The sequence below is a fragment of the Microbacterium sp. genome (genome assembly GCF_017305435.1).
Taxonomy (GTDB): domain Bacteria; phylum Actinomycetota; class Actinomycetes; order Actinomycetales; family Microbacteriaceae; genus Microbacterium.
In genome coordinates, this window is record NZ_JAFKIP010000009.1 from 56,940 (window position 1) to 112,349 (window position 55,410).

A 55,410-nucleotide genomic window follows, 5' to 3' on the forward strand; every position below is an offset into this window, starting at 1 on the left:
CAGCGGCGCCACCAGGAGGCGCTTGAACTTCTTCTCGATCGCGTAGCCGCTCAGCTCGTTGAACAGGCGCGTGAGGTCGCGACCGACCTGCTCGTCGGCCGTGAACAGGCCGAAGTCCTCGTACAGGCGACTGGTCTTCGGGTTGTAGTTGCCGGTGCCGATGTGGCTGTAGCTGCGCAGCATCCCGTCTTCCTCACGGATGACGTGGAGGAGCTTGCAATGGGTCTTGAGGCCGACGAGACCGTAGACGACGTGCACGCCGGCCTTCTCGAGCTTGCGTGCCCAGACGATGTTGGCGGCTTCGTCGAAGCGGGCTTTGACCTCGACGAGCGCGAGTACCTGCTTCCCGCGCTCGGCGGCGTCGATGAGCGCCTGCACGATGGGGCTGTCGCCCGACGTGCGGTAGAGCGTCTGCTTGATGGCGAGCACGTGCGGATCACGCGCGGCCTGCTCGAGGAAGGCGACGACGCTCGTCGTGAACGACTCGTACGGGTGGTGCACGAGCACGTCGCTCTTGCGGATCGCGCTGAAGAAGTCCGCGCGGCCGTTCTGCTCGGCGGGTTGGAAGGCGGCGGCCGTCACGGGGACGTGGGCGGGGTAGTGCAGCTCCGGCCGATCGATGCGGGACAGGTCGAACAGCCCGCGCAGGTCCAGCGGGCCGGGGAGGCGGTAGACCTCCTGCTCGGTGACCTCGAGCTCGTTGATGAGGAGGTCGAGGGTCACGTCGTCCATCTCCTCGGTCACCTCGAGACGGATGGGCGGACCGAACCGGCGGCGCAGGAGCTCGGCTTCGAGTGCCTGGATGAGGTTCTCGGTCTCGTCCTCCTCGATCGCGACATCCTCGTTGCGGGTGAGGCGGAACGTGTGGTGCTCGAGGATCTCCATGCCCGGGAAGAGGTCGCCCAGGTGGTTGGCGATGAGCTGCTCGAGCGGCAGATACCGTGAGCGGCCGGATGCCCCGGATGCGTTCGACCGCGGGACTTCGACGAACCGCGGCAGCATCGGCGGCACCTTCAGGCGGGCGAACTCCTGCCGGCCGGTCTTGGCGTTGCGGATGCGGATCGCGAGGTTGAGGGAGAGGCCCGAGATGTACGGGAACGGGTGCGCAGGGTCCACCGCGAGCGGCATGAGCACGGGGAACACCTGCGCCTGGAAGTAGTCGTACAGATTCTGCCGGTCGTCGTCGCCGAGCTCGTCCCAGCGGACGACCTCGATCCCGGCATCCGCCAGCGCCGGCTGCACGAGATCGGCCCACGCTCGGGCGTGGCGCAGCTGCAGCGCGTGCGCATCCTCGGAGATGTCGGCGAGCACGTCCTGGGGTGCGCGCCCGACGTTCGTGGGAACGGCGAGGCCCGTGACGATGCGGCGCTTCAGTCCCGCGACACGCACCATGAAGAACTCGTCGAGGTTGGAGGCGAAGATCGCGAGGAAGTTGGCCCGCTCGAGCACCGGCAGCGACGGGTCTTCCGCCAGCTCGAGCACACGCTGGTTGAAGGCGAGCCAGCTGAGCTCGCGGTCCATGTAGCGGTTGTCGGGAAGTTGCGCGTCGTCGACTTCGACGGTCTCGTCGAAGTCATCGTCGTCTGCCTCGCCCAGACCGTAGTCCAGAACCTCGGTGTCAATCATGCCCTCATCATTGCAGGGACCGGTGACCGGCGCGTTAACGAGCGGAGGTGGCCGCCTGCTCGTCCTCGTAGACGTTGAAGCGGTACCCGACATTGCGCACCGTGCCGATCAGCTGTTCGAGGTCGCCGAGCTTGGCGCGCAGGCGCCGCACGTGCACGTCGACCGTGCGCGTGCCGCCGAAGTAGTCGTAGCCCCACACCTCACTGAGGAGCTGTTCCCTCGTGAACACCCGCGAGGGGTGCGTCGCGAAGAAGTGCAGCAGCTGGAACTCCTTGTAGGTGAGGTCGAGTGGCTTCCCGTGCACCTTCGCCGAGTAGGAGGACTCGTCGATCGTGATGCCCGAGGTCTGGATGCGGCTCGTCGTCTGCTCGGCGCTCTGTCGCCCGACCGCCAGCCGGACGCGCGCGTCGACCTCGGCGGGGCCTGCGGTGTGGAGGATGACGTCGTCGATGCCCCAGTCGGTGGAGACCGCGGTGAGCCCGCCCTCCGTGACGATGAGGACCAGGGGAGCGTCGAGACCCGTCGTGTTGAGGATCTTGCAGAGGGACTTCGCGCCCACGAGGTCGGTCCGCGCGTCGACGAAGATGACGTCGGCGTTCGGTGCGTTGACGAGCTGCGCCGGCTCGGCGGGGATCTGCCGCACGCGGTGGCTGAGCAGTTCGAGGGCGGGCAGGGCGGGGCCACCGCCGAGGGCGGAGCTCAAGACGAGGAGCTGAGCCATGAAGTCCCTTCCCGGCGATCTCGTCGCCAGTGCCTACATCTTAGGGCGCGATGCGCGAGTGTTCGGGCGCGGGGTGCGGCGAGGGACGCGCGAAGGGGCGGTGTCCGTCATGATGGGGGGATGACGGTTCCCGGACTTGCACCGCGCGGCGGCTTCGGCGGCATCCTCGCCGTGTGGGCGGCGGCCGCGGTGGTCGCGATCGTGATCGGGCTCGCGGCACCCAGCGAATGGCGCGCCGCGTGGATGGCGGTCGGCCTCGCCGGATGCCTCGTGCTCTCCTTCGTCGTCCAGCTCGTCGTCGGGCACGCCGAAGGGTTCCTGCGTCGCATCGCGGCGAGTGTGATCGGAGCTTTCGTCGTGATGGGACTCATCGGCGTCGGACTGGGGCTCGCGAGCCTGTTCGCCGGGTAGAGTGGTCCCATGGACCTCGTCGCACTCGAACTCTTCTTCGTGGGGCTCCTCGCACTCGCGTCGCTCGCGATCGTCTTCGTGTCGGGCGTCGTGATCAAGAACCTCTATCGCGGCCAGCGCTGAGCACGTGTTCGATCTTCCGACCGATCTGCCGGCGGACATCGTTCCGCTCTCCTGGCTGCTCGGCGTCTGGGAGGGGACGGGGGTCATCGATCATGAGGCATCCGGCACCCGTTTCTCCGGAGAGTTCGCCCATCGCGTGAGCTTCAGCCACGACGGGGGTGACTACGTCAACTACGCCGCGAGTGCGTGGCTTCTGGGCGACGACGAGGACGCGCCCCGCACCCCCCTCGTCGCCGAATCCGGCTACTGGCGGCTGGCGCGGCCGGCGGAGGACACGGATCCCGGCCCCGCCCTCCTGCCGGCATCCGCGGCGCGCGAGAGCGCGCGCACCGCCGACGACGTCGAGGCGTTGCGGAACGCCGACGGCGGGTTCGACCTCGAGGTCGCGATCGTGCATTCGGACGGGATCAGCGAGCTGTACCTCGGTCAGGTGCGCGGGCCGCGCATCGACCTCGCGACCGACGCGATCGTGCGCCCTGCCAGCGCGAAGCCGTACGCCTCGGCGACCCGCATGTACGGGTACGTCGACGGACATCTGCTCTGGGCGTGGGACATCGCCGCCCTCGGCGGGGCGCTCTCGTCGCACGCGTCCGCGCGCCTGGCGCGGGCGGAATGAGCGCACGGCGATGACGGATCCGTTCGCCGCCGTGCCCGGCGCCGTGTTCGACGGCGACCTCCTCAGCCACCTCGGCTCACCCGCGCGCGAGCAGCGTGAGCTCGCGGCCGGGCGGGCGCTCGCGCCGCTCGCATCGCGCGCCGTCGTGACGGTCACGGGCCCCGACCGCCTCAGCTGGCTCGACTCGATCACCTCGCAGGCGCTCGCCGGCCTCGCGCCGGGCGAGAGCACCGAGCTGCTCGTCCTCGACCCGCAGGGTCATGTCGAGCATGCCGCCGCGGTCGTCGACGACGGCGAGCGGACCTGGCTCATCGTCGACCGCTCCCGTGCCGGAGACCTCGCGACGTGGCTCACGCGCATGCGCTTCCGGCTGCGCGTCGAGGTGCAGGATGCCGCGGACACCCATCGGGTCGTCGGAGGGACCCGCGACGCCGTCACGCCGCTCCGGGCCGCCGCCGTCTGGCACGACCCCTGGCCCCGCGTGACCGCCGGCGGGTGGGGCTATGCCGCGACCGACCCGCACCCCGGCGCCGAGCGCGACTGGGCGGAGGCGATCGTCGACGTCGCGGAGTACGCGCGGATCGCGGCGGCGGGTGTGGACGGCAGCGCGCCGTCGATCGCGGGGGAGCTCGCCGCGGAGGCGCTGCGGGTCGCGGCTTGGCGCCCGCGCTCGTCTCGCGAGGCCGACGGGCGCGCGCTGCCGCACGAGGCCGACTGGCTGCGGACGGCGGTGCACCTGGACAAGGGATGTTACCGCGGTCAGGAGACCGTCGCGAAGGTACACAATCTCGGGCATCCTCCGCGCCGCCTCGTCTTCCTGCATCTCGACGGCAGCGACGCCGTGCTGCCCGGTCCAGGCTCCGAAGTGCTCCAGAACGGTGATGTGGTGGGCGCCGTGACCTCCGTCGCGCGCCACCACGACGAAGGACCCATCGCGCTCGCCTACGTCAAGCGCACGACGCCGATCGACGCGGACCTCGTCGTACGTGCAGAAGACGGTGATGTCGCCGCCGCGCAGGAGCCGATCGTGCCGCCCGACGCGGGGCGCACCGCCGCAGTGCCGCGCCTGCCGCGGCTCTCGCGCCGCCGCTGACGGGCCGGCGTGAACGTGTCGGAACGACCGTCGGAGCCCCCCGCAGATACCCGCGCGGTGCCGACGGGGTGGCGCCGGAGGATATCCCCGCGGCGCGGACTCGACCGCGTGCGCGACTCGCTCGGTGCGATCGCGCAGATCGTCATCGCGGCGACGGCGGCGTTCGCGTTCGCGCACTACGTGCTCGGTCACCCCGCCCCGCTGCTCGCCGCAACCGTCACGATCTCGAGTCTCGGGCTCGTCCGCGACGCACGCCCGCGTCGCGTCGCGGAGACCGTCGTGGGTATGGTCCTCGGCATCCTCATCGCGGAGCTCATCGTGCTCGTCGCGGGGATCGGCTGGTGGCAGCTCGGCCTGACGCTCGCGGCGAGTCTGCTGGTGGCGCGGTTCCTCTCCGCGCAGCCCGCGTTCGCCGTCGCGGCGGCGATCCAGGCGGCGATCGTCATGGTGATCCCCGCGAGCGTCCCGTTCCTGCGCCTGGCGGACGGGGTCGTCGGCGGCGTCGCGGCGCTGCTCGTGACGGCGCTCGTGCCGCGGAGCCCGCTCCGCGCGGTCGCCGCAGAGGGCGCCGAGGTGTTCGCCGCCTTCGACGGCGCGGTCACGACGCTCGTGCAGGGGCTTCGGCGGGGTGACCGCATGCGGGCCGAACGCGGGCTGGAGAAGGCGCGGGCGCTCCAGGACCCGATCGACCAGTGGCGCACCGCGATCGACTCGGGCGCGGCCGTCGCGCGGCTCTCTCCGTTCCTGCGCCGCCAGCGAACCGAGTTCGAACGACAGGAGCGCATCCGCACCCAGCTGGACCTTGCGAGCCGCAACCTGCGGGTGATCGCCAGGCGCGTGGTGTACCTGTGCGACGACGGCGTCGCGCGGCCGGTCGCCGCCGACCTGCTGGCGGAGCTCGGCGCGGGCGCCCGGCGCGTCGCCGACGCGATCGGCGACATCTCCTATGAGCCGGTCGCGCGCGAGGCGGTCCGCGCCGTCGCGTCCCGGCTCGATCCGGCGGCGCTCGCCGCCGGATCGTCGAGCGTCGATCAGAACCTCATCGGCGCGCTGCGCCCGCTCGCGGTCGACCTGATGTCGGCGGCGGGCATGCCCGCCGCCGACGCGCGCGCCGCCCTGCCCCGTACCTGAACGCCGCGCTGCGCCCTTCTCACCGAGCCAGTCTCACCGGGGCGTTCTCACCGCGCCGTTCTCACCGGGTCGGGAGAGCGGGGGCGACCGTCGCCCAGGGGACGGTCACCTCGCCGAGGCGCCAGCGGGAGCGGCCCTGGACGGGCCAGTCCGACGCGGCGAGGGCGTCGAGCGCCGTGCGCCAGCGGTGCACGGGGCCGAACGGGGCGGATGCCGCGGCCCGCACCCACTCGGCATCCAGCGCGGCGAGGAACGCGTGCACCGGCTCGCCCGGCACATTGCGGTGGATGAGCGCCTTGGGCAGCCGCTCGGCGGCGATCCCGGGGGACTCGAGCTCCGCGAGCCGCAGCGACAGCGTGAGCGAGCGCGGCGCGGCATCCGCCCCCACCTCGATCCACGTGCACACGCGGCCCAGCTCGTCGCACGTCCCTTCGACGAGGATGCCGCTGGGCTGCAGCCGCGCGCACATGAGCGCCCAGGCGCCCGCGACGTCGCTCTCGTCGTACTGCCGCAGGACGTTGAAGGCGCGGATGATCGCCGGTCGTCGCGCAGCGAACGCCTCGGGCATCGGCACTTCGAAACCGCCGCGCGCGAACGCGACCCGGGCGTCCGGCCGGAACGGCGTCCGCCCCGCGCGCACGTCGCCCAGCTGCGCGTTCGCGCGGGCGACGCGAGCCGGGTCGATCTCGAGGCCGACGACCTCGACGCCCTGTCGCGCGGCGCGCAGCCGCGCCTCGAGCTCGAACGCCGTCACGCCGCTCGCACCGTAGCCGAGATCGACGACGAGGGGATCCGCCGCGCGCCGGAGGACCGGATGCCGTGCGATCCAGCGGTCCACGCGGCGCAGCCGGTTCGTGTTCGTCGTGCCGCGAGTGATCTGGCCGACGATCTCGCGCCGCGGGACCCCGCGCCCGGCGCGGTGTTTCTCCGGCGTCATCCCTCCATGATGCCAGCGGGCGATCGGTAGGATGACGAGCATGACCGCTCCCTACACGCTGATCCTCCTCCGCCACGGGCAGAGTGAGTGGAACAAGACCAACCAGTTCACGGGCTGGGTCGACGTCCGCCTCACCGAACAGGGCCGCACCGAGGCCGCGCGGGGCGGCGAGCTGCTCAAGGAGTCCGGCATCCTGCCCGACGTCCTGCACACCTCGGTCCTCAGCCGCGCGATCCAGACGGCGAACATCGCGCTCGACAGCGCGGACCGGCTGTGGATCCCGGTGAAGCGCACGTGGCGCCTCAACGAGCGCCACTACGGCGCCCTGCAGGGCAAGGACAAGGCGCAGACCCTCGAAGAGTTCGGCAACGAGCAGTTCATGCTGTGGCGCCGCTCGTTCGACGTGCCGCCCCCGCCGCTCGCGGACGACGACCAGTACAGCCAGGTGAACGACCCGCGCTACGTCGGGATCGACGGCGAGGTGCCGCGCACCGAGTCGCTGGCGATCGTCATCGACCGGATGCTGCCGTACTGGGAGTCGGACATCAAGCCCGACCTGGCGGCCGGGAAGACGGTGCTCGTCACCGCGCACGGCAACTCGCTGCGCGGCCTCGTGAAGCACCTCGACAAGATCTCCGATGCCGACATCGCCGAGCTCAACATCCCCACCGGCATCCCGCTCGTCTACCGCCTCGACGAGAACTTCGAGCCGATCGGCGCTGGCGAGTACCTGGACCCCGAGGCCGCCGCCGCGGGCGCTGCCGCCGTCGCCAACCAGGGCAAGAAGTAGTCTCCGAGACAGAACGACGGAGGGGGATGCCGCTCGGCATCCCCCTCCGTCGTTCTCGGCGGTGTCGCTCAGACCTGGGGGGCGCCGCCTGCGGCGATGTTCTCGGCGCCCTGCTCCGCCGCGATGACGGCGATCGTGTCGGTGTCGGGCTTCCAGTCACCCGTCGCGAGGTACGCCATCTTCTTCGCGACCGACAGAGCGTGGTCGGCGAAACGCTCGTGGTAGCGGCTGGCGAGGGTCGCATCGACGGTTGCGCCGGCCTCGCCCTGCCAGTTCTCTCCGAGCACCTTCTCGAAGACCGAGAGGTGCAGGTCGTCGATGCGGTCATCGAGCGTGCGGAGCGTCTCGACGAGCGTGAGCTCCCCGGTCCGGAGGAGTTCGGTGAGCGTGCGCGCGACCTCGACATCGAGGTCGCCCATCTTCGTGAAGGTGCTCTTCAGGCCCTTCGGGATCGCGCGTTCGGGGAAGCGCATGCGCGTCAGCTGCGCGATGTGCTCGGCGATGTCGCCCATCCGCTCGAGGGAGGCGCTGACGCGCAGGGCCGCCACCACGATCCGCAGGTCGCGGGCGACGGGCTGCTGGCGCGCGAGGATCTCGATGGCCAGCTCGTCCAGCGCCGTGGCGCGATGGTCGATGACCGAATCGGACTCGATGACCTCTTCGGCCAGCGCGACATCGCTCGTCCCGAAGGCTCGTGTCGCCTTCTCGATCGCGACGGTCACGAGCTCACTGATCTGGACCAGACGGTCCTGGACCTCTTCCAGGGACTGGTGGAACAACTCGCGCATGTGGGGACCTCTCCTCGGGCGAATCGGGGCGGCGTAGGGCCGGATGGCCGCGGCATCGGCTGTCGCACGACCGGGGCCGATCTTTCCGCCCGAAGGTTAACGGACGGTGCTGTGGCGGTGAACAGTGCAGCGACGACTCTTCGGCATGGGACGACCTGCGCGTTTTGCGTCGACGCCCACCATACGCTGGGATCATGAACTCGACGACCCTCGTGATCGTCACCCTGACCCTCGGTGTGCTCATCGGCGGAGGCGTCGCGACTCTCGTGCTCGTCGCGCTGCGTGTGCGCGACCGGGCTCGGATGGCCGCGTCGCTCGAGCTTCCCGACGGCACGCGTGCGGTTCTGCTCGGCATGGACGAGGTGGCTGTCGTCGTCGACGGCTCGCTGCGCGTCGTCGCCGTCTCGCCGCCCGCAGCGCTGTTCGGCATGCACGAAGATTCCTTCCTCCCCGACGGACTGCGTGGGCTCGTGCGCGAGACACGCCGCTCCGAGCATCCCGAGACCGCGACGATGCGGCTGAACCGCGGAGTGGAGCTGCGTCTCGTCTCCGCGCGGGCGAGTGCCATCACGCCCAGGCTCACCCTCATCGTCGTGCGCGACATCACAGAGCACGAGCGCGTCGAGGAGATGCGGCGTGATTTCGTGTCCAATACGAGTCACGAGCTGAAGACACCGGTCGGCGCGATCACGCTCCTCGCCGAAGCGGTCGAGTCGGCCGCCGACGACCCCGATCAGGTGCGCAACTTCGCGCGCCGCTTGAGCGCCGAGGCCGCTCGGCTCGGTCAGCTGACGTCCCGCATCATGAATCTCTCGCGCCTCCAGTCTGCCGATGACCTCACGGAACTCCGCGACGTGTCGGTCGACGAGGTCGTCGCCGCCGCGATCGAATCGCAGTCGATCGCCGCGGATGCCGCGGGCATCACGATCGTGCGGGGCGGCGCGCGGCGCGCGTACGTGCGCGGCGACGTCCAGGTGCTGACCGAGGCGATCGGGAACCTGGTCGCGAACGCCGTCGCGTACTCGTCGCGCGGTGGACAGGTGGGCGTCGGGGTGCGCGCGGACGAGTCGCTCGTCGAGATCGCCGTCACCGATCGCGGCATCGGCATCCCCGAGGGCGAGCAGCAGCGCGTCTTCGAGCGGTTCTACCGCGCCGACCAGGCGCGGTCACGTCGCACGGGTGGCACGGGACTCGGCCTCTCGATCGTCAAGCACGCCGTGCAGCGGCACGGCGGCGAGGTCGAGCTGTGGTCGCGTCCGGGTCGTGGATCGACGTTCACGGTGCGGCTGCCCGCCGTCGAGGGGCCGCCGGAGGAGAAGACTCCGAAACGGCGCGGCAAGAAGGCGCGGGGGCCCAAGAAGACGAAGACCGTCGAGAGCACGAAAACCGGCGGCACGAAGATCAAGGATTCCCGGGACATCGCCCGGGCGAAGGGAGACCAGTCATGACCCGCGTTCTGATCGTCGAGGATGAGCCCGATCTCGCCGACCCGCTTGCCTACCTGCTGCGCAGGGAGGGCTTCGACGTCGAGATCGCCGAGGACGGGCCCACGGCCGTGGAGGCCTTCGCCGCGCGCGGTGCGGACATCGTGCTGCTCGACCTCATGCTCCCGGGCATGCCGGGGACCGAGGTCTGCCGCATCATCCGGACGACCTCGAAGACGCCGATCATCATGCTGACGGCGAAGGACTCGGAGGTCGACATCGTCGTGGGTCTCGAGCTGGGTGCCGACGACTACGTCACGAAGCCCTACTCGTCGCGCGAGCTCCTCGCGCGGATGCGTGCCGTGCTGCGTCGTTCGGCGGCGGCCGACGTCGAGCTCGACGAGCGCATCGTCGAGGGGGGTCGCGTGATGATCGACATCGATCGACACACCGTGGCCGTGGACGGCGAGGTGATCCCGATGCCGCTCAAGGAGTTCGAGCTGCTGGAGGTCCTCATGCGCAACGCGGGCCGTGTGCTCACGCGCGGTCAGCTGATCGATCGTGTCTGGGGGAGCGACTACTTCGGCGACACGAAGACGCTCGACGTGCACATCAAGCGCATCCGCTCGCGCATCGAGGCGAACCCGTCGGACCCGGTCATGCTGCTGACCGTGCGGGGGCTGGGGTACCGATTCGAGGCGTGACGCGGCATCCCGCCGATCGAGAGGTCAGCTCGCCGGAACGAATTCCTTGAGGTACGGGAGCGTGCCGTCGAGCACGGGCACCGAGTAGACGACGGTGTCGCCGTCGCCCGAGCGGAAGGTGACGTCGACGTTCGTGCCGAGAGCCGCGTCGAGGCCTTCGAACAGCAGCGGCTTCGCGCCGTCGAAGCCGAGGCTCACCGTCGCGCGCGCGGGCACGCGGACGGTCTTCTCGACGCCGCCCGCGGTGACCCCCAGCGTCGCAGCGGTGTCGGTGTCGTTGACGATCGCGGCGAGGAAGTTGGCGTTCTCGCCCGACTCGTCCGCGACGAACAGCGCGTTGCGCACCTTCAGCGGACCGGAGTCGGGGATGTTCACGCCATCGGCGGCCGAGTAGGCGATGGTCGTCGCCTGCGGCGAGACCATGCTGCAGCCCGTCATGCCCACGAGGAGGGCGACGGCGAGGGCGGCGGGCGCGAGACGGCGCGTGTTCACGGATCCTCCAGATGGCGGGACGAGGCGGCATCCGTTCGGCGAGCGGACGCCCTCCCATTCTAGGGTGCGGGCGTGCGTCCCCCCGTGCGCGTGAAGGACCATGCGCGTGAAGGCCCGTGCGCGTGAAGCTCCGTGCGCGTGAGGGCCACCGGCGCACCGGAGGGGTCAACCGGCGAACCTTAGCGTATGCCGCCTGTGGTATCCTGGAGGTTGCCGAAAGGACATAACTGCATGCTTTTTGAGGTTGGCGAGACGGTCGTCTATCCGCACCACGGCGCCGCGACGATCATCGAGGTCAAGGACCGGATCATCAAGGGCGAGACCAAGAAGTACCTGAAGCTGAACGTCACGCAGGGAGACCTCATCATCGAGGTCCCGGCGGACAACGTCGATCTGGTCGGCGTTCGCGATGTGATCGGCAAGGACGGTCTCGAGCGCGTCTTCGACGTGCTCCGCGCCGCGTTCACGGAAGAGCCCACCAACTGGTCGCGCCGCTACAAGGCGAACCTCGAGAAGCTCGCGTCGGGCGACGTGATCAAGGTCTCCGAGGTCGTCCGCGACCTGTGGCGCCGCGATCAGGACCGCGGTCTCTCCGCCGGCGAGAAGCGCATGCTCGCCAAGGCGCGGCAGATCCTCGTCTCCGAGATCGCCCTCGCCCTCAAGGCCGACGAGGAGCACGCCTCGAGCGTCCTCGACGAGGTCCTCGCGAGCTGAACCCGTCCCCGCGTCACGCGACGCGGTCGGTAGTGTCGGACGCATGACGACACCGCCCCCACCTCTTCTGCCCGCGCCGAAGGCGGCCGTCATCGTGGTCGCCGCGGGCTCCGGCGTCCGCCTCGGCGCCGGCGCACCGAAGGCCTTCGTGGGCCTCGATGCGCATACGATCCTGCGTCACGCGCTCGAGCACGTCTTCGCCGGTCCTCTCGCGCAGGTGATCGTCGTCGCGCCCGCCGAGCGCGCCGGCGATGCGCTGACCGAGGCGCACGCTGCGGCGGGCGAACGCCGCGACCTCGTCGGGGTCGTCACGGGCGGCGCCACCCGGCAGGCATCCGTCGCCGCGGGTCTCGCGGCCGTCTGGCCGGACGTCGATTACGTCCTCGTCCATGACGCCGCCCGCGCGCTCACTCCGCCCGCCGTCTTCGCGCGGGTGATCGACGCGCTCGAGGACGGGCACGATGCCGTCCTCCCCGTCCTCCCCGTGATCGACACCATCAAGCGCGTCGAGGGTGGCGCCGTCGTCGAGGCCGTCGACCGAGCGAGCCTCGCCGCGGCGCAGACGCCGCAGGGCTTCCGCCGGAGCGTGCTGGATGCCGCATACGCCGATGCCTCCGCGGATCACACCGACGACGCCGCGCTCGTCCAGGCGGCGGGTGTCGCCGTGTGGACGGTGCCGGGGGCCGAACAGGCGTTCAAGATCACGACCCCCGCCGACCTCGATCGGGCACGTCTGCTCCTGGGCGCCGGCGCGGCATCCGTCTCATCCGAACGCGGCGGGGCGATCGTGCCGCGGGTCGGCATCGGCACCGACGTGCACGCCTTCGGCGGCGACGGCGTGCTGTGGCTCGCGGGCCTGGAGTGGCCGGGCGAACAGGCCCTGCACGGGCATTCGGACGGTGACGCGGTCGCGCACGCGATCGTCGATGCCGTACTGGCCGCCGCGGGGCTCGGCGACATCGGCACGCACTTCGGCACGGATCAGCCCGAGTACGCGGGGGTGCACGCGGGCGCGTTCCTTGCGCGGACGCGCGCGCTCGTCGAGGATGCGGGGTACGCGATCGGCAACGTGTCGGTGCAGGTGCAGGCGAACCGGCCGCGGTTCGCGGCGCGTCGTGCCGAAGCCGAGGCGGTGCTGTCGGCGGCGCTCGGCGCGCCCGTCGCGGTGTCGGCGACGACGACCGACGGCCTCGGCTTCACGGGCTCGGGCGAGGGTGTGGCCGCGTTCGCGATCGCGGTCGTCGCGCCGCGCTGACGCAGGTCAGAGCGTGCGCGTCATGAACGTCGACAGCGGGTCCGGAGCGTACGCGGCGAACGGGCCGCACTCGACGAACCCCTCGCTCGCGTAGAGCGCGCGGGCGGGGATGAAGGCGTCCTCCGATCCCGTCTCGAGCCAGAGGCTCTGGATGCCGCGGGCCCGCGCGTGCGCGATGATGTGGCGCAGCAGCGCGCGCCCCGCGCCCGTTCCGCGGAACCGGTCGTCGACGCGCATCGACTTGAGCTCGCCTCGGCGAGCACCGTCACCGTCACCGTCGCCGTCGCCGTCGAGTTCGGCGAGGGCGCCGATGCCGACGAGGTCGTCGTCGCGCCACGCCGACCACACGGTGATCCCGGGTGCGGTGAGCGCGCCGAGGTCGAGGGCGTGGACGCTCTCGGGCGGGGAGTTCTCGTGCATTCCGGCGAGATGCGCCGCGATGAGTGCGCGCGTGGGTGCGCCGGTCAGATCGTCGACGACGATGCGCAGGCTCATCGGGTGCTCATCCCTCGACGGCGTACGGGGCCGGGTCGCCCGCCGCGCCGGGCGAGCGCGAGCCGCGCGACCCCCATGCCAGCAGTGCGAGGCCGGCGGCGAGCACGAGGAGGCCGGCCACCGCGAGCGCGGAGAGGTGCTCCCCGAGAATCGTGAGGCCCAGAACGGCCGCCGTGAGCGGCTCACCGAGGGTCAGCGTCGCCGCCGTGGCCGCGGACAACCCTTGCAGGCCCCACGTGAACAGCACGTAGGCGATCGAGATCGTCGCGAGTCCGAGCCAGAGCGCCATCAGGAGTCCGCGGGGTTCCGCGAGCCAGGACACGTCGACGAAGGGCAGGGCCAGCGCGCTGACCACGGCGGAGGACAGTCCCATGCCACCGACGACGGTGAAGGGGTCCCACCCGGCATCCAGCAGTCGGCGCTGCACGTTCGCGATGACCGCGAAGGATGCCCCGGCGCCGACCGCGCCCGCGACTCCGACCGGGTCGGTGCCGCCCGAACCCGACGCGCCGCCGAGCCCGAGCAGCAGCACGCCGAGCGTCGCGAGGGCGGTGGCGCCGATCCACGTGCCGCTCGGAAGGCGACGTGTGAGGGCCCACTCCAGCAGGCCCGCCAGCACCGGGGCGGACCCGAGCGCGATGACGGTGCTGACCGCGACGCCGTTGCGCGCCGTACCGAGGAAGAAGAGCGGCTGGTACACCGCGAGGCACACGCCTGTGAGCGCCATGAGGGCGAGCGCCGGGATGCCGAGACGCGGCGGTCCCGGCGTGGTCGTCGTGCCCCGTGCGGCCTCCCGACGTCGCGCCCGCCGCGCGAGGGCGAACGCGAGGAGGGCGAGGCCCGTGCCGCCGATGACCATCCGCATGACCCCGACCGACAGCGGCGTCGTGCCATCCGGGCCGAGGGCTTGGGACGTGCCCGTCGTGCCGAACAGCACGGCAGCGAGAAGGACGGCGATCACGTGCAGCACTCCACTGTTCTACCGCACGGGAGGTCTTCGCTCTCGCGCGGCAGGTCTGCGCTCCCGCGCGGCCGTTCTGCGGCGCCGCCCAGGCGGCGCCGGTAGGCTGGTGCGGTGACGGTCCGGCTTTACGACACCCAGGCGCAGACGCTTCGCGACTTCGCCCCGCTCGATGAGTCGAATGTCACGATGTACGTCTGCGGCCCGACGGTGCAGTCGGGCCCCGGCATCCATCATCTGCGCGCCGCGCTCGCGTTCGACCTCTGGCGCCGTTGGCTCATCCGCCGCTACGGCCGCGTGACGTTCGTGCGCAACGTCACCGACATCGATGACAAGGTGCTGCAGAACGCGACTCCGACCGAGCCCTGGTGGGCCCTCGCATACCGGATGGAGCGCGAATTCTCGGAGGCATATGCCGCCATCGGCATCCTGCCGCCGACGTACGAGCCGCGGGCGACGGCATCCATCCCGCAGATGCAGGAGCTGATCGCGCGACTCATCGAGCGCGGCCACGCCTACGCCGTCGGCGGCGATGTGTACTTCGACGTGCGTTCCTGGCCGTCCTACGGCGCATTGACCCGCCAGAGCGTGGATGCCATGGAGCCGGGCGCCGGGGCCGACGAGCGCGGCAAGCGCGATCCGCACGATTTCGCGCTGTGGAAGGCCGCGAAGGCGGGCGAGCCCGACGATGCCGTCTGGGCGTCGCCGTGGGGGGAGGGCCGGCCGGGCTGGCACATCGAGTGCTCGGCGATGAGCCGCCGCTACCTCGGCCCGGAGTTCGACATCCACGGGGGCGGACTCGACCTGCGCTTCCCGCACCACGAGAACGAGCTCGCGCAGTCCACCGCGGCGGGCGACCCGTTCGCGCGGTACTGGCTGCACAACGGTCTCGTCACGGTGGGCGATCAGAAGATGTCGAAGTCGCTCGGCAACTTCTTGCTCGCGCACGACGTGCTGGCCGACAACGACCCGCTCGTCGTCCGCTACGCGCTCGCCGCGGCGCACTACCGGTCGTCGCTCGAGATCACGCCGACGACCTTCGCCGAGGCGGAGGCGGCCCTCGCGCGCATCCGCACGTTCCAGGAGCGCGCCGCGCGCGTGCTCGGCACGGCAACCCCGCTCGTCGCCGCCGATCTTCCCGAGGCGTTCGCCGCGGCGCTCGACGACGACCTCGGCGTCCCGCAGGCACTCGCGATCGTGCACGAGACGGTGCGCACCGGCAACGCCGCGCTGGATGCCGGGGACACGGATGCCGCGGCGCGCGCCCTCATCGAGGTCGGGCGCATGACCGGTCTCCTCGGCCTCAACCCCACGGACCCGCAGTGGCGGTCGGCCCCGGGCGACGGTCAGACGCACGCGCTCGACGCGCTCGTGCAGGAGCTCATCGCGCAGCGCGCACGAGCGCGCGCGGACAAGGACTGGGCGGCCGCCGACCGCATCCGCGACGCGGTCGCGGCGGCGGGGATCGCCCTGGAAGATTCAGCACACGGAACACATTGGAGTCTCGATGGCCGGTAAGCCAGGGCGCCCCGGCGCCGCAAAAGGCGGAAAGGGCCCCACGAAGGGGTCCGGCGGGAAGAACAAGCGCTCCCTCGAGGGCCGCGGGCCGACCCCGAAGGCCGAAGACCGGGCGTGGCATCCCGCCGGTAAGCGCAAGGCCGCGGCCGAGCGCTACGCCGCCGCGGGCGGGAAGCCCAAGCCGAAGCAGGGGAACGTGAACCGCGCGCCCAAGGCGAAGGCGGGCGACGACATGGAGAACGTGACGGGGCGCAACTCCGTGCTCGAGGCCCTCCGCGCACGCATCCCCGCGACGGCGTTCTACATCGCGCAGCGCGTCGAGATGGACGACCGCGTCAAGGAGATGCTGTCGATCGCGACGCAGCGCGGCATCCCCGTGCTCGAGGTGACCCGCCCCGAGCTCGACCGCATGGCGGGCTTCGACGGCGTGCACCAGGGCGTCGCGCTCAAGGTGCCGCCGTACGAGTACGCGCACCCGCAGGACCTGCTCGAGGAGATCATCGCGAAGGGCTCGACGCCCCTGCTGGTCGCCCTCGACGGGGTGACCGACCCGCGGAACCTCGGGGCGATCATCCGCTCCACGGCCGCGTTCGGCGGCCAGGGGCTCATCATCCCGCAGCGCCGCTCGGCGGGCGTGAACTCGGCCGCGTGGAAGACGAGCGCGGGAGCCGCGGCGCGCATCCCGGTCGCGATGGCCCCGAACCTCACCACGACGCTCAAGGAGTTCAAGAAGCAGGGCGTCTTCGTCCTCGGACTCGACGGCGGGGGAGAGGTCGCCCTGCCGGCGCTCGAACTCGCCGACCGACCCGTCGTCATCGTCGTCGGGTCGGAGGGCAAGGGTCTGTCGCGGCTCGTCACGGAGACGTGCGACCAGATCGTCTCGATCCCGATCTCGTCGGCCGCCGAGTCGCTCAACGCCGGCATCGCGGCATCCGTCGCCCTCTACCAGGTCGCGACGATTCGCGCGGCCAGCGAGTGAACCCCTGAACGGAAGGACTGTCATGTCGAACATCGCCGTCATCGGAGGCACCGGGTACGCCGGTCGCCACATCGTCGCCGAGGCCGCCGGGCGCGGCCACAGCGTTCTCTCCGTGGCCCGAAAGGTCGCGGCGGAGCGCATCCCCGGCGTGACGTACCTCGAGGGCACACTCCTGGACGTGCCGAGCCTCCTGTCCGAGCTGCAGGGCGTGGATGCCGTGGTCGTCGCCGTCGCGCCCCGCGGCGAGATGGAAGGGCTCGTGCGCCCGAACATCGAAGCCCTCGCCTCGACGCTCCCCGACAGCGTGCGCCTGGGCGTCGTCGGCGGTGCCGGCGGCAGCCTCGTGGCGCCGGGCGGACCGCGCGTCGTCGACGGCGACTTCCCGGAGGCGTTCAAGGCGGAGGCGCTCGAGATGATCGGCGTGCTGGAGGATCTCCAGGCCGAGCAGTCCGGGCGCGACTGGTTCTTCATCCACCCGGCGGGAGGCTTCGGCGGCTTCAATCCGGGGGAGCGGCGCGGGACCTACCGTGACGGCGGCGATGTGTTGGTCGTCGACGACGGCGGTGAGTCGTTCATCTCCGGTGAGGATTTCGCCGCGGCGGTCCTCGACGAGATCGAGTCGCCGAAGCACTCGCGCGGACGTTTCACCGTCGGCTACTGACGCGGCGGGTTCAGACGAGGTCGCGCCAGTCGATCTCGTCGTCCTCGTCCTGCGTGTCGACGGCCCCGGTGATGATCGGGATCGACACCGTCTCGGTCGGCGGGCCCATGAGCGTCGCCTCGTCGCGGCGGTGCCGGAGGACCGTGTCCACGTAGGACGAGAGCACCTCCGCGATCGGCACCGACTGCCCGCGCGCCTGCGACATATACCAGCGGTGCTCGAGCACCTGGTGGAAGACCTCCGCGGGCTCCAGCTTGGCGCGCAGATCCCACGGGATCGCCTTCACCACGGGTTCGAAGACGCGGGTGAGCCATTCGTGGGCCACCATGTCCTCGTCGGAGCCGAGCCGGGAGATCCGGGCCTTGAACTCGTCCATGTCGTTGAGCAGCCGACGCGCCTGGTTCTCTTCGACGTCGAGCCCCGTGAGGCGCAGGAGGCGGCGCTGGTGGTGACCGGCGTCGACGACCTTGGGCTGGATGCGCACCGTCGTTCCGTCGGGCGTCGCGTCGATCGACATCTCGCCGATGTCGAAGCCCAGGTCGTTGAGACGCTGGACGCGCTCGGTGATGTGCCACGCCTCGCCCGCGGCGAACGTCTCCTGTTCGGTGAGCGTCGCCCACAGCGAGCGATAGGAGGACATGATGCCGTCGGCGATGGCGACGGCATCCATGCCGCCCTCCAGGCGCCCACCGGCCTCGAGATCCATGATCTCGCCGGCGATGTTCGTCCGCGCGACGTCGAGATCGTGCTCGCGCTGACCCCGGGTGAGACCGCCTTCGTGCAGCTCACCCGTCTCCGCGTCGACCAGGTAGGCGGCGAACGCGCCGGCGTCTCGCCGGAAGAGGGTGTTGGACAGCGACACGTCGCCCCAGAAGAAGCCGACGGTGTGCAGCCGCACGAGGAGGGCCGCGAGGGCGTCGACGAGGCGCCCGGCGGTGTCGGGGCGCAGCGTCTGGGTGAACAGGGCGCGATACGGCAGTGAGAACTTCAAGTGCGCGGTGACGAGGGCGGCGGGGAGAGGTTCACCTTTGGAGGTGCGACGCCCGTCGATGACGGCGACCCGCTCGACGCAGGGCACGTCGAGGCGGGCGAGCATGCCGAGCATCTCGTATTCGCGACGGGCCATCTCGCCCGTGGTCTCCTTGACCGCGATGACGCGGCCGGAGAGGTTCGCGAAGCGGACGAGGTGACGGGAGAGCCCCTTGGGCAGCGAGACGATGTGGTCGCTCTTCCACGCATCGAGCGGGGTCGACCAGGGGAGGGCGAGGAGCCCCGCGTCGACGCTGCTGGCGGTGATGCTCAGCGAGGTGGTGAGACTGGCGTCGGGCACGGGCGCTCCGGATCGTCGTGCGGTCAGGGATATGACGAGGCGCGGGGGCTCCTCGGTGATGGACCGAGGAACCGCCCGCGCCGTATCAGGATCGATCAGGCCGAAGCGATCGCCTTCTTGGTGAGGCGCTCGCCCGACTCGATGTCGAACGCGTGCACGTGGTGCGGCACCGGGGCGAGGACGACCTTCTCGCCGGCGTTCGGGTGGTTGCGACCGTCGACGCGCGCGACGATGTCGGTGCGCTTGCCGTTGATCTCGGTGTGACCGTAGAGGTAACCGTCGGCGCCGAGCTCCTCGACGAGGTCGACCGTCACCGAGAGACCCTGGCCGTCGGCCGGGTTCACGACGATGTCCTCGGGGCGCACGCCGGCGGTGACCTGCGTGGCGCTCGTCGGACGGTCGATGTCGGCGTCGACGACCGCGGTGCCGAACTGGATGCCGCCGGCGCTGGCCAGGTCGACGGGGAACAGGTTCATCGCGGGCGAGCCGATGAAGCCGGCGACGAACACGTTGTTCGGCTTCTCGTACAGGTCACGCGGGGTGCCGACCTGCTGGAGGAGGCCGTCCTTGAGGACCGCGATGCGGTCACCCATCGTGAGGGCCTCGGTCTGGTCGTGCGTGACGTAGACCGTCGTGACGCCGAGGCGACGCTGCAGCGACGCGATCTGGGTGCGGGTCTGCACGCGCAGCTTCGCGTCGAGGTTCGACAGCGGCTCGTCCATGAGGAACACCTGCGGCTGGCGGACGATCGCGCGGCCCATCGCGACACGCTGACGCTGACCACCCGAGAGGGCCTTCGGCTTGCGGGTCAGGTACTCCTCGAGGTCGAGGAGCTTGGCGGCTTCGAGCACGCGCTGGGCGCGCTCTTCCTTGCCGACGCCGGCGATCTTCAGGGCGAAGCCCATGTTCTCGGCGACCGTCATGTGCGGGTACAGGGCGTAGTTCTGGAAGACCATCGCGATGTCGCGATCCTTCGGGGGGATGTCGGTGACATCGCGGTCGCCGATGAGGATGCGGCCCGAGTTGACCTCTTCGAGGCCGGCCAGCATACGCAGCGACGTGGACTTGCCGCAGCCGGAGGGGCCGACGAGGACCAGGAATTCGCCGTCGGCGACCTCGAGGTTCAGCTTGTCGACCGCGGGGCGGGTGCCTCCGGGGTACAGGCGGGTGGCGTTGTCGAACGTGACAGATGCCATTTTTTCTTCTCCTTCACCGGCAGGTACGTGCCGGACGATCCGTAGTGATGGAATGAGCGGGGGCCACCCCGCACGCCCGCCATCGGGCGCGGGGCTATTATCGCACGTGCAGGAGTGACATGGCTGTCACCGAAGGCCGAGGCGGTGTCTGGGCATTTCACAGGGTCGCGATCTAGCATCGTGACTGTCGCCGCACCCCGTCGGCACACTCGCCGCGGCCCGTCATCACGCACGGTCCTGATGCACTGGCGCTGCGGCCGAACACACAGCTTTTCACCGAGAGGTCCCATGTCCACCGACGACTCCACCCGTCCCGACGAGAGCCCTTCGTCGGAGGTCGCCGAGACGGCGAGCACCCCGGTGGTGCAGGGGCGGCGCGAGGCGGTGCGCGAGAAGGCGCAGCAGGTGCACGTGCGGCAGTCGCGCGCGCGGCTCGTGCGTCGGACGGCTCTCATCACGAGCGCGGTCGCCGTCGTCGCGGTCGTCGGCGTCGTCGTCGCGTGGGCCGTGGGGGCGTCGGCCAGCAAGCCGCAGCTCTCTCCGGACGCCGATCAGCAGGACGGGTTCCTCGTTTCGGCGATCGCCGGAGGGGCGGCCATCACCTCGCCGGATGACGCCACGCCGTCCGCGACGCCGGATGCTGCTCAGCCCGCTCCGTCGCCGTCGCAGACGTCCACGACGGCGCCTGTCGACATCCACGTGTACGTCGACTACCTCTCGCCGTCTGCGCGGGAGTGGCAGCTGGCGAACTCCGCGCAGCTGAAGTCGTGGGTCGCCGACGGCGCCGCGACGTTGACGTACCACCCCGTGTCGATGCTGACCGCGAAGTCGAACGGCACGAAGTACTCGCTGCGTGCCGCGAGCGCGGCGGCGTGCGTCGCGACGTACTCCCCGGCATCCCTCTTCGCGTTCACGGACGACCTTCTGTCGCGCCAGCCCGCCGTGGATTCCGACGGACTCTCCGACAAGCAGCTCGCCGACGTCGCACTCGCGAACGGCAGCGACGACCCGAAGCAACTGCGCGAGTGCATCGAGACCGAAGCGTTCGCGTCGTGGGTGAAGGCCGCCACCGAGCGCGCCGTGACCGGCACCGGCGACGGGGTGGCACTCGCGGGCACGTCGATGATCACCGTGAACGGTCAGGCCTACGTCGGAGAGATGACCGACCCGGCCGAGTTCTCGCAGTTCGTGCTCACGACCGCGAGCGGCAAGTCGGCGAAGAACCAGACCCCGACGCCGTCGCCGACCGCATCGCCGTCCGTCACTCCCTGACCGGTCCCGGGCTGATTGCTGTCACGCGGCGCACGCGGCGCCCGTAGACTGGATGCCGCCTCGCCGGCTTGGCGCAATTGGTAGCGCACCTGTCTTGTAAACAGGGGGTTGCAGGTTCGAGTCCTGTAGCCGGCACCGTCTCAGTGAGTCTCCGACCACCTGACTTCCGCGGAATGACGCGGAAGTGCAGAGGTGAGTCCGTCGGCGGTCCACGCCTTCGAGCGGCCTGAACGGGCGCGAGCGTGCGCTTCAGCGGGATCGTCGGCGCCGACCGCAACCTGCGGGTGCTTGACGGATGAACCGCGGTGCATCATGATGGCTTAATGGTCTTACCAACAGACCTTTAAACCTAAGATCGCCAACGATCACCGGATACAAGGAAGTAGACGAGATGAACCTGTTCTCCCTCATGCAGTCGCGGACCGCGAAACTGGGCCCCATTCGCGTCGGGGTCATCGGCGCCGGGAAGTTCTCGTCGATGTTCCTCACGCAGGCCGTCGGCGCGGCGAACATCCACGTCGTGGGCGTCGCCGACATCAACATCCCCAAGGCGAAGGCCGCGCTCGCGCGGACGGGGTGGCCGGCGGAGCGCTATGCCGCGCAGACGCTCGACGAAGCGATCCGGACGGGGGGTACCGCCGTGATCGAGAGTGCCGACACCCTCATCGCCCACCCCGAGATCGAGGTCATCCTGGAGATCACCGGGAACCCCCTGTACGGCACCTACCATGCCGTCAGGGCGATCGATCACGGCAAGCACGTCATCATGGTCAACGTCGAGGCCGACTGCATGGTGGGGCCGATCCTCCAGCGACGGGCGCAGGCGGCCGGGGTGGTCTACTCGATGGCGTACGGCGACCAGCCGGCCCTGATCTGTGAGCTCGTCGACTGGTGCCGCACGGTGGGCTTCGACGTCGTCGCGGCGGGCAAGGGCACGAAGTACCTGCCCGAGTACAACTATTCGACGCCGGACACGGTGTGGAACTACTACGGCTTCACGGACGAGCAGCTCGCGTCCGGAGACTACAACCCCCAGATGTTCAACTCCTTCCTCGATGGGACGAAGTCCGCGATCGAGATGGCCGCAGTGGCCAACGGCACCGGCCTGCTGCCGCAGGAGGAGGGACTGCTGTTCCCGGCGGCGTCGAAGGACGACCTGCCGGTCGTCTTCCGAGAGCGTGAGAAAGGTGGCAGCCTGACCCGTCGAGGCACCGTCGAGATCGCCTCGAGCATGTACCGCGATGGCACCGAGGTCCCCGACAACCTGCGCTGGGGCGTCTATGTGACGTTCGAGGCGACGACCGACTACGCAGTCCAGTGCTTCGCCGAGTACGGCGTGCACACGGACCCGTCCGGTCGGTACGCGTCGCTCTACCGCCCATATCACATGATCGGCCTCGAACTCGGAGTGAGCATCGCCGCGGCGGTGGTCCGCGGTGAGGCGACAGGCGCACCGACCGGCTTCCGAGGCGATGTCGTGACGACGGCGAAGAAGGACCTCCGCGCGGGCGACCGCCTGGACGGCGAGGGCGGCTACACCGTGTTCGGCAAGCTTGCGCCCGCCTCGACGTCGCTCGCCAAGCACGCTCTGCCGCTCGGCCTCGCGCATGGAGCTCGGATGGTCCGCGACGTCGCGAAGGACCAGACCGTCTCGTGGGACGACGTCGAGGTCGACGAGACGCAGTTCGCCGTGCAGATCCGTCGTGAGCTCGAGGCGGAGTTCCGCGCCGAGCACGCGGCGCTCTGACGAAGGTCGGAAGGTCAGACCATGATCGCTACGCTGGAGGTGCTGCAGCCGAACGACGGCCGCGCGCAGGCGAGGAGGTCCGGGTATGGGCGGCGGCGACGCGTGGGAACCGGTGCAGCGGGTCCGCACCTACGAGCAGGTCATGCACCAGATCGAACAGCGCATCCTCGATGGGAAGCTCCGCGCGGGGGACAAGCTGCCGAGCGAGCGGGATCTCTCCGCGTCGCTCGGGATCTCGAGGGCGTCACTGCGCGAAGCGCTCCGTGTGCTGGAGGCCCTCGGCATCATCGAGATCCGTTCGGGGGCCGGGCCCGAAGGCGGGGCGGTGCTCGTCGATTCGCCGGGGGACGGGTTCGTCAACCTGTTGAAGCTGCAGCTCGCTCTGGCGCACTTCGACCAGAACGATGTTCTGGAGACGCGGGTCGCGCTCGAGACATGGTCGTGCTGGGAGGCTGCCTATCGAGCGAATGAGGCCGACTTCACGGAGCTCGCCGCGATCCTTGACCGGATGGACGACGACTCCATCACCGCCGCAGAATTCAACACACTCGACGCCGCGTTCCACGTACGGATCGCGGATGCCACGGGAAACGCGCTCATCGCCCACATGATGGGCTCCCTCCGCACGGCGATCCAGCGACGCATGGTCGATGTCTATGCCACTCTCGCCGATTGGCGCGAGACGGCCAAGACCGTGCGATCGGAGCACCGGGAAATCCTTCGAGCTCTGATCGACCGCGACGGAGACCGGGCAGCGAGTCTCGTGCGCTTCCACATCACTTCTTTCTATACCAACAACAACCTCGGGGGTCTCCTCACCTGACCCGGCGGATCCGTCCGCCCCAGGCTGACGATCCCCGAAGGAGCCCAGCGCTTCGACATCAAAGGAGATCGTCATGACCACGACCACGCCATCGACCACAGCGCGCCAAGCCGCGCACGGATCGCCCGACAAGCTGAAGACCGCAATCGGCTCGACCGTCGGCACCACGATCGAGAACTACGACTTCCTCGCCTACGGGACAGCAGCCGCACTGTACTTCGGCCCGCTGTTCTTCCCGGGGGAGGACCCGGTGATCGGCGTCCTTCTGGGATTCCTCACCTTCGGCATCGGCTTCGCGATGCGGCCGCTTGGCGGGATCATCGGCGGGTATCTCGGCGATAAGTACGGGCGTAAGCCCGTGCTCGTCGGCGCGCTCATCATCATGGGGTCGGCCACCGTCCTGATCGGGGCGCTCCCGACGTACGCGCAGGTCGGCATCCTTGCGCCGATCCTTCTGACCGTCATCCGCATCGTGCAGGGTCTCGCATTCGGGGCCGAGTGGGGCGGTGCAGTGCTCATGACCTTCGAGCACGCGCCGTGGAAGCGACGGGGGCGATGGGCGGCCATTCCTCAGCTCGGCGTTCCCGCGGGTGTCTTCCTGGCGAACCTCGTCTTCCTCGGCACGGCGAACCTCGACGCCGAATGGGCCTGGCGGCTCCCGTTCCTGCTCAGCTCCCTCCTGATCATCGCGGGACTCATCATTCGCGCGAAGGTGTCGGAGTCTCCCGAGTTCGAAGAGGCGAAGGCGGAGGGGCGGCTGGAGAAGAACCCGATCTGGACCGTCATCCGCGATGACTGGAAGACGGTGCTCCGCGTCATCGCACTGCGGCTCGCGGAGACCGGCGGTTTCTACGTCATCGTGACCTACCTCATCTCCTACCTGACCACGACCGGACTCGCCGAGCGACAGACCGCGCTCACGGGACTGATCATCGCGACCGCACTCGGAGCGGTCACGACGGTGCTCTGGGGTGCCCTCAGCGACCGGATCGGTCGTCGCACGCTGTACCTGATCGGCTGCCTCGCGACCGTCGCGTTCGGGTTCCCGCTGTTCCTCATGGTGAACACCGGCATCCCCGCGTTCATCGTGCTGGTCTACATCATCGGCCTCCCCGTCATCCACGACATGCTCGCGGGCACGCAGGGCGCCTACTTCAGCGAGCTCTTCAGCACGGGAACACGCACGTCCGGCGCCTCGCTCGGGTACCAGTTCTCGGCCGCGATCTCCGGCTTCATCCCCTTCATCGCTGCTGCCGTCGCGGTCGGCATGGGCTGGGGTGGTGTCGCCTGGATCTATGTCGGGGTGGGTGTCATCGGACTGATCGGCGTCGCCTTCACCCGTGAGACGTGGGGGCCCAAGGAGCGCGCCGACGTCGACCGGATCATCGCCAGCGGAAACTGACCATCAGGGGGCGGTGCGGCCGGTGGCCGCGCCGCCCCTGAAGGAGCAACACATGAAGACCATCATTCTGGACGACGACCCGACGGGCACGCAGTCGGCGACCGGCGCGCGCGTCCTGCTGCGCTGGGATGTCGCGACGATCGCCGACGCACTCCGCGAACACGACAGCGTCTATCTGCAGACCAACTCACGTGCGCTGGATGAGGCATCCGCTGTCGCCCTCATCCAACAGATCGAGCTCGACGTCGAGGCGGCGGCGGCTCGGCTGGGGGAGTCGACGCGATATGTGCTTCGGGGTGACTCCACACTGCGCGGACATGTGTTCGCGGAATCCGACGTGCTCATGGCGGATGACGGCATCCTCGTCTTCGTGCCGGCCTTCCCCGAAGGCGGCCGGACGACGCGCGGCGGCGTGCACTACGTACGATCTGCCGGGGTCGACGTTCCCGCCCACGAGACCGAATATGCGCACGACCCGGTCTTTCCGTTCGGCACGTCGGTCCTCGTCGACTACGTGGCGGAGAAGTCTCATCGCCACGCCATACCCGTCTCGCTCGCGCAGGTGAGAGCGGGACAGCTCACCGAGGTGCTGCGCTCGGCTCCCCGCGGCGCGGTCGTCGTCCCGGACGCCGAGAACGCGTCAGACATCGCGTCCATCGCCCGTGGGATCGAGGAGGCGTGGGACGCAGGAGTCCCGTTGGTCGTGCGGTCCGCTTCTCCTCTGGCTGCAGAACTGGCCGCCGTCACCAGTACCGGGCTGCTTTCGACGCCGCTCGCCGCGGCAGGCCAGCGCGTGCTCGTGGTGTGCGGCTCGCATACATACGGAGCAACGGCTCAGATCGAAGCGGTCGCGCAGCGCTGGGGCGCCCCCGCCGTCATCGATACGGGCGAGGCGCTCGCAGATCCCCGTGCGGAGGGTGAGCGCGTCGCGGACTCGCAGCGCGATCGGCTTGCGCGCACGGGGCTCGCGTTCATCGCGACGGCTCGGGAGCGGTCCGCCGACCACGGCACGCTCGATCACGGCAGCCGTGTGATGGCGGCGCTGACGACGACAGTGGCGATGCTGCTGCCCTCCGTCGACGTCATCATTGCGAAAGGCGGCATCACGTCCGCGGACGTGGCGCGCGTCGGCATGGGCGCGGTGGCGGCGGACGTGCTCGGTCAGGTGCTCCCGGGCGTGTCCGTCTGGCGTATGCGGGTGCGAGACGGTCGCTCAGTCCTCTACGTCGTCGTGCCGGGCAACGTGGGCGAAGCCGATACTCTCGCCCGCGTCCTGGAGGCGTTGCCGCTCCTGCCCGCGGCTCTGACGGCATGAGCGTCGTCGTCGTCGCGGTGTTCTCTCCGCTCGAGGGACGTCGACCCGAGCTCCGCGCTGCGCTCCGTGCGGGAATCGCCGCTGCGCACGCGGAGCGCGGGTGCCTCCTGTACGCGATCCACGACGCCGATGACGGCACCATCGTCATGATCGAGAAGTGGGAGTCCCGCGCCGACTTGGATGCACATGCCGAAGGAGCCGCGATCGACGGTCTTCGCAGGGATGTCGCCCCCTTCCTCGCGAAGGAGGTGCTCGTCACCACGATGACGCCTCTTCCCGAGGGGACCGTGGAACAGGGCCTCCTGCACCACATCACGACCTGAATGAAGCCTCGCGGCGCCGAGTGGAAATCAGCGCCGTCGTATACGCCTTGACGTAGCACCCGCGGATCGTGCATAGTGTGCTAAATGCATTTAGCACTGAGAATGCATGACACAGCACCATCCGCGACACCATCGCCGACCGAGGCGGTGACGACGACAAGGGAGTCCATTCACATGTCACGACAGCACATCACCCGGCGAAGGACGTTCCGCCGGCTCCTCGCGGGCACAGCCCTCGGACTGACCGCCACACTGGGCATCGCCGCCTGCTCGGCGACCGCAACGGGCGATGACGCGTCTTCGCGTGTCGAAGCCGGTGACGGGACGGGCACCGTCACCGTGTGGGCGCTCGATGGCCAGTCCGCCGAGAACGAAGTCATCCAGAAGATCATGGACGGCTTCCACACGGCGAATGCCGACATCGAGGTCGACATGCAGTTCATCCCGGCCGATCAGTTCACCACCGCGCTGCAGACCGCCAGCGACGACGAGCTTCCCGATGTCGTCGCCGTCGACGGTCCCGTCATCGCGAACTTCGCCTACCTCGGGCGGATCGCACCGATCGATGAGTGGGTGTCGAAGGACACCATCGACAATCAGACCGACGCCATCAAGGGTCAGAACATGGTCGACGGTCACCTCTACGCCGTCGGGATGATGAACTCCGGTCTGGCGATGTGGGGGAACAAGAAGCTCCTCGACGCGGCCGGAATCACGATGCCCACCAGCGCGGCCGACGCCTGGACCGCGGAGGAGTTCACCCAGGTCGTCGACACACTGTCGAAGCTGGATGCCGACGGCAAGCCCCTCGGCATCGGCGAGGCCAACGGCCTCACCGGCGAGTACGGGATCTACGGGTTCGCTCCCGTCCTGTGGTCGGCGGGCACCCCGATCCTCGCCGACGGCAAGGCCGCCGGCTCCCTGGACTCCGACACGGCGGCGGAGGCGATGACGACGTTCGCGTCGTGGCGTGATTTCGTCGACCCGGACACCGACGGTCAGGCATTCCAGTCGGGTCGTGTTGCCTTGAACTGGATGGGCAACTGGCTGTACCCCGCGTACAAGGAAGCTCTGGGCGACGATCTGGTCGTCGGGCCGCTTCCCGACTTCGGGGCAGGTGCCAAGACGGGCTCCGGCACGATCGCGTGGGCGATGGGCGGGGCGACGAAGAACGCCAAGGCGGCCGGTGCGCTGCTGGATTACCTGATGAGCGACGAGGTCGTCACAAAGTACACGTCGGCCAACGGTGCTCCTCCGGCGACGCTCACCGCGCTCGAAGCCTCTCCTCTTTACGGAGCGGGCAAGCCCCTCGAGTTCCTGTCCAGCCAGCTCAACGCCGCGTGCCCGACCGAGGACAAGCTGACCGAGGACTGCGTGGCGGTGTCTCGACCGGTGACCGCAGGCTACCCCGTCGTGACCGCGGAGTTCGGCAAGGCGCTCTCGGCGATCTGGGGCGGCGCCGACGCCAAGTCGACTCTCGAGGCGGCAGCACGCGCCATCGACCGCGACTTCGCGGACAACGACGACTACAAGTGAGCATGTTCGTCCCGGGTGGCTCCGCAGGTCGGAGCCACCCGGGGCGATCCGCTTTGGAGACGAACTCATGACTCTCGCACCTCTCGCGCGCCTTCGTCGGCGCGGACCGCAGCCACGGCGGAGGCCATCCGCCGCGGGCCCGTTGATGGCCGCGCCGGCGATCATCCTCCTCATCGCGTTCCTCGTCTTGCCGTTCATCGGCGCGATCGTGGCCTCCTTCTTCCGAATCCAGCTCGGCAACCCCCGACCGCCGAAGTTCGTCGGCTTCGAACAGTACGCGCGGCTGTTCCTCGACCCGGATATCAGCGCGACCTTCCTGCGTGCGCTGGGCAACAACTTCACGTTCGCTCTCATCGTGGTTCCCGTGCAGACCGCGCTCGCGCTGGGGCTCGCGATCCTCATCAACCGCAAGATCCGCGGGATGACGGTGTTCCGCACGCTCTTCTTCATGCCTCTGGTGTTCCCGCTCGCTCTGGTCGCGGTGATCTGGCGGCTGATCTTCGCCCGCGACGAGTACGGGCTGCTCAACGGAGTGCTCAGTGCGATCAGCGGTGGCGCGATCGCGCCGCACGACTGGTTGGGCGATGGGGCCACCGCGCTCGGCGCGATCATCGTGATGTCGGTGTGGCAGAGCGTGAGCTTCCAGATGATCATCTTGTTGGGCGCCCTGCAGGGCGTGCCGAACGAGCTGTACGAGGCGGCATCCATCGATCGGGCGGGGCGCTGGAGCCAGTTCCTGCACGTCACCGTCCCGGGCATCCGCAACACCCTGATCTTCGTCGCCCTGCTGACGACGATCTTCTCCTTCCGGCTCTTCGACCAGGTGTATCTCCTCGACCGCAGCGGATCGCTGGACATCGAGTCGACGCAGACCGTCATGTACCAGGTGATCACCACCGGTTTCGATCAGAACAACATCGGGCAGGGTTCCGCGATGGCCGTCGTGTTCCTCATCATCGTTGCGCTCGTGGCGCTGATCCAACGACGGCTCGTCCGTCAGGAAGGCGGAGTGTCATGAGCGTCGTCCGAACCAAGAGGGGCCGGGTCGCGACCCGTGTCTGGGAGTACGCACTGCTCGGCTTGTTCGGGATCGTGTTCTTCGCGCCGATCTACTACCTGATCGTCGGTAGCTTCCGTCCCGGCGATCGGGTGCTCGCGGGAGTCGCGGGGTTCTTCCCCTCGAACCTCACCTTCGACAACTACGTCGCGGTCTTCCAGCGGTTCTCGAACCCGGTCACCGGCTACCTGTGGCAGTTCATCGCCGTGTCGGTGATCGTCACCGTCGTGGTCGTCGTGGGCGGGCTGCTCGTGAACTCGCTCGCGGGGTACGCGCTGGCGAGGATGAAGTGGAAGGGCCGGTCGTTCGTCCTGCTGATGATCACGATCCTCACGATCATCCCGTTCGAGGCCGTCGCCCTGCCGCTGTACTACATGCTCAACGACAGCCGGAACACGATCTACGTGCAGGCGCTGCCGTTCATCGCGAGCGCGTTCTCGATCTTCCTCTTCTACACGTTCTTCCTCGATATGCCGAGCGAGATCGAGGAAGCTGCACGGCTGGACGGCGCCGGGCCGCTGCGCACCTTCTTCCAGATCGTCGTCCCGATGTCGCGTCCGGCTTTCGCGACGGTCGCGATCCTCACCTTCCTCGCGCAGTGGGGCTCCTACCTGTGGCCCGTTCTCATGGTCAGCGATACATCGGTCCGGCCGCTGCCTCTGGAGCTGAGCGTCTTCCAGAGCGCACAGCCCCCGGAGTGGGGCGCCGTCCTGGCGTTCGGTGTGATCTTCGTCCTCCCGGTGCTCGTGATCTTCCTGGTCTTCCAGCGATGGTTCGTCGCGAGTGTCGCAAGCTCGGCGATCAAGGGCTGAGCGATGGACTTCGACACCACGATCCACGGCATGGTCGCGCCCGGGTACGAATCGGTCGCCGAAGCCTTCGCCTCGACGGTGAGCGAGTCGGGCGGTTCCGCTCTCGCAGTACGCGTCGACGGGCTCACCGTGCTCGACCTCTGGCACGGAGCGGCCGACCGCGAACGTGCGGTTCCCTGGCAGCACGACACGATGGCGATGGTCTTCTCCTGCACCAAGGGCCTGCTCGCCATCATGATCGGCCACCTCGTCCAGGAAGGTCGTCTCGAGCTCGATCTGCCCGTCGCGACCTATTGGCCGGAGTTCGCGGCGGCAGGCAAGTCCGCCATCACAGTGCGCCAGGCTTTGTCGCACCGTGCCGGACTCGCAACCCTTCGCGATGACGTCGACCTCGGTGCGGCGCTCGACGACGCTGCGATGGCTGCGCGGCTCGCTGAGGAGGCTCCGCTGTGGAGCCCCGACGCGGCGTATGGATACCACGCGTTGACCTATGGCTGGCTCGCCGGCGAGATCATCCGGCGTGTCACGGGCGAGACACCGGGCGCGCGCCTGCGTCGCACGCTCGCAGGACCCTTGGCCGCAGATGCATGGATCGGCGTGCCGGAGCCGGACCTGCCGCGTGTGGCTCGACTCGCTGCGGGAGACTCCCTGTCGGCGCCGCCCCCGATGACGACAGAACGAGCCATCGACCCCGAGGACGCGCGTTGGATGGAGCGTGCGATGACGCTCGGCACGGCGTTCCCGGCGTCGTTCGTCGTCCCCGGTGAAGGGTTCGACGATCCGCGTGTGCGCCAGGCCGGAGTACCGGGGGCGGGTGGCGCGGCGAGCGCCGCGGGTCTGGCCGCGATCTGGTCGGCGACCGTCGTGCCCGTTTCGGGCGTGGAACCACTGGACGCAGCGGTGGTCGCCGATATGACGCGCGTGCAGAGCGAGGGCGAGCCCGTGTGGTGGCTGCCGGGACCGTACCCTCGGTGGGGGACAGGCTTCATGCTGCCATCGGAGCGGCGACCGTTCCTGTCCGATGCGTCGTTCGGACATGACGGCGCCGGCGGACAGATCGCGTTCGCCGACAGCCGGCACCGCGTCGGCTTCGGATACGTGACGAGCCTGCTCGAGGTGCACTCCGACGACCGCGGCGACAGCATCGTTCGTGCCTTGGGCCGCGTGCTGGGCGCGCCGCCCCGACGCGACTTCGAGGTCGCCGCAGAGGAGAACGGGCGTTCATGACCTTCGAGATCGACGACCGGTGGGTATGGGACTTCTGGCTTGCGCGGGATGAGGGAGACTTCCACCTCTTCTTTCTGAACGCCCCGCGCGCGCTGGGAGACCCGCACCTGCGTCACCGCAATGCGACGATCGGACACGCCGTCTCGACCGACCTGCGCACCTGGTCGGAACCCGAGACGGTGATCTCACCCGGGGCTGAGGAGGCGTTCGACGGTACCGCGACCTGGACCGGCTCGGTCATCCGCGACGGCTCAGGATGGCGCATGTTCTACACGGGGTCCCGGTTCCTGTCCGAGGACAGCCACGCGAACATCGAGTCGATCGGCGAGGCCACCAGCATCGATCTGCACCGGTGGAGCAAGGCGCCCGGTCCGCTCGTGACCCCCGATATGCGGTGGTACGAGACCCTCGAAACGGGAACGTGGCCAGAGGAGGCGTGGCGGGACCCCTGGGTGTTCCGCGCTGACGACGGCTGGCACATGCTGATCACCGCACGCGCGCGCCGTCCGATCGGCGATGACCCCCGCGACACGGGTGTCGTCGGCCACGCGTTTTCACGCGACCTGCGCTCGTGGGAGGTCAGGCCGCCGCTCAGTGCGCCCGGTGCGGGATTCGCGCATATCGAGGTCATCCAACCCTTCCGCTTGGGGTCGCGTGACTTCATTCTGTTCTGCTGCGACGCCGCCCATCTCGTCGGCGCGCGGGTGGGGCAGAGCGGGGGGATCTGGGTCGCCCCGCGTGACTCGCAGAGCGGTTGGTGCGACGTGCACATGGCGCGACGGCTGACGGACGAGACTCTCTACGCGGGCCGGATCGTGACGACCCCCGACGAGAGACTCGCCTTGATGGCATTCGAGAACGTCCTCGGCGACGATTTCGTCGGACGGATCAGCGACCCGATGTACCTCGTCGCCGATCACGAGGGGTGGCCGGTCCTGGCGACGGATGCCGGGGCATCCTCTGCACCCGCCACTCGAGTCGAGGGGGCATCTCGATGACGATCGACGTCAAAGGTCATGCCGACGAACGCTTCGGAGGCGTGGTCGATGCGTTCCGGGCCGGGTTCCTGGACGGTCACCCGATGGGCGCGGCGCTTGCCGTGCGGGTCGACGGCAAGCCGGTCGTCGACGTCTGGGCGGGAACGGCCGACGCGCGCACCGGCCGGGCCTGGGATGCGGACACGATCAGCGTGATCTTCTCGTGCACCAAAGGGCTCATGTCCATCCTCGCCGCACAACTCGTCGCAGAAGGACGACTGTCCTACGATCGCCTCGTCGCACGGCATTGGCCGGAGTATGCGACCGATGCCAAAGCGGCCACGACGATCGCGGACCTGCTCGCTCATCGTGCCGGCGTGCCCGCGATCGTCGAGAACCTGTCCGTGGAGGATCTGAGCGATTGGGACAGGTGCGTGTCGCTGCTCGCGGCGGCCACGCCGCACTGGTCGCCCGGGACCGCGCACTCATATCATCCGATCACGCACGGGTGGCTCATCGGCGAGGTGATTCGTCGTGTCACGAGGCAGAGCATCGGCGACGTCTTCGCGGAGCGTATCTCGGCGCCCCTCGGCATCCCGGCGTGGATCGGACTTCCGGCCACGGTGGAGCATCGGGTAGCGGATATGGCCGTGGGTGCCAGTCTGGCCGAAGCGACGCGGACACTGGAGCAGGCGGCGCAGACGGACCCGGTGCCGCTTCGCGCGATGACTCTCGGTGGGGCTCTTCCCTCCGCGCTCGTCGGGCCCGGCGAGGGTTTCAACGACCCGCGGGTCAGGGCGGCTTGTGTCCCGGGAGCAGGTGGAGTGACCAGCGCACGCGCTCTCGCAACGATCTGGTCGGCGACCGTCACAGAGACCGATGGCGTGCAGCTCTTCCCGCAGGGACTGCCGGCCGATGCGGTCACGACGGTGAGCGGGGGTGAGCCGTTCTTCGCCGCGCCTCCACCCTGGCCGCGGTGGGGGATGGGGTTCCAGCTGGATTCCCCGGCGCGCCGATACGTGACTTCTCGGGGATTCGGGCACGATGGCGCCGGCGGACAGGTCGCGTTCGCGGAACCGGACGCGAAGGTGGGGTTCGCCTACCTCACGAACCTGATGGAAGCAGGCGACGACCGGGGAACACGGATCGTTGACGCGCTGCGCGCTGCGCTGGAATGAAGAGTGGACCGCGCCGTCACGCGATGCGCGGCTCCGCGATGGACGACCGTTTGACGAGCGGCATCTCGATGAGGTGCTCACCGGCCTCCGCCGGGTGGAGGAGGAGCTCGACGGCGCGGCGCCCCATGGGGATGTGAGGCAGCGCCATCGTGGTGAGACCTGGGCGGAGGTACGCCGCCACTTCGTCGTTGTCGAAGCCGATCACGGAGACGTCCCCAGGCACCGACAGGCCGGCATCGGCGAGGGCCTGGTAGGCGCCGAAGGCCAGGCGGTCATTCATGCACAGCAGTGCAGTGATGGGCAGGTCGCGCTCGAGCAGTCCGGTGGTTGCCGCGTAGCCGCCCTCGGGCTCCCACAGCCAGACGGACTCCTCGGCCAGGAAGGTGAGCCCGTGCGCGGCGAGCTCGTCGCGCACGCCGGCGACGCGCCGCGACACCGTCACGGACCGGAACGCGTCGCGTTCGACCTCGTCGTTCTGGCCGATGAGGGCGATGCCGTCGCGGTGACCGCGCTCGATGAGACTGCGCACGGCCACACGTCCTCCGAGCGTTTCGTCAGGAAGCACGGATGTCAGGTGGCGCGGACTCGTGGCATTCAGCATCACGACCGGCAGCCCCGCCGGAAGGTCGGGGACGACGAGCTCCCGAGCGCGCATGCTCGCGAACACGATTCCGTCGACCTGTCGATCGAGGACGGCGCCGATGGCCGCAGACTCGCGCGCCGGCTCGCCGCCCGTCTCCAACACCAGGAGGACGTGATCCGCCGCTTCCGCCGACTCGATCGCTCCCTGGATCAACCCGCTCGCGAAGCGGGTGGTGGCGACGTGATCGGAGATGAAGCCGATCGTGTGGGTCTTGTCGGTGCGAAGGCTGCGAGCGGCCACGTTCGGGCGATACCCGAGGGCTTGCGCCGCCGCGTGGACTCGGTCATGGGCGGCCTGCGACAGGCGCGTGTCCGGCCGATCATTGAGGATCATGGACGCTGCCGTCGTGGAGAGTCCTGCCAGGCGCGCGACGTCGGCGAGTGTCGCTCTCTTGCCCGGCATCTCTCCTCCATCGGTCTTGATCACTGGCTGGCTAAATCCTTTCACACACGCGACCGTTTTCCCCGGCGATGCAGAGGCGCCCGAGACCTCGCCTCCGCTAGCGTCGAAGGGTGGACGACGCGCACCCTGGGACCGAACCCGAGCCGATCACCGAGGCGATCTGCATTCTCGGCTACGACTGATCCGGGTGGATTCCAGGCGACGGGGAGGCGCGACCGGGCGGCTAGGCTGACTCTCCGTGACTGCTGCCGCTCCCGCTCGACTGCCGGCGGCGGTCGCCATCGCGGGCGCCGTCGCGGTCGGCGTCCTCACGGCGCTGCAGGCCCGCGTCAACGGTCAGCTCGGGCGCCAGCTCGATGACGGGTTCGTCGCCGCCGTGGTCTCCTTCGGGTCGGGACTCGTCGTTCTCGTCATGCTCTCTGCGGCGCTGCCGAGCGGTCGCCGCGGCGCGCGTGCCCTCGCCGCCGGCATCCGTCGCCGGACGATTCCGTGGTGGATGCTCGCCGGCGGCGCCGCCGGAGCGCTCACGGTCGCGACGCAGGGACTTGCCGTGGCGGTCATCGGCGTTTCGCTGTTCACGGTCGGCGTCGTCGCGGGGCAGACTCTCTCGGGGCTTGTCCTCGACCGCGTCGGCTACGGTCCGGCGGGGGTCGTCGCGGTCACGATGCCGCGCGTCGCGGGAGGCGCGCTCGCACTCGTCGCCGTTGCGATATCGCTGCAGGGCGACCTGCTCGCACGCGTGCCGTGGTGGATGCTCGCGCTTCCCTTCCTCGCCGGCATCGGCATCGCCTGGCAGCAGGCGACCAACGGTCGACTGCGTCAACGCGTCGGGACTCCGCTGACGGCGACGCTCGTGAACTTCATCGGCGGCACCGCCATCCTCGCCGTCGCCGCCCTCGTCCACGTCGCACTCGTCGGCACGCCGGACGTGTGGCCGATCGAGCCGTGGATGTACCTCGGCGGCGTCATCGGGGTGACGTACATCTTCTTGTCGGCCGCGCTCGTCGTGCACACCGGCGTGCTGCTCCTCGGCCTCGGAGCCGTCGCCGGCCAGCTCGTGACCGCATTCCTGCTGGATGCCGCGTGGCCGGCCGATGCCGGACCGGGCTGGCTCGCCGAGCTCGCGATGGTCGTCGTGGCCGGGGCGGGCGTCATCGTCGCCGCCGCGCCGTGGCGGCAACGCGCGCGCGACTGACGATCAGACGGGGATGACCTCGACGGTCGCCCCGGTCTGCGCGGCGGTGACGATCGCGTCGAGGACGGCGAGGTTCTGCGCGCCCTCCCGCCCGCTCACGAGCGGCTCCGCTCGGCCCGACACCACATCGGCGAAGTGGCGCAGCTGCTCCGCGTAGGGGCTGGATGCCGCGACGTGCTGTCGCACGGGATGCATCTCGGTCGTCCATTCGCGGGGTCCGTCGTGCCGCCAGAGCTCCAACGTCGGCACCGTGAGGGATGCCTCGGTGCCGCCGATGCGGTGCGATTCGACGCCGTGTGCGGGGAAACGGGGCGAGTCGCCCGCCGTCAGGTCCCAGCTCCACGGTCCGGCGACGGCATCGGAGATCACGAGACTCCCCAGCGCGCCGCTCGCGAACGCGAACGACACTGCTCCGGTGTCTTCGACGTCGAGACCGCGCACGGCGCTCGACGACATCGCCGAGACCGCCGTGACCTCGCCGATCAGGTGACGGAGCAGGTCGATCTCGTGGATCAGATTGATGAGGAACGTGCCGCCTGCGCCGGGTGTGCGGTGCCAGGGGATGTCGAAGTAGTCGTCGGGTTTGGCGAGGAAGTAGGTGGCGCTCGCCGCGACGATGCGCCCCAGCTCTCCCGAGGCGATGATCTCCTTGGCGCGGACCATCACGGGGTGGTAGCGCCGGTGGTGACCGACCAGCACCGGCACGCCGCGCGACTCCGATGCGGCGACGAGCCGGCGGGCCTCGTCGAGCGAGCCCGCGATGGGCTTCTCGACGAGGACGGGAATCCCCGCCTCGACGAAGTCGAGAGCCTGCGGAACATGCAGTTCGTTGGGCGTTGCGATGATCGCGGCATCCGGCCGTTCCGCGTCGATGAGCGCCCGATGGTCTCGGTAGTGCACGGCGCCCGACTGTGCAGCGAGGTGCGCTCCCGCGTCGAACGGGTCCGCGACGCCGGCGAGCGTCACCCCACCGGTGTGCAGGACGGCGTCGACGTGCGTGCGACCGATGGCCCCGGCGCCGACGAGTGCGACTCTCATGCGTGTGCCTCCAGAAGGGTGGATGCCGGGAGGCGGTGCGCCCCGGCGACGTCGCCTGCCTCGTACGATCGGGCCAGGGCGGAACCGAGCGTCGCTCCGCCGCCCGGATAGGTGTTTCGGAAGACGCCGGCGGCGACGTTTCCCGCGGCGAAGAGACCCGGCAGCGGCTCACCCGCCCAATCGAGCACGCGGCTGCGCTGGTCGGTGCGGACACCACCGGAGGTGCCGAGCACGCCGGCGTGGAGCGGAACGGCCGCGAAGGGCGGGGTCTGCAGCGGTGCGAGACAAGGGTTGGGCTCGTGCGTCGCGTCGCCGAGGAAGCGGTCCTGCGGGCTCGACCCACGACCGAACAGGGTGTCCACGCCGATCTCCGCGTCGGCGTTGAATCGTCGCACGGTCGTCGCGAGGCCTTCCGCGTCGATGCCCGCCGCTTCCGCGAGGCCCTGCAGGGTATCGGCCGACGTCGCCCAATCCGGCGCGGTGCCGACCGCGGAACCCGCGATCGGGTAGCGCGCGGCGAAGGCCGCGTCGAAGACGAGCCATGCCGGGGCGTTGCGCGGCCGCCCCGTCGCCGGATCGGTGTCGCCGAACATGCGGCAGGTGTCGTGGTAGGCGAGCGCCTCGTTGACGAAGCGCTCGCCGGCGGCGTTGACGACGATCGACCCCGGGAGCGTCATCTCGACGTTGCCCATGCGGCCCGACGGCAGCCCGTCGTAGGTCTGGGTCGGGGGAGTGAGGACGGGGACGCCCCAGATCGCGGTCATGTCGGCGACGGACGCCCCCGCCTCCAGCGCGAGCTCGAGCCCGTCGCCCTCGTTCGAGGGCGCGCTGATGGGCGTCACGGGGAACGCGAGGAAGGCCTCGCGCAGGCGCGGGTTCCACTCGAAGCCTCCCGTGGCGAGGACGACGGCGGCGGCGGAGACCGCGCGCCCGCCGAAACCGATGCGCCACCCGAACCCGGTGCGCTCGAGCGCACCCGCGCGGACGCCGCGGACGACGTCGATGCCGCGGTCGAGGCAGCTCGCGACGAGGGCGCCCACGAGCGCGCCCCCCATCGTCCGCACGCCGCGATCGCGACGCTCGGCGAGAAGCTCGGGGTCGGGTGCGCGGCCGTTGAGGTCGTCGCGCTCGGCCATCGTCAGGAGCGGAAAGTACGACGACGGGCGCAGCGCCTCGGCGAGGCCCGGGACGCTCGACGGATCGAACGCGTCGTTGTCCAGGCTGCGGCCGCCCTCGGCGGCGCCCGGCCACTCACCACGGTAGTCGGGTCGTGCGAGTGCGGTGAGACGAACGCGGGTCGACGACGTGAGGTATTCGATCGCCGCAGCGGCGGTCTCGACGTACCAGTCGATCGTTCCGGCATCCATCACGTGCCCCGACGACGCCGCGAGATATGCGCGCCCCGCGGCGGTGTTGTCGCGGAACCCGGCGCGGGCGGCACGAGCGGTCGCGGGCGCCCAGATGACTCCGCCGCCGGCGCACGTCGTCCCGCCGAGGAGGTCGGCCTTCTCCGCGACGCAGACGCGCGCCCCGGCATCCGCCGCGCGCAGCGCCGCGACGAGCCCCGCGGCGCCCGATCCGAGCACCAGCACATCGACGCCCTCGGGCAGGTTCTCGGCGCCGATGAGGAGTCGCCCGGTCATGCGAGCACCGCCGCCTGGGTCGCCGCCGGCATCAGGACGATGATCTTCCCGGACGGGATGCCGGGGTCGGCCATCGTGCGGAACGCCTCCTCGAGGTCCTCGAACGCGAAACGGTGGGTCACGAGCGCCGCGACGGCGCCGGGATGCCGCGCGAGGAGCGCGAGCCCGTCGGGGATCAGCCCGAGACTGTTGCGGCTGCCGCGCAGGTCGATCTCTTTGTCGGTGAGGTCTTTGATCGTGATCTGCGCAGCGCGCGGCGAGATGCCGACCTGGACGATGCGCCCGGCGGATCCCACGAGCCGGATGGCGTTCTCCAGCGACGCGGGCACGCCGGTCGCCTCGATGACGATGTCCGGCCCGGCGCCATCGGTCAGATCGGCGATGCGTGCGGCCTGATCGACATCGGGGAAGCCCGCGCCGACCTGGAGGGCGACCGCAGCGCCGAACCGCTCGGCGAGGGCGACCCGGTTCGGATCGGTGTCGGCAGCGATGACGGTGACGCCGCGTTCGCTCAGTGCGAGCGCGGCGAGCAGCCCGATCGGTCCGCAGCCGAGCACCAGCGCGACCGCGCCCGCGGCGGGTTCGGCGCGGCTGACCGCCTGGAGCGAGATCGAGGTGGGCTCGCCCAGGGCCGCGATCTCCAGGGGAAGGTCCTTGGGCACGCGGTGCACGCGCGCCGCGGGGACGCTCAGCACCTCCACGAACCCGCCGTCCTCGTAGCAGCCGAGGACGGAGAGCCGTGCGCACACGTTCGATCTGCCGCGGCGGCACGCGCGGCACGAGCCGCACGCGACGAGAGGGTCGACGGCGACGCGGTCGCCGGCATCGAAGTCGGTTCCCACTGCTGCGTCGATGACGACGCCGGACAGCTCGTGCCCCTGGATGAGGGGCAGATCCGTCGGGAAGTCGTCTTCGAAGATGTGCAGATCGGTGCCGCACAGGCTGACCGCGTGCACGGCGACGCGCACCTCCCCGGGGCGGACGGCGGGCTCGGGCTCCTCGGCGAACGCGATGCGCTCGGCGCCGACGGTGCGGGCGACGCGCATCACGCCGCCGTCCGCGGGTCGAAGAACACGTTCCAGGTCGCGATGGTGCGCGCCTCGATGAGCCCGGCCTCCGCGAACGGATCGTCGTCGAGGCGCGCGGCGAGCGTCGACTCATCGGTGTCCTCGAAGACGAGGAGGGCGCGCGGCTCATCGCCGGCGAGGGGGCCGCTCATGTACAGCAGGCCCGCGTGGTGCAGCCCCTCGAGGAAGGCGAGGTGGGCGGGTCGGTGCGTTGCGCGGTCGTTCTCGCTGTTCGCGCGGTAGGCGTAGGTGACGGCGAACGTCGGCATGACGACTCCTTTGTCGGGGTGGTTGTCGCTTCAGTATGTGACGCCGATAGTGTGAACAGAACGACTGAATTCGTCATTGTTTATGCTTGCAGGCCGTCTTATTGCTCGCTACCGTGAGGCGCATGTCACAGGTGACCTTCGATTTCCATGGCTCTCACGTCATCATCACGGGAGGGGCGCGCGGCATCGGTGCCGGCATCGGAGCCCTCTTCGCGGCCTCCGGTGCGGCGGTCGCCGTCTGGGATCGCGATCCCGATGCGTTCCGCGGAGACTGGGAGCCGGCCGCGCTGATCCGCGCCGACGTCACCGACGAGGCTTCTCTGCAGGCGGCCTTCGCCGAGACGCTCGAGCTGTTCGGGTCGGTCGACATCGTCGTCTCGTCGGCGGGCATCACCGGGCCCGTGGCCCCGCTGTGGGAGTACGGGGCCGACGACTGGCGACGTGTCGTCGACCTCGACCTCACCGGCGCGTTCCTGACCGCCAAGACGGTCGTGCCGCACCTGCGTGAGCGCGGGTACGGCCGTGTGATCACCGTGGCCTCGATCGCGGGCAAGGAGGCCACCGCGTCGCTGTCCGCCTACACGGCCGCCAAGCACGGCGTGGTCGGGATGACCAAGGTGCTGGCGCGCGAGCTCATCTCCGACGGCGTCACGGTCAATGCGATCGCCCCGGTGATGGTGCGCACCGAGCTGTTCGCTCAGCTGACCGACGAGTTCATCGAGCGGACCCGCGCGCTCATCCCGCTCGGCAGGTTCCTCACGGTCGAGGAGGTCGCCGCGACCGTCGCGTGGATCGCAAGCGATCAGTGCGGATTCACGACGGGGGCGACGTTCGACCTCTCCGGCGGTCGCGCCGACTACTGAGCGGCGCTGGTCGCCACGCCGGCTGCGCCGCTCAGCTCCAGGAAGTGGGCGCGCATCCGGTCGCGGTCGGGCTCGACGCCCGTGATGAGACGGAAGGTGTCGGCCGCCTGGCTCGCGACCATCCGTCCGCCGTCGAGGACGGCGCAGCCGAGTGCGCTCGCCGCGTCGAGCAGTTCGGTGTGCAGAGGCCGGTAGATCGCGTCGGCGACCCACAGGCGTTCGTGCAGCAGCGCCGGGTCGATGGGGGTGCCCGGGTGTCCCACCATCCCGACGGGGGTGGCGTTGACCAGGCCGTCGGACGCGGCCACGGCATCCGCGACCTGGTCCGTGCCGATCGGAGTGATCCGGGCGTCGGGGAACGCGGCGCCCAGTGCGTCACGCACGGCCGCCGCTCGGGTGACCACGGGATCAAACACCGAGAGCCGTCGGGTTCCCGCGCGCAGGAGCGCGTAGGCGATAGCGGATCCGGCGCCGCCGGACCCCAGCAGCACGACATCGTCCAGGTCGGGGTCGTCGAGACCGGTTCGCAGCCCCGCGGCGAAGCCGGAATGGTCGGTGTTGTGCCCGATCGCGCGCCCGTCCCGGAAGAGGATCGTGTTGACCGCCCCGAGGAGCCGCGCATCGGCCGACAGGTCGTCCAGCGCCTCCCACACCGTCTGCTTGCACGGATGCGTGACGTTGAGCGCGTCGTACCCGAGACGTCGCGCCGCTGCGACGAGCTCGGCGGCCCCCTCGGGGGCGACGCCGAGCTCGTCGATGTCGATGGTGCGATAGAGGTAGCGGATGCCGAGGGCATCGGCTTCGCGCTCATGGAGCGCCGGCGTGGACGAGGTGCCGATGCCAGAGCCGATCAGTCCGACGAGGTACGCGTGCGACATGGTCTCTCCTGACGATGACGATGATGGTGACGAAGATGAGCGGGGCTCGCATCCGCAGCGGATGCGAGCCCCGTCGGGGTGCGGTTCAGCGCCGCCCGAGGCGGTCGTAGGGCGTCGTGCGCACCGACTGAGTGAGCGGCTCTCCCGACTCCTCGCGGCGGTCGATCTCGGTGAGCTGACGTCGCGTGAGACCGAGCCGCGCCGTGGGCGTGAAGGCCGTCTCCGGCGCGAACAGAGTCGCGATGCCGGAGACCACGATGATGCCGATCGTGAAGAACGCGACGGCCGGCCAGTTGTTCTCGTTGCCTTCGCCGGTCACGAAGCCCTGCGCGATCGCGGGGGTGAACCCGGCCAGCAGCAGCCCCAGCATGAGGCTCACCGCCATGCCGGTGTAGCGCACCCGTGCCGGGAACTGCTCCGGGAAGTAGGCGGGGTACACCGAGTTCGACAGCGTGTACGCGAAGCCGATCAGGAAGATGCTGAGGGTCCAGACGAGCGGCATGTTCGCGGCATCCACCGCTGCCAGCAGCGCGTAGATCGTGATCGACTGCAGCACGAGGCCGATGAGGAACACCGGCTTGCGCCCGAATCGGTCGGAGAGGGCGCCGGCGACGGGGCCGAAGCACACGGCGGCGAAGTTCGCGACGGTGATGATGACGAGCATCTCTGCGCGGGGAATCCCGGCGACCGTGGTGCCGTACGCCAGGACGAAGACGTTGAACATCGTGTTCACCGCGGCGAAGATCGCCATCAGCGTGACGCGCAGAACGGTGCCGCCGTTGTAACGCAGGAGCGTGACGAGGGGGATCTTGGGCGCCTCGTCGGAGTCCTTCGTCTCCTCGAAGACCTCGGGCTCGTCGAGCATGCGGCGCAGGACGATCGCGACGACGGTGACGAGAAGCGACGCCCAGAACGGCACGCGCCAGCCCCACGACAGCAGTGCCTCTTCCGGCATCGCGGCGACCGGGATGAACACGAGGCTCGAGATGACGATGCCGAACATGATGCCGCTCATCGTCCAGCTGGTGAAGAAGCCGCGGCGGCGGTCGGGTGCGTGCTCGAGGGTCAGCGCGCTCGACCCGGGGGACTCGCCGCCGGCGGAGACGCCCTGCACCAGTCGCAGCGCGACGATGATGATCGGCGCGGCGACGCCGATCGCATCCCACGTGGGCAGGCAGCCGACGAGGAACGTTGCGACGCCCATGATCGACAGGCACGCCAGAAGCGCCTTCTTGCGCCCCCACCGGTCGCCGATGTGTCCCCACAGCACGGCGCCGAAGGGGCGTGCGACGTAGGCGACGCCGACCGTCGCGAACGAGAGCAGCGTCGCGACGCCGGGCTCGCCCGCGGGGAAGAAGAGGTGCGGGAAGATCAGCGCCGCTGCCGACGCGTAGATGAAGAAGTCGTAGTACTCGAGTGCACTGCCGACGAAGCCGGAGATCGCCGCGATCTTCGCGTTGTTCTTCTGCGGTGGGTGGGATGTCGTCCTTGACATGGCTGAGGCCTTCGCTCGTGGCGTCGCTCCGCGGCGCCGTTGATCTGCGGGATGGGACGGATGCCGGGGCGATCCGTTCCGAACAGAGTGCCAGCGTAATTGTGTGGCGTCCAGAACAGAGTTTGTCTGAGACTAGGCGTCAAAGGCTCTCAAATTGTCGGCGTGGGAAGGATGCGCTCGGACAGCTCGAGCACGGCCCGGACGGCGGCCGTCTGCTCGTCCTCCATCCACGCGATGCCGTGCTGCATGTACTGCGGCGGGTCCTCCAGCGGAACCCAGCGCGCTCCCTCCGGCATGATCGAGGCGAGGTCCTGCGCCGTGATCGTCACCCCGAGACCGGCGGCGACGAAGGTCAGCATCATGTACGGGTCGGCCATCTCCTGTGTGATGCGCGGCCGGAAGCCCGCCGCGACGCAGCATCGGATGAGCCCCTCGGCCATCGCGGAGGATCCGTCGAGCGGCATCGACAGGAAATCGTCCTCCGCGAGTCGACGTAGTGAGAGCGTGGTCTCCTCGGCGAGAGGGTGGTCGACCGGGAGCACGGCGCCGAACTCGGTGCGGGCGATCAGGCGCGCCGCCACGCCGCTCGTCGCGATCGGGAGTCCGACGAACGCGATGTCCAGAACGCCGGTGCGCAGTTTCGCCAGCCCGTCACCGGTGCTCACACGGCTGACCAGTTGCAGGTCGATGTCGGGGAGCTCGCGCCGCACGGCGCGGGCGAGGGCAGGCAGCGTCAGATGGTTGAACGCGCCGGAGAAACCGATCCGGACACTGCCGTGAACCGACCCCGATGCGGCGCGCGCGGCCTCGGTGGCCAGAGACAGATCCTGGATGACGCGGTATGCCATCGGCAGCAGAGCCCGTCCGGCAGGGGTGAGAGCGACGCTGCGCGTATTCCGCTCGAACAGCTCTGTGCCGATGCTGGCTTCGAGCCTGCGGATCGTCTGGCTCAGCGGTGACTGTGCGACGTGGAGCCGGGCGGCGGCACGGCCGAAGTGCAGTTCCTCGGCGACGACGACGAACGCTTCCAGCCACCGGATCTCCACGTCGCGAGCATAGCGGCCGTCGGATGCCACGGGAGAGCCCTACGCCGGCGTCGACAGGATCTCGAGGAAGAACCCGAGTGACGGGCGTGCATCGAAGTACGCGTATCGGACGCCGCCGCCGCGGACCGAGTCGCCCTCTTGGTGAACGGGCACGCCGATGGCGCCCATCGCCGCGACGACGGCATCGTGATCGGTCACCGCGAACCGGATGTGATGCAGGCCCGACCCGTGTTCGTCGACGAACTCCTGCCAGATGTCCGGGCCGCCCCGCGGCGAGAGGAATTCGAGCTCGATGCCGAACAGGTCGTAGAAGACGACGTCGACCTCGGTGTCGATGCGCGTACCGCGGTACGCCGCACCGACATAGCGATTGGTGACGCGGATGCGGGGCTCGAGGCCGAAGATCGCGCGCATGCCGGCGATGGCCGCGTCGGGATCGGCGACGACGATCCCGATCTGGTCGAGCGACGAGGCGAGCGTGCGCAGGTTCTCGGTCATGCGTTCACCTGCGCCTCGATCGCGGGCCCCGTGACGACGGCCGCCGCCGCGTCGAGGGCGGCGAGGTAGCCGAACGTCATCCCGGCCCCGACCTGGCCCCCCGCGCCCGGATACTCGGCCGCCATCGGGGAGTCCGCGTCGTTGCCGGCGGCATACAGGCCTGCGATGGGCTCGCCCTCCGCGTCGAGCACGCGCGCGTGGGCATCGATGCACAGGCCCAGCGCCGTGCCGAGCGGGGTCGGCACCAGGGGGAGCGCGTAGAAGGGAGCGGTGCGGATCGGGCCGAGGTTCACGTTCGGAGCGTGCCGTGGGTCACCGTACTGGTGGCCGAACGGGCTCGTCCCCTTGCCGAAGTCCTCGTCCACGCCCGTCTCCGCGAAGCGGTTGTTGCGCTGAATCGTGTCGGCGAGTCCGGCGGGATCGACGCCGATCCGCCGTGCGAGCTCGTCGACGGTTGAGGCGCGATGGATGTAGCCGTCGCGCACGTACTTCTGCAGGAAGGCCGTCGGGGTGTGCGGGCGGATCATGCCCAATCCGTACTCGTGCAGGGAACGCGCGTCGATGATCAGCCACGCGGGAACGGCTTCGTCGGAGGACTGCGTCCGATACATGGCGCGGACGAACCGATGGTAGGAGACCGACTCGTCGACGAACCGGCGCCCCGAGGCGGTGACGGCGACGATGCCCGGCTTGGCGCGGTCCCAGATGTGCGGGAACACGACGAGAGAGCCGTCGCCGCGTCGCCCGATGGAGCTCGGGAACCAGAAGCCGTTGTCGCCGTGGTCGGGTCCGAGCGCCCCGCCGGCGGCCATGCCGAGGGCGATCGTGTCGCCTGTCGCTCCCTCCGCGGCACGCGTGAACTGCGGTGTCGGCGTCGGCAGATGCCGCTCCCGCCACGCGGGGCTGGCCGCGAACCCTCCGCCAGCGAGGATGACCCCGCGGGTCACACGGATGCGACGCTCCCGCCCGCCGGACTGGACGACGGCGCCCACCACCCCGCCGTCCTCGACGATGAGCTCCCGCGCGGTGCTCGAGAACCAGACGTGTCCGTCATGCTGAGTGAGCGTGTGGAACAGGTTCGCGACGAGGGCGTTGCCCATCGCCAGACGGGTTCCGCGCGGGTGGCGCAGCCGATCGAAGAACCATCGGAAGCCGAGCGAGAGTGCGAGGCCCGCGGCCCGCGGCGACCAGCGGAACAGCTCGAGCAGCCGATTGACCTCCGCGCGGCGCACCATCAGCGTGCCGCCGAACAGCGCGAACTCCGGCACCGGTGGGCGCACGCGACGGAAGTCCTCGCTGCTGAGCACTCGCCCATCGAAGGTCTCCGGTTCCAGGGCGCGGCCGACGCCGGCGCCCTCGACCTCGGGGTGGTAGTCGACGACGGTGGCGGAGTGCCAGAAGCGCACGCCGAGACTGTCGTACCAGTCGATCATCTCGGGGCCGTGTTCGAGATAAGCCTCTCGGATCTCACGGGGGGCCTTGTCGCCGACGACGCCGTCGAGGTAGAGCGAGGCGAGCTCCCGTTCGCCGGTCATGCCGAGCGCGCGCTGGTGCCGGTGCCCGGGGACCCAGCACGTCCCCGCGGAGTAGGCGGTGGTGCCGCCGAGGTACTCGGTCTTCTCGAGCACGAGGGTCTTCAGGCCCTTGGCCGCGCCCGTGACGGCGGCGGAGAGACCGGCGGCGCCGGTGCCCAGAACGAGCAGATCGACGGTGTCGTCCCAGCTCTGCGATGCGGTCATGCGACTTCTCCTTCGGTGTGGGACCCCGGCCGCAGTGCCGGTGTCGGTGCGGCATCCACTCGCTCGACGAGATCGCGCGCGGTGCGGATGACCTCCGCCGCGTAGGAGCGCGGGTCGAGTCGACGTCGGAGGCGCTCGTGGGGGATCTCGACGCTCACGGGAGTGCCTGCCGGAGTGGCGGCGAGAAGGTCGGCGAGGGGCAGCGAGCCCTCGCCGACGAGCAGCCGCTGTACGCGGGCCTCGCGCTGGAGCCCCGTGATGCGGGCGTCGTCGTCGACGGCCTCCGGCGGATCGGCCGGGGCGTCGCAGAGCTGCACGACCGGGACGAGGTCGGCCTCGAGGGCCCCGATGTCGCTGAGCGGCGAGCCGCCTCGCTGAACGTGCAGCGGGTCGATCATGAGCGCCGCGCCGGTCGCTCGGGCCACTGCCGCGGCATCCGCGACGGTACGCACGGGTTGGTAGGAGATCGGCTCGAGCAGCGGACGGATGCCGAAGTCGGCGGCATCGCGCGTGAGTGCGGAGAGCGTGTCCACGAGACGCGCACGATCGGGGTCGGCGCCGGTGACGGTGAGCGCGGACGCGCCCAGAGCGGCCCCGGCCTCGAGCGCCGGGAGCCAGTCGCCCGGCCCCGTGTGGGTCGTCACGGGCAGGAACTCGATGTCGCGCACCGTCACCCCGGTGTCGCGAAGCCGCGACAGCGTCTCGCGCAGCAGAGGAGAGCCGGGCGCGAGGTCGAACGCGCGCTCGGTGGGGGTGACGGCCTTGACGCGGATGCCCACGAAGGAGAACCCGACCGCGGCAGCCGTCTCGACGAGCTCGGGCGGCGTGAGTGAGAGAAGGGTGAGGTGCGCGACCCCGATCGAGCGCGTCATCGCTGTGCCTCCGCTTCCGTGCGGGCCAGATCGCGTCCGGCGATGTAGCCGAAGGTGAGCGCCGGTCCGATGTTGACCCCGCCTGCGGGGTAGTGGCCGCCCATGACGTTGGCCTGGTCGGCTCCGACGGCGTACAGGCCGGCGATGGGGCGGTCCTTGGCATCCAGGACGCGTGCCCGCCCGTCGGTGGCGAGCCCGGCGAAGGTGCCGAAGGAGCCGGGCAGCACGCGTACCCCATAGAACGGCCCCTTCTCGAGCGGGGCGAGCGACGGGTTCGGTCCGTACGAGGCGTCGCCCCCGTAGCGGTTGAAGGGCGTCGATCCCCGTCCGAATCGGGTGTCGAGACCCGAGCGGGCGTCGAGGTTGAACTGCGCCACGGTGCGTTCGAGTCCCGCCGGATCGATGCCGCACTTCTCGGCCAGGGCGCGGAGCGTCGGCGCCTTCACGAGGTAGCCGCTGCGGAGATAGGGGAACAGCGGGACGGGGCGGGGCTTCGCCATTCCGAGCGGGAAGCGGCGAACGAACGTCGCGTCGCCGATCTGCCAGGACTGCACGGGCTCGTTCTCCGGCGCGGCGCGGAACATGCCGGCGACGTAGTCGAAGTAGCCGTTCGCCTCGTTGACGAACCGTTCACCGGTGGAGACGACGCCGATGCTGCCCGGCTTCGCGCGATCCATGATGTGCGGGAAGACGCCGACGCGACCCGACCGGTAGGGCACGAGGGAGACGGGGCACCAGGCGCCCGCAGACGCTTGCTGCCTCAGGACGCCGCCGACGCTCTCGCCGAGGGTGATTCCCGATCCGTCCGCGGTCTCGGGCGCGAGGGTCCAGTGCTCGCTCCCCGTAGGGGTGCGCGGGAACCTCTCGCGACGGCGCGCGACATCGTGCGGGAATCCGCCCGCCGCGAGCACGACGCCCGAGCGCGCCGTCAGTGACTCCTCCCCGTCGGCCGACCGTGCGACGACACCGGTCACCCGGCCGTCGTGGTCCTGCGTGAGGCGGAGGGCGGGTGTGGAGACACGGATGTGGACACCGGCATCCTCGGCCGACTGCAGCAGACGTCCGACGAGGGCCGTGCCGTTGACCAGCTGCATCCCGCGGCGGTGGACGACGAGGTCGATCAGGTGCCGACCGACGCGCCAGGCGCAGTGCCAGATGCCGCGGAGGCTGCCACGCGCAGCAGACAGGAAGGCGCCGAGATCGGGCCCCGCCATGATGCCCATGCCGAGGAACGACGTCTCGTACAGCTGCCCGCGCAGCAGGCGACGCACCGACGGACTCAGTCGGCGGGCGTCGATGGGCTTCGGCGCGGCGGACCGGTTGCCCGTGCCGGCGTGCGGGAGGGTGCCGTAGATATCGTTGATCTTCGAACCGGGGATGAGCTCGAGGGCCGTCTGCGTGTGGAAGAACTCCACCATCTGGGGCGCCGCGACGAGGAACGCGTCGACGCGTTCCTCGTCGTAGTCCGCGCCGAGCGCCGCGCGGAGGTACGCCTTGACGTCCTCGATCGATTCGTCGACGCCCTCGCCGCGGGCGAGCATCGACCGCGGCGCCCACAGCCAGCCGCCGGACCATGCGGTCGCGCCTCCGCAGACATCGGCGGCCTCGAGGACCAGCACGGATCGGCCCGAGTGCGCCGCCGCGATGGCGGCGGCGAGACCGCCGGCGCCGGCTCCCACGACGATCACGTCGTATTCGGTTGCGGGGGGCAGGGTCATCGGGTTCCTCCATTGGCTCCGTGACGATCGTGCGGATGCACGACATAGACTATGTACGCTATGAAGTATAATTAAGCCTTGATAGTGTGTAAAGAACGATATAGACGCCCGTGCGACGGCGCAAGTCCGCGTTCGGAACATCCGAAGAGGCCGGTGCCTCCATGGCACCGGCCTCTTCGTATGGGAACCCCGACATCTCTGGGGCTCCGGGGGAGGATCTCAGTCGTGGCTGACGGCGGCCGCCTTCGCGCGGGCCTTCTCCGCGCGCCGGGCGGCCTTCTCCGCCTTCCGCGCCTTCGCTGCCCAGTCGGTGGGCCTCTTCTCCTTGCGCTTCTTCTCCTTGTGCTTCTTCTCCGCCTTCCGCGCCTTGGCGGTCTTCTTCGACTCGGTGCGCCAGTGCGTGAACTCGTCGGGCGTCGTCGTGACCCCCGGCATCCGGGTGACGTGCGCGCGCGCCTCGACGGCCTTGCGGCGCTCCGGCCGTGACCGCTCGGGCTTGCCTCCGACGTACAGCCAGCCGAGGAGCTCCTCGTTCTCGCCGAGACCGTGGGCGGCCGCGACCGGGGCCGACCGCGTGTAGTGGCCGGTGCGCCAGATGACGCCCCATCCCGCTTCGTCGAGCAGCAGGCTCAGGGTATGCGCGACGCCGGAGGCGACCGCCTCCTGCTCCCACCGCGGCACCTTCTCGCTCGCGCGATAGCTCGCGACGATCGCGACGAGCAGCGGTGCGCGCAGCGGCTTCGTCGAGGGGGAGGAGTCGCCCTGGGCCGCGGCGATCGCGGCGCCGAGGACGAGCCGGTCGTCTCCGCGCAGTTCGATGATGCGCCAGGGGCGCAGCGACGAGTGATCGGCGACGCGCCCGGCCGCGGAGACGAGGGTGAGGAGTTCGGCCCGCGTCGGTGCGGCGTCGGTCACCTTCGACCAGGAACGGCGCTGACGCACCGCCTCGAGCGCGGGGCGCGGGTCGGCGTCGCTCATGATTCCGGCGCGAACGAGAGCGACAGGGAGTTCATGCAGTACCGATCGCCGGTCGGCGTGCCGAAGCCGTCGGGGAACACATGACCCAGGTGCGACCCGCAGTTGGCGCAGCGCACCTCGGTGCGCACCATGCCGTGGGTGCGGTCCTCGATGAGCTCGACGGCCTCGGGGCGCACCGACTCGTAGAAGCTCGGCCATCCGCAGTGCGAGTCGAACTTCGTCCCGCTCTGGAAGAGCTCGGCACCGCACGCGGCGCACGTGTACAGACCGGCGCGGTGCTCGTCGAGGAGCTCCCCGGTCCACGCCCGCTCGGTTCCGGCCTGGCGCAGCACGGCGTACTGATCGGGGCTCAGCTCCGTCCGCCACTGCTCGTCGGTCTTCTGCACGTTGTACGACATGGGTGGTCACCTTTCGTCCGTTCTATTCAACCCGAACGAAGCCCTGCGTGTTCCGCAGTCTTCGGGATGTCCGGGGTGGCTCACGGCTCACCCGCCGCGGCGAGGCTAGCCTCGAATCCGTGCCCCTCTCCGCCCGCGACCGCGAACTGCTGGACTTCGAGTCCCGCTGGAACGGCCACGGCGCGGCGAAGGAGGAGGCCATCGCCCGAGAGCTCGAGATGACGCCGGCCCGCTACTACCAGCTGCTGGAGCGCGTCATCGATGCGCCGGATGCCGCGGAGCACGACGCCATGCTCGTGCATCGCCTCCGCCGGATGCGCGAGCGCCGACGGACCGCGGGTGGTGTCGTCGAGGGGGCCGCCGCGATGCGCACAGGTGCAGCCCGGTAGCATTCTCTGGTGCCCAAGACTCCGCCGCCGAAGGATCGCTTCGACGACCTCCCCGCCGACCGCGGGCGGATCGGCGCCCATCGCGCCGAGAACCCGCGCCTGCGCGGCGGCGTCGTCCTGCTCTGGTCGGTCATCGCGACGGTCGTGCTCGTCGCCGTCGGGATCTTCGGCACGATGCTCGCGACCGGTCGCATCTCCCTCACCCCCGCCGCGACGCCGACGGCGTCGGTCGCTCCGACCCCCGAGGCGCGCCTGGACACCTCGTACAAGGTGACGATCCTCAACGCGACCCCGCAGCGCGGTCTCGCGAGCGCGATGAGCGACACGCTCGTCGCGGCCGGGTGGAACGCCGATGACGTCAATGCCGGGGATGCCGGGTCGGACGACTTCGCCACGACGACCGTGTACTACACCTCGCCGGCCGACGAGGCCGCCGCGCGCGGTCTCGCTGCCGCGATCGGAGGGGCCGACGTCGTCCTGAGCGACGCGTACGCCGGGATGTGGGGCACCGACGACCCGCAGCTCGTGCTCGTCATCGGGCTCGACCGCACCGACGGGGCGACTCCCGCGGCCGACTCCGAGGGCTGATCCCCGCCGCGCCGAGAGGCGTCCGCGGGGACCGTGTTTCGCGCGTGTGAACACTTCGGTGCGGCCGTGTCAACAGTGCCCGGATCCGCGTCGTCGCGGCATCCCGCCTGGTTAGCATGGCCGAGTCCCACTGCACCATCAGGAGATTCGCATGACCGGCAACACGCAGGGCACCGTCAAATGGTTCAACGCCGAGAAGGGCTTCGGCTTCATCACCGTCGAGGGCGGTCAGGACGTCTTCGTGCACTACTCGAACATCGACATGTCCGGTTTCCGCGTGCTCGAGGAGGGCCAGACCGTCGAGTTCACGGTCGGCTCCGGCTCGAAGGGGCCGCAGGCGGAGTCGGTGCGCGTCGTCGCCTGAGCGGTCCTCCCTCCCCGGCGACACGGCCGGGCTCCCGGCTCGTCGGATCGGCTTGCACTCGTCATGCCCGAGTGCCAGAATGAGTTAGCACTCCGTCATGCTGAGTGCTAAAGACTCATCCTCACGTCCGGGAGGGACGACACACTTATGGCAAAGATCATCGCTTTCGACGAGGAGGCCCGCCGCGGCCTCGAGCGCGGCCTGAACATCCTGGCCGACGCCGTCAAGGTGACGCTCGGCCCCCGCGGCCGCAACGTCGTGCTCGAGAAGAAGTGGGGCGCCCCCACGATCACGAACGACGGTGTCTCGATCGCCAAGGAGATCGAGCTCGACGACCCGTACGAGAAGATCGGCGCGGAGCTCGTTAAGGAGGTCGCCAAGAAGACGGACGACGTCGCCGGTGACGGCACGACGACCGCCACGGTCCTCGCTCAGGCGCTCGTGCGCGAGGGCCTGCGCAACGTCGCGGCCGGCGCCGACCCCATCTCCCTGAAGAAGGGCATCGAGAAGGCCGTCAAGGCGCTCTCCGACGAGCTTCTGGCCTCGGCCAAGGAGGTCGAGACCAAGGAGGAGATCGCCGCCACGGCATCCATCTCCGCCGCCGACCCCGAGATCGGCGAACTCATCGCCGAGGCGATCGACAAGGTCGGCAAGGAGGGTGTCGTCACCGTCGAGGAGTCGAACACCTTCGGCACCGAGCTCGAGCTCACCGAGGGTATGCGCTTCGACAAGGGCTACATCAACCCCTACTTCGTCACGGACCCGGAGCGCCAGGAGGCGGTCTTCGAGGACCCGTACATCCTCATCGCGAACCAGAAGATCTCCAACATCAAGGACCTCCTGCCGATCGTCGACAAGGTGATCCAGGAGGGCAAGGAGCTCGTCATCATCGCGGAGGACGTCGAGGGTGAGGCTCTCGCGACCCTCGTGCTCAACAAGATCCGCGGCATCTTCAAGTCGGTCGCCGTCAAGGCGCCCGGCTTCGGCGACCGTCGCAAGGCGCAGCTGCAGGACATCGCGATCCTCACCGGCGGCCAGGTCATCACGGAGGAGGTCGGTCTCAAGCTCGAGAACGCCACCACCGACCTGCTCGGCAAGGCGCGCAAGGTCATCGTCACGAAGGACGAGACCACGATCGTCGAGGGTGCCGGCGAGACCTCGCAGATCGAGGGTCGCGTGACCCAGATCAAGCGCGAGATCGAGAACACCGACAGCGACTACGACCGCGAGAAGCTCCAGGAGCGCCTCGCCAAGCTCGCCGGCGGCGTCGCCGTCATCAAGGCGGGTGCGGCCACCGAGGTCGAGCTGAAGGAGCGCAAGCACCGCATCGAGGACGCCGTCCGCAACGCGAAGGCGGCCGTCGAGGAGGGCATCGTCCCCGGTGGTGGCGTCGCGCTCATCCAGGCCGGCAAGAACGCGTTCGAGAAGCTGGAGCTCGTCGGTGACGAGGCCACCGGGGCGAACATCGTCAAGGTCGCCATCGAGGCTCCGCTCAAGCAGATCGCCCTCAACGCGGGCCTGGAGCCCGGCGTCGTCGCCAACAAGGTGTCGGAGCTCCCCGTCGGCCAGGGCCTCAACGCGGCCACCGGCGAGTACGTCGACATGTTCGCGGCGGGCATCATCGACCCGGCCAAGGTCACCCGCTCGGCGCTGCAGAACGCGGCATCCATCGCCGGCCTGTTCCTCACGACCGAGGCGGTCGTCGCGGACAAGCCCGAGAAGGTCGCGGCTCCGGCCGGCGACCCGACCGGCGGCATGGACTTCTGATCCGCTGATCTCGATACACCGCAGCGAAAGCCGCGGCACTCGATCACCGAGTGAAGGGCCCCTCTTCGGAGGGGCCCTTTCCCGTTGTCAGCGGAACAGCCCCGAGGCGGCCGCCTCGGTCTGCGCGTACTGGCTGCCGGCGTGCGCGAGCGCGCTGCCGATGTCGCCGAGTGCCGCTTCGAGCTCGCGCTGCGTCAGGCGCCACCGGTCGATCACGCCCTGGAACGCGATCGCCGCGGCTCCCGTCCACGATCCCTGCAGCTGTGTGAGCTGCCCGAGCATCGCGGCGGTCTCGCCCTGCAGGCGATCGGCGGTTGCGCGGATCGCTCCGGTGGCGGTGAGCACGGCATCGGAATCGACGGAGAAGGTCGCCATGTCGGACCCCTTTCTGTGTGGATGCCGCCACGCTAGGCCGCGGATGCACGCAGCAGGAGCGGCGCCGGCGGAACGGTGGACAACTTCCCGCATCGGTCTCCTGTGGAGGAGACGATGCGCCCACTCGCACGGGGCATCCGCACGGGCACCAGCCCGCCCGGTGCACCCGATCAGAAGTCGTCGGCGCTCAGCCGGGGCAGGGGCTGCGTCTCGATGAGGAGGTGCTCCGCGGCATCCCGCTGCTTCGCCAACGGCAGGAAGACGCGGAACGTCGCCCCGCCGCCGGCCGTCTCGAAGACCTCGATCGACCCGTGCAGCGCCTCGACGACCGAGGCGACGATGGACAGGCCCAGCCCCGAGCCCCCCGTCTCGCGCGCACGCGAGGTGTCGGCGCGCCAGAAGCGCTGGAAGATCTTGTCGCGGATCTGCTCCGGGATGCCCTCGCCGTGGTCGCTCACCGCGATCCAGCCCATCCCGGCCCGCTCGTCGACGCCCGTGGACAGCTCGATCGGCGAGCCGGCCGGCGTGTAGCGGCGCGCGTTGCCGAGGAGGTTCGCGACGACCTGGCGGATGCGGTTCTCATCGCCGAGGACGATCGGAGCGGGCGGCGCGGGTATGGCCGGGGTGCCCGGCCGCGAGGCCGCACCACCGGCAGCGCCGGCCGCGGCTGCCGCACTGGCCGCACCGGCCGCACTGGACCCGGGGCGGGGACGCCGGCGCAGGAGGGAGCGGGTGGCGCCCGCGATGCCACGGCGCGCACCCGTGGCATCCACCGTCGACGTCACGAGCGGCACCGGTGCCGTGGGCGTGGGCTCCGGTCGGTCGTCGATGAGAGCGACCTCGCGGTCGGGCGAAGCGGCGCGGGCGTCGAGGGCCGCGTCGCGGGCGATCGGGCGGAGGTCGACGTCGGCGACGACGATGTCGCGCCGTTCGTCGAGGCGGGCGAGGGCGAGGAGGTCTTCGACGAGCCCGCCCATGCGGATCGCCTCCTTCTCGATCCGCTCCATCGACTGCGCGGTCTGCTCGTCGCCGGCGATCGCGCCCATGCGGTACAGCTCCGCGTAGCCGCGCACCGTGACGAGGGGTGTGCGCAGCTCGTGGCTCGCGTCGCCGATGAAGCGGCGCATCTGCTGCACCGTGGCATCCCGTTGGCCGAGAGCGTGGTCGATGCGGTCGAGCATCGTGTTGATCGCGATCTTGAGGCGGCCGACCTCGGTGCCCGGAGTGATGTCGCCCATGCGCTGGCTGAAATCGCCCGCTGCGATCGACATGGCGGTGGACTCCACCTGACCGAGCCCGCGGAAGGCGAGGGTCACGAGCAGGCGCGTCGCGATGGCGCCGGCCAGGATCGTGACGAGCGCGAGGGCCGTGTAGATGCCGAGGAAGTTCGCGACCGTCTGATTCACCGGCGTCAGCGGCAGCGCGAGCAGCTGCACGTAGGACTGCTGCGACCCGGGGAGCTGCAGCAGGTCGACCGCCGCATGGAAGGTCGTCTTGCCGTCGACCGAGAGGATGTCGAAGGGTGCCGTGCCCTGCATGAGCGCCTTGTCC

At 69.9% G+C, this 55,410-nt stretch carries 54 protein-coding genes, 1 tRNA gene and 1 pseudogene (2 of these 56 running past the window's edge); 31 read left to right on the top strand and 25 right to left on the bottom strand.

Annotation, left to right across the window (positions count from 1 at the left end; translation table 11 throughout):
- Both J0I43_RS15850 and J0I43_RS15855 read right to left on the bottom strand, forming a co-directional pair.
- Positions 1-1,626: the 5' portion of an RNA degradosome polyphosphate kinase gene (locus tag J0I43_RS15850; RefSeq protein WP_292866133.1), read on the bottom strand. It extends 558 nt beyond the left edge of the window; only the first 1,626 of its 2,184 coding nucleotides appear in the window; it begins with the start codon at positions 1,624-1,626; the stop codon falls past the left edge of the window.
- 34 nt (positions 1,627-1,660) lie between these two features.
- On the bottom strand, positions 1,661-2,347 hold the full coding sequence (locus tag J0I43_RS15855) for a response regulator transcription factor (protein WP_292866136.1): 687 nt from the start codon (positions 2,345-2,347) through the stop codon (positions 1,661-1,663).
- A gap of 120 nt (positions 2,348-2,467) precedes the next feature.
- Between J0I43_RS15855 and J0I43_RS15860 the strand changes: the two genes are divergently transcribed.
- The 4 genes from J0I43_RS15860 to J0I43_RS15875 all read left to right on the top strand — a co-directional run bounded on the left by J0I43_RS15860 (position 2,468) and on the right by J0I43_RS15875 (position 5,721).
- Positions 2,468-2,758 (top strand): hypothetical protein, encoded by a 291-nt coding sequence (locus J0I43_RS15860; protein ID WP_292866138.1) that lies wholly within the window; start codon positions 2,468-2,470, stop codon positions 2,756-2,758.
- A 127-nt stretch (positions 2,759-2,885) separates the two neighbouring features.
- Positions 2,886-3,497 carry an FABP family protein gene (locus tag J0I43_RS15865; protein ID WP_292866140.1) on the top strand — a complete coding sequence of 204 codons (612 nt, stop codon included), beginning with the start codon at positions 2,886-2,888 and terminating at the stop codon, positions 3,495-3,497.
- A gap of 10 nt (positions 3,498-3,507) precedes the next feature.
- The gene (locus tag J0I43_RS15870; RefSeq protein WP_292866143.1) at positions 3,508-4,590 is read left to right on the top strand and encodes a glycine cleavage T C-terminal barrel domain-containing protein; all 1,083 of its coding nucleotides are present in this window, start codon (positions 3,508-3,510) and stop codon (positions 4,588-4,590) included.
- Positions 4,591-4,698: 108 nt separating this feature from the next.
- Positions 4,699-5,721: an aromatic acid exporter family protein gene (locus J0I43_RS15875; protein ID WP_292866146.1), complete on the top strand. Its 1,023-nt coding sequence runs from the start codon at positions 4,699-4,701 to the stop codon at positions 5,719-5,721.
- Between the two features lie 61 nt (positions 5,722-5,782).
- Here J0I43_RS15875 and J0I43_RS15880 read toward each other — a convergent pair whose 3' ends face one another.
- Entirely contained in the window at positions 5,783-6,658 is an 876-nt protein-coding gene (locus J0I43_RS15880; protein WP_292866149.1) for a class I SAM-dependent methyltransferase, read from the bottom strand.
- A gap of 40 nt (positions 6,659-6,698) precedes the next feature.
- Here J0I43_RS15880 and J0I43_RS15885 point away from each other — a divergent pair, with 40 nt between their 5' ends.
- Entirely contained in the window at positions 6,699-7,448 is a 750-nt protein-coding gene (locus J0I43_RS15885) for a phosphoglyceromutase (RefSeq protein ID WP_292866152.1), read from the top strand.
- A 68-nt stretch (positions 7,449-7,516) separates the two neighbouring features.
- Here J0I43_RS15885 and phoU read toward each other — a convergent pair whose 3' ends face one another.
- Positions 7,517-8,236 (bottom strand): phosphate signaling complex protein PhoU, encoded by a 720-nt coding sequence (phoU, locus tag J0I43_RS15890; RefSeq protein ID WP_292866155.1) that lies wholly within the window; start codon positions 8,234-8,236, stop codon positions 7,517-7,519.
- A gap of 194 nt (positions 8,237-8,430) precedes the next feature.
- On the opposite strand from phoU, the gene J0I43_RS15895 reads away from it, so the two are divergent.
- Both J0I43_RS15895 and J0I43_RS15900 read left to right on the top strand, forming a co-directional pair.
- Positions 8,431-9,684, top strand: a complete 1,254-nt coding sequence (locus J0I43_RS15895) for an ATP-binding protein (RefSeq protein WP_292866158.1) — start codon at positions 8,431-8,433, stop codon at positions 9,682-9,684.
- Positions 9,681-10,364 (top strand): response regulator transcription factor, encoded by a 684-nt coding sequence (locus J0I43_RS15900; RefSeq protein WP_292866162.1) that lies wholly within the window; start codon positions 9,681-9,683, stop codon positions 10,362-10,364. The genes J0I43_RS15895 and J0I43_RS15900 overlap by 4 nt, the downstream gene beginning before the upstream one ends.
- A gap of 24 nt (positions 10,365-10,388) precedes the next feature.
- Here the strand turns inward: J0I43_RS15900 and J0I43_RS15905 are convergent, their stop codons facing one another.
- A complete protein-coding gene (locus J0I43_RS15905; protein ID WP_292866165.1) occupies positions 10,389-10,856 on the bottom strand; it encodes a DNA modification methylase in 468 nt (155 codons plus the stop codon).
- 231 nt (positions 10,857-11,087) lie between these two features.
- Here J0I43_RS15905 and J0I43_RS15910 point away from each other — a divergent pair, with 231 nt between their 5' ends.
- Both J0I43_RS15910 and ispD read left to right on the top strand, forming a co-directional pair.
- Positions 11,088-11,570 carry a CarD family transcriptional regulator gene (locus J0I43_RS15910; RefSeq protein ID WP_292866168.1) on the top strand — a complete coding sequence of 161 codons (483 nt, stop codon included), beginning with the start codon at positions 11,088-11,090 and terminating at the stop codon, positions 11,568-11,570.
- A gap of 43 nt (positions 11,571-11,613) precedes the next feature.
- Positions 11,614-12,825, top strand: coding sequence for a 2-C-methyl-D-erythritol 4-phosphate cytidylyltransferase (ispD, locus tag J0I43_RS15915; RefSeq protein ID WP_292866171.1), 1,212 nt, complete (start codon positions 11,614-11,616; stop codon positions 12,823-12,825).
- A 6-nt stretch (positions 12,826-12,831) separates the two neighbouring features.
- Here the strand turns inward: ispD and J0I43_RS15920 are convergent, their stop codons facing one another.
- Both J0I43_RS15920 and J0I43_RS15925 read right to left on the bottom strand, forming a co-directional pair.
- Positions 12,832-13,320 (bottom strand): GNAT family N-acetyltransferase, encoded by a 489-nt coding sequence (locus J0I43_RS15920; protein WP_292866174.1) that lies wholly within the window; start codon positions 13,318-13,320, stop codon positions 12,832-12,834.
- Positions 13,321-13,327: 7 nt separating this feature from the next.
- Positions 13,328-14,290 (bottom strand): EamA family transporter, encoded by a 963-nt coding sequence (locus J0I43_RS15925; protein WP_292866177.1) that lies wholly within the window; start codon positions 14,288-14,290, stop codon positions 13,328-13,330.
- 105 nt (positions 14,291-14,395) lie between these two features.
- Here J0I43_RS15925 and cysS point away from each other — a divergent pair, with 105 nt between their 5' ends.
- Genes cysS through J0I43_RS15940 form a run of 3 tightly spaced genes read left to right on the top strand, consistent with a single transcriptional unit; the run spans position 14,396 to position 17,439 of the window.
- Positions 14,396-15,799 (top strand): cysteine--tRNA ligase, encoded by a 1,404-nt coding sequence (cysS, locus tag J0I43_RS15930; RefSeq protein WP_292866180.1) that lies wholly within the window; start codon positions 14,396-14,398, stop codon positions 15,797-15,799.
- Positions 15,789-16,778 (top strand): 23S rRNA (guanosine(2251)-2'-O)-methyltransferase RlmB, encoded by a 990-nt coding sequence (gene rlmB, locus J0I43_RS15935; protein ID WP_292866183.1) that lies wholly within the window; start codon positions 15,789-15,791, stop codon positions 16,776-16,778. Before cysS ends, rlmB begins: the two co-directional genes overlap by 11 nt.
- 22 nt (positions 16,779-16,800) lie before the next feature.
- Positions 16,801-17,439 (top strand): NAD(P)-dependent oxidoreductase, encoded by a 639-nt coding sequence (locus J0I43_RS15940; RefSeq protein WP_292866186.1) that lies wholly within the window; start codon positions 16,801-16,803, stop codon positions 17,437-17,439.
- A gap of 10 nt (positions 17,440-17,449) precedes the next feature.
- Here J0I43_RS15940 and J0I43_RS15945 read toward each other — a convergent pair whose 3' ends face one another.
- Both J0I43_RS15945 and J0I43_RS15950 read right to left on the bottom strand, forming a co-directional pair.
- Positions 17,450-18,769, bottom strand: a complete 1,320-nt coding sequence (locus tag J0I43_RS15945) for a DUF4032 domain-containing protein (protein WP_292866189.1) — start codon at positions 18,767-18,769, stop codon at positions 17,450-17,452.
- A gap of 95 nt (positions 18,770-18,864) precedes the next feature.
- Positions 18,865-19,965 (bottom strand): ABC transporter ATP-binding protein, encoded by a 1,101-nt coding sequence (locus tag J0I43_RS15950; RefSeq protein WP_292866192.1) that lies wholly within the window; start codon positions 19,963-19,965, stop codon positions 18,865-18,867.
- A 288-nt stretch (positions 19,966-20,253) separates the two neighbouring features.
- Between J0I43_RS15950 and J0I43_RS15955 the strand changes: the two genes are divergently transcribed.
- From J0I43_RS15955 to J0I43_RS16015, 13 genes are all read left to right on the top strand, one after another.
- Entirely contained in the window at positions 20,254-21,237 is a 984-nt protein-coding gene (locus J0I43_RS15955) for a thioredoxin domain-containing protein (protein WP_292866195.1), read from the top strand.
- A gap of 62 nt (positions 21,238-21,299) precedes the next feature.
- Positions 21,300-21,372: transfer RNA gene (locus tag J0I43_RS15960), tRNA-Thr, on the top strand.
- 256 nt (positions 21,373-21,628) lie between these two features.
- Entirely contained in the window at positions 21,629-22,984 is a 1,356-nt protein-coding gene (locus tag J0I43_RS15965) for a Gfo/Idh/MocA family oxidoreductase (RefSeq protein ID WP_292866198.1), read from the top strand.
- Positions 22,985-23,069: 85 nt separating this feature from the next.
- Positions 23,070-23,807 carry a FadR/GntR family transcriptional regulator gene (locus J0I43_RS15970; protein WP_292866201.1) on the top strand — a complete coding sequence of 246 codons (738 nt, stop codon included), beginning with the start codon at positions 23,070-23,072 and terminating at the stop codon, positions 23,805-23,807.
- Between the two features lie 73 nt (positions 23,808-23,880).
- Positions 23,881-25,209 carry an MFS transporter gene (locus J0I43_RS15975; protein WP_292866204.1) on the top strand — a complete coding sequence of 443 codons (1,329 nt, stop codon included), beginning with the start codon at positions 23,881-23,883 and terminating at the stop codon, positions 25,207-25,209.
- Between the two features lie 52 nt (positions 25,210-25,261).
- Positions 25,262-26,524 (top strand): four-carbon acid sugar kinase family protein, encoded by a 1,263-nt coding sequence (locus tag J0I43_RS15980; protein ID WP_292866207.1) that lies wholly within the window; start codon positions 25,262-25,264, stop codon positions 26,522-26,524.
- On the top strand, positions 26,521-26,847 hold the full coding sequence (locus tag J0I43_RS15985; protein WP_292866210.1) for an antibiotic biosynthesis monooxygenase: 327 nt from the start codon (positions 26,521-26,523) through the stop codon (positions 26,845-26,847). Before J0I43_RS15980 ends, J0I43_RS15985 begins: the two co-directional genes overlap by 4 nt.
- Before the next feature lie 174 nt (positions 26,848-27,021).
- Complete coding sequence (locus J0I43_RS15990; RefSeq protein WP_292866213.1) at positions 27,022-28,383, top strand: ABC transporter substrate-binding protein; 1,362 nt, start codon at positions 27,022-27,024, stop codon at positions 28,381-28,383.
- A gap of 67 nt (positions 28,384-28,450) precedes the next feature.
- On the top strand, positions 28,451-29,401 hold the full coding sequence (locus J0I43_RS15995) for a carbohydrate ABC transporter permease (protein ID WP_292866216.1): 951 nt from the start codon (positions 28,451-28,453) through the stop codon (positions 29,399-29,401).
- The gene (locus J0I43_RS16000) at positions 29,398-30,252 is read left to right on the top strand and encodes a carbohydrate ABC transporter permease (RefSeq protein ID WP_292866219.1); all 855 of its coding nucleotides are present in this window, start codon (positions 29,398-29,400) and stop codon (positions 30,250-30,252) included. The genes J0I43_RS15995 and J0I43_RS16000 overlap by 4 nt, the downstream gene beginning before the upstream one ends.
- A gap of 3 nt (positions 30,253-30,255) precedes the next feature.
- Positions 30,256-31,479 carry a serine hydrolase domain-containing protein gene (locus J0I43_RS16005; protein WP_292866222.1) on the top strand — a complete coding sequence of 408 codons (1,224 nt, stop codon included), beginning with the start codon at positions 30,256-30,258 and terminating at the stop codon, positions 31,477-31,479.
- On the top strand, positions 31,476-32,477 hold the full coding sequence (locus J0I43_RS16010) for a glycosyl hydrolase family 32 (protein WP_292866225.1): 1,002 nt from the start codon (positions 31,476-31,478) through the stop codon (positions 32,475-32,477). Before J0I43_RS16005 ends, J0I43_RS16010 begins: the two co-directional genes overlap by 4 nt.
- Complete coding sequence (locus J0I43_RS16015; RefSeq protein WP_292866228.1) at positions 32,474-33,634, top strand: serine hydrolase; 1,161 nt, start codon at positions 32,474-32,476, stop codon at positions 33,632-33,634. The genes J0I43_RS16010 and J0I43_RS16015 overlap by 4 nt, the downstream gene beginning before the upstream one ends.
- A gap of 16 nt (positions 33,635-33,650) precedes the next feature.
- Here J0I43_RS16015 and J0I43_RS16020 read toward each other — a convergent pair whose 3' ends face one another.
- Entirely contained in the window at positions 33,651-34,703 is a 1,053-nt protein-coding gene (locus J0I43_RS16020) for a LacI family DNA-binding transcriptional regulator (protein WP_292866231.1), read from the bottom strand.
- Positions 34,704-34,917: 214 nt separating this feature from the next.
- Between J0I43_RS16020 and J0I43_RS16025 the strand changes: the two genes are divergently transcribed.
- Positions 34,918-35,874, top strand: coding sequence for a DMT family transporter (locus J0I43_RS16025; protein WP_292866233.1), 957 nt, complete (start codon positions 34,918-34,920; stop codon positions 35,872-35,874).
- Positions 35,875-35,877: 3 nt separating this feature from the next.
- Here the strand turns inward: J0I43_RS16025 and J0I43_RS16030 are convergent, their stop codons facing one another.
- The 4 genes from J0I43_RS16030 to J0I43_RS16045 are packed head-to-tail and all read right to left on the bottom strand — an operon-like array spanning position 35,878 to position 39,891.
- On the bottom strand, positions 35,878-36,912 hold the full coding sequence (locus J0I43_RS16030; RefSeq protein WP_292866236.1) for a Gfo/Idh/MocA family oxidoreductase: 1,035 nt from the start codon (positions 36,910-36,912) through the stop codon (positions 35,878-35,880).
- A complete protein-coding gene (locus tag J0I43_RS16035; protein WP_292866239.1) occupies positions 36,909-38,555 on the bottom strand; it encodes an FAD-dependent oxidoreductase in 1,647 nt (548 codons plus the stop codon). Before J0I43_RS16035 ends, J0I43_RS16030 begins: the two co-directional genes overlap by 4 nt.
- Positions 38,552-39,601 carry an alcohol dehydrogenase catalytic domain-containing protein gene (locus J0I43_RS16040; protein WP_292866242.1) on the bottom strand — a complete coding sequence of 350 codons (1,050 nt, stop codon included), beginning with the start codon at positions 39,599-39,601 and terminating at the stop codon, positions 38,552-38,554. The genes J0I43_RS16035 and J0I43_RS16040 overlap by 4 nt, the downstream gene beginning before the upstream one ends.
- The gene (locus tag J0I43_RS16045) at positions 39,601-39,891 is read right to left on the bottom strand and encodes a YciI family protein (RefSeq protein WP_292866245.1); all 291 of its coding nucleotides are present in this window, start codon (positions 39,889-39,891) and stop codon (positions 39,601-39,603) included. Before J0I43_RS16045 ends, J0I43_RS16040 begins: the two co-directional genes overlap by 1 nt.
- A gap of 122 nt (positions 39,892-40,013) precedes the next feature.
- Here J0I43_RS16045 and J0I43_RS16050 point away from each other — a divergent pair, with 122 nt between their 5' ends.
- Positions 40,014-40,754, top strand: a complete 741-nt coding sequence (locus J0I43_RS16050; RefSeq protein WP_292866248.1) for an SDR family NAD(P)-dependent oxidoreductase — start codon at positions 40,014-40,016, stop codon at positions 40,752-40,754.
- Here the strand turns inward: J0I43_RS16050 and J0I43_RS16055 are convergent.
- The 9 genes and pseudogenes from J0I43_RS16055 to msrB all read right to left on the bottom strand — a co-directional run bounded on the left by J0I43_RS16055 (position 40,748) and on the right by msrB (position 50,376).
- Positions 40,748-41,632, bottom strand: coding sequence for a shikimate dehydrogenase (locus J0I43_RS16055; RefSeq protein ID WP_292866251.1), 885 nt, complete (start codon positions 41,630-41,632; stop codon positions 40,748-40,750). The two genes, J0I43_RS16050 and J0I43_RS16055, sit on opposite strands and share 7 nt — an antisense overlap.
- Positions 41,633-41,717: 85 nt before the next feature.
- Positions 41,718-43,127: an MFS transporter gene (locus J0I43_RS16060; RefSeq protein ID WP_292866254.1), complete on the bottom strand. Its 1,410-nt coding sequence runs from the start codon at positions 43,125-43,127 to the stop codon at positions 41,718-41,720.
- Positions 43,128-43,276: 149 nt separating this feature from the next.
- Complete coding sequence (locus J0I43_RS16065; RefSeq protein ID WP_292866257.1) at positions 43,277-44,173, bottom strand: LysR substrate-binding domain-containing protein; 897 nt, start codon at positions 44,171-44,173, stop codon at positions 43,277-43,279.
- Between the two features lie 39 nt (positions 44,174-44,212).
- The gene (locus J0I43_RS16070) at positions 44,213-44,671 is read right to left on the bottom strand and encodes a VOC family protein (protein WP_292866260.1); all 459 of its coding nucleotides are present in this window, start codon (positions 44,669-44,671) and stop codon (positions 44,213-44,215) included.
- Positions 44,668-46,410 carry an FAD-dependent oxidoreductase gene (locus J0I43_RS16075; RefSeq protein ID WP_292866263.1) on the bottom strand — a complete coding sequence of 581 codons (1,743 nt, stop codon included), beginning with the start codon at positions 46,408-46,410 and terminating at the stop codon, positions 44,668-44,670. Before J0I43_RS16075 ends, J0I43_RS16070 begins: the two co-directional genes overlap by 4 nt.
- Positions 46,407-47,282, bottom strand: a complete 876-nt coding sequence (locus tag J0I43_RS16080; protein ID WP_292866266.1) for a TIM barrel protein — start codon at positions 47,280-47,282, stop codon at positions 46,407-46,409. The genes J0I43_RS16075 and J0I43_RS16080 overlap by 4 nt, the downstream gene beginning before the upstream one ends.
- The gene (locus J0I43_RS16085) at positions 47,279-49,000 is read right to left on the bottom strand and encodes an FAD-dependent oxidoreductase (RefSeq protein ID WP_292866269.1); all 1,722 of its coding nucleotides are present in this window, start codon (positions 48,998-49,000) and stop codon (positions 47,279-47,281) included. The genes J0I43_RS16080 and J0I43_RS16085 overlap by 4 nt, the downstream gene beginning before the upstream one ends.
- Before the next feature lie 429 nt (positions 49,001-49,429).
- Positions 49,430-49,978 (bottom strand): annotated as a pseudogene (locus J0I43_RS16090) (nitroreductase family protein); the annotation flags it as partial.
- On the bottom strand, positions 49,975-50,376 hold the full coding sequence (gene msrB / locus J0I43_RS16095) for a peptide-methionine (R)-S-oxide reductase MsrB (RefSeq protein ID WP_292866272.1): 402 nt from the start codon (positions 50,374-50,376) through the stop codon (positions 49,975-49,977). The gene msrB and the pseudogene J0I43_RS16090, both read right to left, overlap by 4 nt.
- Before the next feature lie 119 nt (positions 50,377-50,495).
- Here msrB and J0I43_RS16100 point away from each other — a divergent pair, with 119 nt between their 5' ends.
- The 4 genes from J0I43_RS16100 to groL all read left to right on the top strand — a co-directional run bounded on the left by J0I43_RS16100 (position 50,496) and on the right by groL (position 53,484).
- The gene (locus J0I43_RS16100; RefSeq protein WP_292866275.1) at positions 50,496-50,765 is read left to right on the top strand and encodes a DUF3263 domain-containing protein; all 270 of its coding nucleotides are present in this window, start codon (positions 50,496-50,498) and stop codon (positions 50,763-50,765) included.
- A gap of 9 nt (positions 50,766-50,774) precedes the next feature.
- On the top strand, positions 50,775-51,353 hold the full coding sequence (locus J0I43_RS16105; RefSeq protein ID WP_292866279.1) for a LytR C-terminal domain-containing protein: 579 nt from the start codon (positions 50,775-50,777) through the stop codon (positions 51,351-51,353).
- A 151-nt stretch (positions 51,354-51,504) separates the two neighbouring features.
- Complete coding sequence (locus J0I43_RS16110) at positions 51,505-51,717, top strand: cold-shock protein (RefSeq protein WP_292866282.1); 213 nt, start codon at positions 51,505-51,507, stop codon at positions 51,715-51,717.
- Between the two features lie 147 nt (positions 51,718-51,864).
- Positions 51,865-53,484, top strand: a complete 1,620-nt coding sequence (gene groL / locus J0I43_RS16115; RefSeq protein ID WP_292866284.1) for a chaperonin GroEL — start codon at positions 51,865-51,867, stop codon at positions 53,482-53,484.
- 87 nt (positions 53,485-53,571) lie between these two features.
- On the opposite strand, the gene J0I43_RS16120 is transcribed toward groL, so the two are convergent.
- On the bottom strand, positions 53,572-53,859 hold the full coding sequence (locus J0I43_RS16120; protein WP_292866287.1) for a WXG100 family type VII secretion target: 288 nt from the start codon (positions 53,857-53,859) through the stop codon (positions 53,572-53,574).
- Between the two features lie 170 nt (positions 53,860-54,029).
- A protein-coding gene (locus J0I43_RS16125) for a cell wall metabolism sensor histidine kinase WalK (RefSeq protein ID WP_292866290.1) crosses the window boundary here: on the bottom strand, positions 54,030-55,410 show its 3' portion. It continues 395 nt past the right edge of the window; 1,381 of the gene's 1,776 nt are visible here — the last part of the coding sequence; its start codon lies off the right edge, out of view; it ends in the stop codon at positions 54,030-54,032.

Bases quoted from the DNA above. Each gene is read 5' to 3' on its own strand.
- J0I43_RS15855 (WP_292866136.1), bottom strand. From the start codon at position 2,347: ATGGCTCAGCTCCTCGTCTTGAGCTCCGCCCTCGGCGGTGGCCCCGCC.
- J0I43_RS15860 (WP_292866138.1), top strand. From the start codon at position 2,468: ATGACGGTTCCCGGACTTGCACCGCGCGGCGGCTTCGGCGGCATCCTC.
- J0I43_RS15870 (WP_292866143.1), top strand. From the start codon at position 3,508: ATGACGGATCCGTTCGCCGCCGTGCCCGGCGCCGTGTTCGACGGCGAC.
- J0I43_RS15880 (WP_292866149.1), bottom strand. From the start codon at position 6,658: ATGACGCCGGAGAAACACCGCGCCGGGCGCGGGGTCCCGCGGCGCGAG.
- J0I43_RS15885 (WP_292866152.1), top strand. From the start codon at position 6,699: ATGACCGCTCCCTACACGCTGATCCTCCTCCGCCACGGGCAGAGTGAG.
- phoU (WP_292866155.1), bottom strand. From the start codon at position 8,236: ATGCGCGAGTTGTTCCACCAGTCCCTGGAAGAGGTCCAGGACCGTCTG.
- J0I43_RS15895 (WP_292866158.1), top strand. From the start codon at position 8,431: ATGAACTCGACGACCCTCGTGATCGTCACCCTGACCCTCGGTGTGCTC.
- J0I43_RS15900 (WP_292866162.1), top strand. From the start codon at position 9,681: ATGACCCGCGTTCTGATCGTCGAGGATGAGCCCGATCTCGCCGACCCG.
- J0I43_RS15910 (WP_292866168.1), top strand. From the start codon at position 11,088: ATGCTTTTTGAGGTTGGCGAGACGGTCGTCTATCCGCACCACGGCGCC.
- ispD (WP_292866171.1), top strand. From the start codon at position 11,614: ATGACGACACCGCCCCCACCTCTTCTGCCCGCGCCGAAGGCGGCCGTC.
- J0I43_RS15920 (WP_292866174.1), bottom strand. From the start codon at position 13,320: ATGAGCCTGCGCATCGTCGTCGACGATCTGACCGGCGCACCCACGCGC.
- rlmB (WP_292866183.1), top strand. From the start codon at position 15,789: ATGGCCGGTAAGCCAGGGCGCCCCGGCGCCGCAAAAGGCGGAAAGGGC.
- J0I43_RS15940 (WP_292866186.1), top strand. From the start codon at position 16,801: ATGTCGAACATCGCCGTCATCGGAGGCACCGGGTACGCCGGTCGCCAC.
- J0I43_RS15950 (WP_292866192.1), bottom strand. From the start codon at position 19,965: ATGGCATCTGTCACGTTCGACAACGCCACCCGCCTGTACCCCGGAGGC.
- J0I43_RS15955 (WP_292866195.1), top strand. From the start codon at position 20,254: ATGTCCACCGACGACTCCACCCGTCCCGACGAGAGCCCTTCGTCGGAG.
- J0I43_RS15965 (WP_292866198.1), top strand. From the start codon at position 21,629: ATGAACCTGTTCTCCCTCATGCAGTCGCGGACCGCGAAACTGGGCCCC.
- J0I43_RS15970 (WP_292866201.1), top strand. From the start codon at position 23,070: ATGGGCGGCGGCGACGCGTGGGAACCGGTGCAGCGGGTCCGCACCTAC.
- J0I43_RS15975 (WP_292866204.1), top strand. From the start codon at position 23,881: ATGACCACGACCACGCCATCGACCACAGCGCGCCAAGCCGCGCACGGA.
- J0I43_RS15980 (WP_292866207.1), top strand. From the start codon at position 25,262: ATGAAGACCATCATTCTGGACGACGACCCGACGGGCACGCAGTCGGCG.
- J0I43_RS15985 (WP_292866210.1), top strand. From the start codon at position 26,521: ATGAGCGTCGTCGTCGTCGCGGTGTTCTCTCCGCTCGAGGGACGTCGA.
- J0I43_RS15990 (WP_292866213.1), top strand. From the start codon at position 27,022: ATGTCACGACAGCACATCACCCGGCGAAGGACGTTCCGCCGGCTCCTC.
- J0I43_RS15995 (WP_292866216.1), top strand. From the start codon at position 28,451: ATGACTCTCGCACCTCTCGCGCGCCTTCGTCGGCGCGGACCGCAGCCA.
- J0I43_RS16000 (WP_292866219.1), top strand. From the start codon at position 29,398: ATGAGCGTCGTCCGAACCAAGAGGGGCCGGGTCGCGACCCGTGTCTGG.
- J0I43_RS16005 (WP_292866222.1), top strand. From the start codon at position 30,256: ATGGACTTCGACACCACGATCCACGGCATGGTCGCGCCCGGGTACGAA.
- J0I43_RS16010 (WP_292866225.1), top strand. From the start codon at position 31,476: ATGACCTTCGAGATCGACGACCGGTGGGTATGGGACTTCTGGCTTGCG.
- J0I43_RS16015 (WP_292866228.1), top strand. From the start codon at position 32,474: ATGACGATCGACGTCAAAGGTCATGCCGACGAACGCTTCGGAGGCGTG.
- J0I43_RS16030 (WP_292866236.1), bottom strand. From the start codon at position 36,912: ATGAGAGTCGCACTCGTCGGCGCCGGGGCCATCGGTCGCACGCACGTC.
- J0I43_RS16035 (WP_292866239.1), bottom strand. From the start codon at position 38,555: ATGACCGGGCGACTCCTCATCGGCGCCGAGAACCTGCCCGAGGGCGTC.
- J0I43_RS16040 (WP_292866242.1), bottom strand. From the start codon at position 39,601: ATGCGCGTCGCCCGCACCGTCGGCGCCGAGCGCATCGCGTTCGCCGAG.
- J0I43_RS16045 (WP_292866245.1), bottom strand. From the start codon at position 39,891: ATGCCGACGTTCGCCGTCACCTACGCCTACCGCGCGAACAGCGAGAAC.
- J0I43_RS16050 (WP_292866248.1), top strand. From the start codon at position 40,014: ATGTCACAGGTGACCTTCGATTTCCATGGCTCTCACGTCATCATCACG.
- J0I43_RS16055 (WP_292866251.1), bottom strand. From the start codon at position 41,632: ATGTCGCACGCGTACCTCGTCGGACTGATCGGCTCTGGCATCGGCACC.
- J0I43_RS16060 (WP_292866254.1), bottom strand. From the start codon at position 43,127: ATGTCAAGGACGACATCCCACCCACCGCAGAAGAACAACGCGAAGATC.
- J0I43_RS16070 (WP_292866260.1), bottom strand. From the start codon at position 44,671: ATGACCGAGAACCTGCGCACGCTCGCCTCGTCGCTCGACCAGATCGGG.
- J0I43_RS16075 (WP_292866263.1), bottom strand. From the start codon at position 46,410: ATGACCGCATCGCAGAGCTGGGACGACACCGTCGATCTGCTCGTTCTG.
- J0I43_RS16080 (WP_292866266.1), bottom strand. From the start codon at position 47,282: ATGACGCGCTCGATCGGGGTCGCGCACCTCACCCTTCTCTCACTCACG.
- J0I43_RS16085 (WP_292866269.1), bottom strand. From the start codon at position 49,000: ATGACCCTGCCCCCCGCAACCGAATACGACGTGATCGTCGTGGGAGCC.
- msrB (WP_292866272.1), bottom strand. From the start codon at position 50,376: ATGTCGTACAACGTGCAGAAGACCGACGAGCAGTGGCGGACGGAGCTG.
- J0I43_RS16110 (WP_292866282.1), top strand. From the start codon at position 51,505: ATGACCGGCAACACGCAGGGCACCGTCAAATGGTTCAACGCCGAGAAG.
- groL (WP_292866284.1), top strand. From the start codon at position 51,865: ATGGCAAAGATCATCGCTTTCGACGAGGAGGCCCGCCGCGGCCTCGAG.
- J0I43_RS16120 (WP_292866287.1), bottom strand. From the start codon at position 53,859: ATGGCGACCTTCTCCGTCGATTCCGATGCCGTGCTCACCGCCACCGGA.